Raw genomic sequence first — 57,335 nt, forward strand, 5'->3', positions numbered from 1 at the left:
AGGAGGGTTTGCTTTTGAGGGGAATCGGAATGGGTCATCGGAGATCTCCGGGGATATCAACTGGGGCATGTATGACGGAACATCCCCAGTATAGACAACTCATGGAAGACTCTTTGCCCATATAGTTTTAATATGCAGTCAATTTGATTATATTCTTGGCTTTATATAGCCGTATATCTGTACCGGGAAATGAATTATGGTCGAATTGGACAGGATCGATCACTCCATCATCCGCGAACTGCAAAAACACGCACGGGTGACCGTCACCGAACTGGCGTCACGGGTTGGCTTGTCAAAAACCCCTTGCCAGGTCCGCATGAGACGCCTCGAAGAACAGGGCTATATCACAGGCTACACCGCCCTGATTAATCAAACCAAACTCGGGCAGAGTCATATTGCCTTCGCTCAGGTCACCCTGAACGACACCAGCAGCAATGCCCTTGCCGCCTTTAACCATTCGGTGAAACAGATTTCAGCGGTAGAGCAATGCCACATGATTGCCGGTAACTTCGATTACCTGCTGAAAGTGCGCACGCGGAACATGGCGGAATACCGGCAAGTGCTGGGAGAACAGATATCGGCACTGCCCCATGTATTGCAGACCAGCACGTTTGTGGTCATGGAGAATGTGAAAGACGCGGGGCTATGAGCCACAACGGCACCGAAAGCCCCGCTATCGGATAAGCCGAGGATCAAACCCGCCCCAGAAACCGCCGCTCATCGACATTGACCTTAATGCGGTCGCCGGTGGAAATATGCTCGGGCACCTGCACCACCAGGCCGGTGGTGAGCCTGGCCGGTTTGGTGCGGGCAGTGGCAGAGCCACCCTTTACCGACGGGTCGGTTTCTTCGATCAGCAGGTCCACCGTTGGAGGCAAATCCAGCGCCACCGGTGCATCGCTCACCAGAACCACCATCAAGCCCTGGGTTTCTTCGTTGATGAACAGCAGCTCATCGGCAATGGACTCGCCATTCAGACTGTACTGCGTATAGTCCTCGCTATCCATGAAGACGTACTCCTCTCCATCGGAATAGGAGAACATTGCTGGCCGACGGATCAGATCCGCGAGGTTCAACATATCGGAGTCTTTGAAGGTCTGGTCGATCTTGTGGCCGGTTACAACGTCGTAAAGACGCATTCGATAAAGGCTGCCGCCAGCCCGCCCCTGCGGGACCGAACGTTCGATATCCTTTACAAAGTAAACACCACCTTCGTACTCGACTGCCGAATTCTTCTTGATTTCACCTGCTTTTGGCATTGCTACGGATTCCGGAATTTGAAGTGGGACAAACACGGTGCTGATATATCATGAAGCGACGACGCTGGCGAGAGGATCGCGCCAAAATCAGGACACCAGCTTCCGCACGTCGGCCAGAAACCGATCCACCTGTTCCGGAGTGGTCGACCAGGAGCACATCAGACGAGCACTGCCGCCGATAAAGTTGTAGAACTTCCACCCCTTGTCGCGCAGCGCCGCCTGCACTGGGTCAGGCATCTCAACAAAAACCCCGTTGACCTGACGCGGATACCGAAGTTGGATTCCCGGCAACCCTTCCAGTCCTTGTGCCAGTTGCTCGGCACAGGCATTGGCATGCCGCGCATTCTCCAGCCACACGTTTTCCTTGAGCAGCCCGCACCAGGGTGCGGAGATATAGCGCATCTTCGATGCCAACTGCCCTGCCTGCTTGCACCGCCACTCAAAATCTTCCGCCAGCGCGCGATTGAAAAACACCACAGCCTCCCCCAACGCCAGACCGTTTTTGGTGCCGGAGAAACACAACACATCCACGCCAGCCTTCCACGTAATCTCGGAAGGATGCACATCCAGCGCCGCTACGGCATTGGCGAAGCGAGCTCCGTCCATATGAATGTTCAGCTTGAAACGATCAGCCGTTTTCCGGATGGCACGTAGCTCATCCGGGGAATAGACGGTACCCACCTCGGTCGCCTGGGTCAGGCTCAGGGCCTTGGGTTTGGGATAGTGGATATCGGTGCGCTTGGTAACCAGATGCTCAATGCTCTCAGGCGTCAACTTGCCGTTCGGTCCCTGCCCAAGAAGCAGTTTTGCACCGTTGGAAGCGTACTCCGGCCCACCACACTCGTCGGTCTCGATGTGCGCCAGTTCGTGGCAGATCACACTGTGAAACGACTGGCCCATGGAGGCCAGCGCCAGTGAGTTTGCAGCAGTGCCATTGAACACGAAAAAGACATCGCAGTCGGTATCGAACAGAGCACGGAGCCCATCTGCAGCTCGTTGTGTCCAGCGGTCTTCGCCGTAGGCTGGCTCATCGGAGCCATTTGCCTCAGCCATTGCTTTCCAGGCTTGTGGACAAATGCCGCTGTAATTATCACTGGCGAACTGTTCTGACTCGGACACGGGAATACTCCTGGAAAGCTGTATCGAAAATGCGGATAAGACCTTAACTCTATTTGCAAATATCCGAATTTGCCACTCCAAAAAGCGCTTTCCTCAGCTCGACACGTCATGACACCAGACACAGAGCTACGATCAGTCCGTCACGCCAACGGCAATCACTAACTGTAATGAGATTGATTTGCATTATTTAATGCGGCTGATATGATTGCCGCCATCTACATGAACACTCGTTCATCCCTTCCCGTTGCGCTTTCCGGAGGTTTTCGATGGTTTATTCTTGCCCGCCGCACCAGCTCAAGCTGGCGATAAAACGTTCACTTACGATAGTGGCTCTATGCTCTCCGGCTGCCGTCATGGCACAAAGCAGCACTACTGAACCGACAAGTCTCGGGGAATTGGTCGTTTCCGCCACGGCATTGAAGGTGGAGGCTCCCTTGGTGGAGACACCCCGCCCAGGCTCGGTGGTGGAACAGGAAGAGCTGGAAGAGCGCAACGTTCATGCCCTGGATGAAACCTTTCGCTATCGCGCCGGCGTGTTATCCGGGCAATATGGAGCCGACAATGACACAGACTGGCTAAAGGTGCGTGGTTTTGACCAGTCTACCTACCAGGACGGTCTGCGAATCTATCGCGAAGGGTTTTACCAGTGGCTGCCGGAGCCCTTCGGCCTGGAACGCGTTGAACTGCTCAAAGGGCCAGCCTCTATTCTCTACGGTGAGGCACCTCCGGGCGGTGTGATCAACGCCATTAGTAAACGCCCCACAGATACAGCCCAGGGCCAGGTGAACCTGCAGGTAGGCACCGATGAGCACCGCCAGCTTGGGGTCGATACCTCCGGGCCCGTCGCTGGGCGAAATGACGTCCGTTATCGACTGGTTGGCCTGGGCCGTTACAGTGAAGGCGATCAGGACTTTACCGAAAACGAACGTTACTATTTTGCCCCCAGCCTGACCTGGGATGTTTCCGACAATACAGAACTGACGATCCTGGCCAGCGTGCAGAAAGACGATGCCTTCCCCTACAACGGCTTCAAACTGGCCTACGGCACAGTTGAAGATACTCCCTTCGGCAGGGTCGATCCCTCGGTCGACTATGGCGAGCCCAGCTACGACACCAACGAACGCACCCAGTCGTCGATTGGTTACTCCCTGAGCCACCGCCTCAACGAAACCTGGCGTTTTGAGCAGGACTTCCGGTACAGCCATGTGGATCTATTGCTGCGCAGCACCTATATGTCCTTCCAGACCGGGCCTCGCGAGGGGCAGCGTCAGATTATCTACCGCGATGGGGACATCAGCAGTTGGACCGTTGATAACCGCGTGGTTGGCAACTGGTTTATCGAACGCACGGAACACACATTCCTGGCGGGACTGGACTATCAGGACCTGAACAATCGAGGCAAACAAAACGGCGCGTTTGGCTTCTCGAATTTCGGCGATCCTGTCGACCTGTTTGATCCTCAGTATGGAAACTTCACGCCCATCACCCCAGCCGACCTGATTGTTCTTGAAAACGACAAACAACAGATCGGCGCCTACCTGCAACATCAGGTACGCCTGGATAACCGCTGGGTGTTTCTGGCCGGTGCCCGTTTTGACCACGCCGATGTGGATAGCATCAATAGGACTTCAGGTACCCGGCAGGAAGCCGATGCCGAGGAACTCTCCCTGTCCGGCGGAGTTATGTACCTGGCCGAGAATGGGTTTTCCCCCTATCTGTCTTATTCCGAGTCCTTCCAGCCTATCGCTGGCACCGACGGCACCGGCGATCTCTATGACCCCAGAAAGGGCAAGCAACTGGAAGCTGGCGTGAAGATCGCACCGGACAATCTGGACGGCTATGTCACCGCAGCGGTGTTCCGGATCGAAGAGGAAAATTCACTCGGCACCAGCCAAAGCGGTTTCCAGATCCAGGACCGGGAGCGCACGACCGCTGGCTTCGAACTGGAGAGCGTGAGCTACCTGACCGACCAGCTCGAACTGACCGCTGCGTACACGTACAGCGACGCCACGATCAAGGAAACCGAAACCGACAACAGCGAACGCGCGGCCCCGCTGATACCCAGACACATGGCGTCAGCCTGGCTGGACTACAGCTTCGTTGACCATGTGCCAGGCCTTAAGATCGGCGGTGGCGCCCGCTACGTGGGCTCAACCCGAGACGGTGAGACCGACGTTCCCTCCTACACGGTTCTGGACCTGATGGCCCAATACGAGGTAACCCGGAACTGGCAGGCCCAGGTTAACGTCACCAACGTTGCGGACAGGGAATACGTCGCGAGCTGCGATTACTGGTGCTATTACGGCGAAGCCCGTAGCGTGGTTGCCAGCGTTCGCTACCGTTGGTGAGGAGCCCGGCACGCAAACGTGCTTGACGTCATAAACCCGAACACGGCAATCTGCGTACAAAGAGATATCTTTTCATCCATCCTTTGGCGACTCCTGCATGTCTGAACCGTTCAGTTCACCCACCACTGGCCGCGCCCCATCAGGCGCGGAGTCGCCATCCATACCAGTGCCCCCCGATCAACTCAGCCAGCTGATTAAAGGCGTTGCCGCAAAAGACCGCTCAGCGTTTGCGGCTTTGTACGAAGCAACGGCACCGAAACTTCTTGGCACCATCATCCGTATCTTGAATAACCGGGGCTGGGCCGAGGAAGTCGTTCACGATACGTATATCAAGATCTGGCGCAAAGCGGATCAATTCGACGCATCCAAGGCCTCTGCGATGACCTGGATGATCACCATCGCCCGCAACGGTGCTATCGACGAGCTGAGAAAGCAGCCGGCAAATCGAAAAGCACCGGAAGATGAGCTGGAGCAGCTTGCCAGCAAAGAACCCAATGCCCAATCACAAGTGGAAGACCAGCAGACTGTGAACCAACTGAACCTTTGCCTGGAGGAACTGGAAAAAGACCGCCGCGACATGGTGCGGCTGGCCTATCTGAACGGCTGGTCCAGAGCCGACCTGGCCACGCATTTTGATCAGCCGGTGAATACCGTCAAAACCTGGCTGCACCGGGCACTGAAACAACTGAAAGGGTGTCTCACATCATGACCGACCGCGACGATCTGGACATGCTCGCAGCTGAGTTCGTCCTGGGCACACTGGATGCCCGGGAGCGGGCCACTGTGGCTGCGCGTCGGAAAAGCGAGTCAGATCTCGATGAGATGATCACTGCCTGGGAGCAGCGCCTGACCACACTGACTGATGAAGTGATGCCGGTCACCCCAGCCCCAGAGCTGTATCAACGAATTGAACAACACATTGACGCCCTCGATACACCCCGTGCAGGAGCCAATACTGACAGCGACGACAAGTCCAACGTGATCGCCCTGCATAAGCGCCTGCGTCGGTGGCAGTGGAGCACCGCCCTGGCGTCTGCAGCCGCCATGGTGTTGGTTGCAGTCCTGGCATTCCAGCCTGCACCCGAACAGGGCCCGCAGTCGTTTGTGGCTGTATTCCAGCAGAACGACCAACAGCCGGCCTTCATGCTCTCGGTCGATCTCACCAACCGTCAAATGCAGATTCGCCCGGTCACGGCCGAACCCATGCAGGGAAAATCCTACCAGATGTGGATAAAGGCCGATTCACTCGGGCCGAATCCTCGCTCCCTTGGCGTACTCAACGACAACCTGAAGCTGGAGCGTGCAGCCCTTCGTGACTACGATCCTGAACTATTGAAGGAAGCAACCTTTGGCATCAGCGTAGAGCCCGAAGGTGGTTCACCCACGGGCCAACCCACAGGGCCAGCCATACACGGCTACCTTTACCCCATTGCGGATGAGGGCTCCCAACCCTCTCACTGATTCTTTTTCGTCCTTGCTGAAACTTTTGGGAACCACCCCCCGTAACTGTGATTACACCCATCGAACACGATATCAAGATGGGATTAACCCGAAAGCAAGGAGAACACAATGAAGAAGCATTTGATGACAAGCGCATTTCTGGCCGCAACTCTGGCTTCTGGTTCCGCATTGGCAATGGACAATATGAAAGTCGGGGTTTGGGGAGACAATCAGTCAGTTGCGGACGGTACCGTCACTGCCAAGAAAGTGGTTGCCGAGGAAAACGGCTGGCTCGTGGTGCATCGCACGGACGAGAGTGGCAAGCCCGGCCCGGTTGTGGCACACGCCCCCCTTCGCAAGGGTAAAAACTCAGATGTGGCCGCCATCCTGACCGAAGACGTCAAATCCGGTGACATGCTGATGCTGATGCTTCATAGCGAAGACGGCGGCATGAAAACCGGCATCTTTGAATACACCCTGGGCGCCAAGGAAGACGGTCCTATCAAGAAAGACGGCAAGCTTGTGATGAAAACCATCACAGCGAAGTAATTGACCGGCCATCAACAGGGTGGGGCCGCTCACGGCCCCACCTAATCAGACGGTGGGGCCACAATGCCCTGCGCTTTCCGATACATCCACGCCAATCCCAATAACGCCAGCCCAAGCCCCATAAAGGCCGCCACTCGCCAAAGCCCCTGCAACCCAGCCATATCGACGAGAAAGATCTTGGCAATCACCAGGCCCAACAGAGCCATGCCTGCCTTGTAGAGCACCGCATTGTCACGCTTGGCAGAATAGGCAATAGCGCCGATGGCGTACAAAAGGCTGACAACCGAATAGCTGTAAAGCTCACCCTCTGACATACCAAACGACAACCCCATATCACTTCCCTGCCAGAGTTGCCGGATCTCCAACGCGGTAAACAGCAGAAAACCGGCAGACGCTACGCACAACGACCAGAACCGGGGCGCAAGCGATGGAAACCGACTGACTGCAAGCGCCAGCAGAATGGGACCACCGTAGGCGGGCAGCAGCATGTTGATGATCGGTGTGTCACCTATATTCCCGCCGCCCCACCAGGGATTGTGGAGCGTCACCAGAGCAAGGTAACTCAACATCGACAGCGCGAGCAGTATCCGCGAGAACAACCGGTACAGCCAGGCCAGTGACTCGCTCGCCCCGGCACGCACCGTATAGGTCACGCCCAGTGCACCCCAGAGTAGTGTGTTGATTGCTGCCTCAGTAAAGCTGTACTGCTGGGAAAAAATATCGCCATCGTAAAGCCAGTAGCGCATCTCCGCACCCAGGAACAGCACCAGTAGATGCAGGGTCGCCCCCTCCAGCCAGGCGCGAATGGCACGATCCTTCCCCGCCAGCCAGGTGGCAATGCCGGCAAACAGCGTAGCCCCACCATAGCTCCAGAGTGACCAATGGAGATCGGTAGCGTAATCCTGCAACCACGGATTGAACGTCAGCCGCGTCACCACCAGGGCCAGGGCCACCTTCAACAACACGTGAAGCTCGGGCATCTGATAACGTCGTGCCAGCCAGGTTAGACTGACAAACTGAGCAGACAGGGCCAGGGTGAGTGACGCCTCGCGGGCAATCATCACCGCCGCCAGGGAATAGCTGACGTGTGCCGCCAGCACCGCCCAGACAACACCCATCCGATAGCGCTGCACGCTTTCCAGCTTCCACGCGAGCACGCCGTAAGCGCCGCCAACCAGCAACATCGCAACTGACCAGACGGGTGATGTTTGATGGCCGTGTATCAACAGCCAACCCAAGACCGCCCAAACCAGTGGCGACAACAGGGTGAAGGAGGCCCACCGGCGACGATCATTCTGGCGAACCCAGTGCCACAATCCGAGCCCGATGGACAGCATGGCGCCCCCTATCAGGTAGGACAGCAAACCACCCTGATGCTCCAGCGCTATCTGAGTAACATAGGTGACCTCAGTGCCATTGCGCCCGACGTATCCGAGCCACCCCAACGCACTGGCCACCACCGCGCCCCAGGGCAGGAACCAGAGCGCTCCACGACTCTGCGGCACCAGCGCTGCGGCCGGCAGTATGAGAAGCCAGCTCCAGAAAAACGGGCTGTCGCCCTGCCCGACCATCGATAGCGCCCAGAGAACCAGCAGCGATACCAAGACTTCCCGCAAATACGGCAACGCCTGATTTGAGCGAACCGGAACCAAGGCAAACACCACAAACAGAGCGGCGATGTACCAGGCTGTTGATGCGCCAATGGCGGCTCCGCTGGATGTGGCCAACCACCACAGCAACGCGCCGGATAACGTGGCATACCAGAGCCAGTCCCGATAGACATAACGCATCAACATCAACGAACTGACGGTGATCACGAAACTGTATGACAACACAAAAGCCACGCTGCCATCATCGCCACCGATCAATAACGGCACCAGATAGGCGCCACTCAACCCCATGACGGCGAGCAACGGACCATGAACCAGAGCCAGTACCATGGTGCCCAGAGACACAATGGCCAGCCCGAACAGGCCCACGGTTGGGCCGACCAGACCGTAATGGTGAACGCCCGCCAGCAGCGCCGCATAGAGAGTGATACTGCCTCCACCCGCCAGCGCCGCGAATACTTCGTTCGCACCCCGGTTGCGGCGACGCAGATATTCCGCTCCCCCATGCAATGCAAGGCCGCTGAGTAGCGCCAACATCAATTGCTGCGACGGACCTATCATTCCCGCGTTGATGGAGTGACTGACCATAAAGATACCGGCCAACCCAACGCTCAGGCCGCCAAGCCAGACCATCCAGTTTTCCTTCAGGGCCTGGACAAAGCGGGATTTATCGCGTGACGTTGCATCTGCACTCGGGGAGCTTGAGTCGGGCAAGGGGGTTAAATCAGAAGGGGCTGACGTGTCCTCTACAACGGTTTCGTCGAGTTCAAGCTCCAGCTCCGGGGCTGGTTGGTCTTGGCCGTTTCCGCCCAAATGTTGCTTTAGATAGGTCACTTCTTCGCGCAAACGGGACACTTCCCGGTTCAGGGACTCAAGGCGTTCCGACTGCTCACGACGTCGGGAAAACGCAAGAATACCCAGCACGGAACCCACCGGCAGGAGTATGGCAATACCAATTGCCAGAATAATCAATAATGCTTCCATGCAGCCCCTCGTGTGTCAGGTGCCCGACTTAAGGGCCCGCCTATCCAAAATAATTCTGCATCCAGTCCACCAGCGTTTGGGCACTGACCTCCGACAACGCCATGCCCTGAAACTCATCACCCACCTCATCGTCGATGGTCACGAACTGGTACAACAGCACGCCTGGTTGGTTGTCGTGCAGGATCAAAGTAATGCGGCGACGGGTGCGCAGACAGTCAATGGTCATGACATCCGCAGGAATACCCGAATCACGCATGCCCCGGCGTACTTCCAACACCGGATTGATGTGTTCATGGGCAGCCTGGATGCGAGTATGGGCATCACTGGCGATATCGGACAAGGCTTTCAGGGGATCAACTTCGGACATGCGTTGCTGCCTGCATTATCTGGCAAGTAAGTGAAACGATTGTGAACACAGTTTACCTTGAATGCCCCCCGATCATAACCTGCCAAGGAACGATTGGGGCATCAACGCTCAGACCCACTTAGGCTGGCAGCACACCGTGCCACACTGGCAGCGCCATATCCTCCGGCTCCTCTCCAGGGCCACCAGTCCGGCTCTTGAACGCGCCTTCCTCGATTGGAACCCTAAACAATGCCGTCGCCTTCCGCTCCTTCGTATTAGGAGCACGCACCTGCTCCCAACGGCCCGGTTCAATCTGGTCGATGATGGCCTGGAACGCGGCGTCGAATTCGCTCTCCTCCGTCACTGGCTCTGCCCTGCCGAACAGTACCAGGGATTCATAGTTGGCACTGTGATGGAAAGCCGATTTTGTCATCACCCATTGGTTGGTCACGGCGAATGAAATGCACAACAGTTGTCCCGATGCCAGAGTCTGCGCCAACCTGCCACCGCTGAGTGTATGCAGGTAAAGGTCGTCAGCAAGACGCCAGGCTGTAATCGGGATAATGCGTGGCTCGCCATCTTCAACAAAGCCCACATGCGCTGTTTTTAACCGATCGATCAGGGCGTAAGCCGGCGCCCGGTCGTAGCTGGCTCTCCTGGCCGCGCGCTTCACCCGGCTGCGAGGACAGCAAGACAGCGGTGATGACGGCGGTGATAACGGTAGTGATAAAGGGATATCCGTGATTTCCTTCCGAGACATCTGATGCTCCTTTTGCAAAGTACGCCTCTATTAGAAGAAACACCTGATACCATGAAAAGATCCAGATTATAAATTTCAATAGGACCAGTTAAGGTGATTGACGATATACGGTTCGAGCACACCACATCGCTGCAAACGCAGCTTTATCAGCACCTGTCCCAACGCATTATCCATCGACGTTATCTGCCGGGAAGCCAACTGCCCTCCAGCCGTCAGATGGCGGCAGACCTGGGTATCAGCCGCAACACCGTCAACGCCGTTTACGACCAGTTGAAAGCTGAAGGTTTTCTGCAAAGCCGGGCTGGTCGAGGCGTATTCGTGCACCAAGACCTCAACCTGGCGATCAACCACCCCACCGGCGGAGCCATCCAAACCACACAGGCCATGACCTTGCCGCCATTGCCGCCGACTCCCGCCAGTCGTTTGAGGCTCGGGGAAGACGCCAACCTGCCCTTCCAGCCCGGGCTACCTGACATCAACGCCTTCCCCATTCGCAGTTGGAACCGAATACTGCACCATCAGGAGAGCCGCAGAAGCCTTCGCGGCTATGACACAACCCAGGGTTACCAGCCATTGCGCAGAGCCATTGCTGATTATCTGCGAGCCTCCCGCGGGGTGCGTTGCCTTGAACAGCAAGTGATTGTAACCAATGGAGCGCAACAGGCGCTGTCGTTGATTGCAGACGTGTTGTTAAAACCCGGTGACCGGGTCTTCGTTGAGAATCCGGGCTACCGGGGCGCCCGATACGCCCTTGGCCGTCACGGCAACCCGCTGCTGCCCGTGCCACTCAAACAACAGGTTCTGGATGTTGGCATCCTGAACAGCCTTGGCGCCGCCAAACTGCTGTTCTGCACACCAACCCATCAATACCCCATGGGGGGCATTCTCGATGTTTCACAGCGCATGGCATTGCTACAGTGGGCACGCCAAAACCAGACGTGGATCGTGGAAGACGATTACGACAGCGAATTCCATTTCTATAACAAACCGTTTGCAGCCATTCAGGGCATGTTCGATACCGCCCCCGTTCTCTATGTGGGCAGCTTCAGTAAGACATTGCTGCCAGCCCTGCGCGTCGGCTACCTGATCGTACCGGAGCCACTTGTCGACCATTTCCTCTGGGCCAAGCGTGTCAGCGGCGGAGAGACACCGTTACTGACACAGGCAACCATCGCCGAATTCATCGACAGCGGCCAGTTCACACGGCATCTGCGCCGCATGCGCCAACTCTATCGTGATAAATGGCATCATTTTCAGGCGCGGGTTACCGAAAAACTTGGCGGCAGCCTTGCTCCCATAGCGGAGAGTGCCGGTATGCATTTGGTTCTGAAAGGAAACGTGGATGACATTGCCTTGAGCCAGCAGTTGAGAAACCTGGGCTTCGGCAGCACGCCTCTCAGCGAACACTACATCGGAAAAACCGCACAGACCGGGCTGGTGATGGGGTTCGCGAGTGCCAGCGAGTCACAGATCGAGGCGTGCGTGGATGCACTGGGCAGACTTACAGACTAGGATGAAAGTTAGAAAACACTGCAACGTATTAAAAAGGGATATTATTCTTATGACACTTCACCTTGAACTGGCGCCACTGATCAGCCTGGGCGCGGGCATTGGCATACTCGTGTTTCCAAAGCTGCTGAACTACATCGTGGCGGGCTACCTGATCATCCTCGGGGTTCTGGGCTTGTTGGGGCATACGTTATAAGCCGCCATGCGACGCAAGGGAAAGCAACCCAACCTTCAAAGACAACTGATTGCGCTGGTGGCGGGGCTGTGCCTCACGATCATCCTGACCGTGTGTTTCATGGTCGCCGTGGTGCAAGTGCAATCGGCGATCACCGCCTATACGTGGGGCGAAAGCGTCTGGTCCCGAGCGCAGATCGATACGGTCCATCACCTCAACCGTTTTTCCGAAACCGGTGATTTTTCAGATCTGGCACAGGCCAGGCAGGCGCTGGGGGTGCCCATCGGCGATCTTCATGCGCGCATCGCCATTACCTCCGATGTGCTCGATTGGCAACGTGCCAGGCATGGCTTCCTTCAAGGGGGCAACCACGAAGAAGACCTGACTCGCATGATTTTGCTGGTCCGTCTTTTTTCATGGCTTGATCAATTGGACCGGGCATTAACCGCCTGGGAGGAAGCCGATGACCTGCTGTTTGAGCTGGACCAGATCGGCAACGCAATGGAACGGGTGTGGCTGGTAACACCTCCGGATCGCGAGCAGTTGCAGGCCCTGCGCGACAGGCTCGCAATTGTCGACCAACAACTGCAGGCAAATGCCCGGGAATTTCGCCTGGCCATGGGAGACGCCTCGCGCTGGTCCGCCAGCTTCCTGTCTGTTGTCAGTGCATTGTTCCTGACTCTTGTGGCGCTGCTGTCCTGGTTCCTGGGATTCCGGCTGGTGAGACTGCTCAATCGAACTGAGCAGAACTTCCGCTCGATCTTCGAGCAATCCGCCATCGGCATCATCCAGATCGATACCGATGGCCGAATCGTTAACGCCAATCAGGCAACCTGCGACATCCTTGGCTACCGGCCCGATGACCTGGTGCACCGCCCCTATCGGGAGCTGGTCCATCCGGAAGACTGGGACGTTGCCCGGGAAGAACGACGGGGCATCAGTTTCGGTACCATCGACAGCTATACGACCGAGCATCGCATTGTTCGAAAAGACAATGACTTTCTGTGGGCCAGGCTCACCGTATCCCGTGTATGGGACGCACCTAGCAGTTCAGCGTACTTCACAACGGTTATGGAAGACATTTCCGAGTCTCACCGCCTGTCGACGGAATTGAGCTACATGGCGACCCATGACAGCCTGACCGGCCTGATAAACCGACGAGCCTTTGAGCAACAGCTCGCCAGCCATCTCGGGCATGTCCGCAACGGAGGCAAGCAACACGCCCTGTGCTACATCGACCTGGACCAGTTCAAGCTGGCGAACGACACGTCGGGCCACGACGCAGGCGATCAGCTCCTGCGCCAGGTATCCGACATTATCTCAAGAAATCTGCGCGAGGCAGATATCCTGGCGAGGCTGGGCGGCGACGAGTTCGGCATCATTCTTCAGAACTGCGACCTCGACACCGCCCACCATGTGGCTGAAAAGGTGCGGGCCTCACTTGACCATCTGGTGTTCTCGTGGCAGCAAACCAGCCACACCATCAGTTGCAGTATTGGCGTGGTGCCTATAACCGCAGAAAGCGCGGGCATCAGCGCCCTGATGAAAGCCGCCGACATTGCCTGTTACACCGCCAAAGACGGCGGCCGCAACCGCGTGTGCGTGATGTCGATGGACGACAAGCAGATGGCCTCCCAGCAGGGCGAGATGGAATGGCACAACCGCATTCAGACCGCGCTTCAGGACAACCGCTTTTTCCTTGAATGCCAGATAATTGCTCCGCCCACGGGCCGGGGCAAGGGGTTGCGATACGAAGTGCTGATTCGCATGCGCTCACAGGATGGTTCGGTGGTGCCTCCCAGTGCTTTCCTGCCCCCTGCGGAGCGCTATGGCATGGCATCGAGAATCGACCGCTGGGTTATCGAGAATATACTCGAAAAACTGTCCGCCGCCCCAGAACACCTTGGTGCCTTGGAAGCCTGCCACATCAACCTGTCTGGTCGCTCGTTCGATCAAACAGACTTCGCGGATTTTGTGGTTGGCAGGTTCCACCATTACGGGGTTCCAGCGAACAAGATCTGCTTCGAAATCACCGAAACTGCCGCCGTCCATAACCTGCTGGAAGTTCAGGCCTTCATGAAACGCCTGAGCGACATGGGGTGCAGCTTTGCCCTGGACGACTTCGGTTCAGGGTTGTCGTCGTTTGGTTACCTTCGCCGGTTGCCAGTTACCTGCCTGAAGATCGACGGGATGTTTGTTCGCGATATCGTCACCAGCAAAACAGACCTTGCAATGGTGAGGGCCATTCATGACATTGGCCGAACCATGGACATGATCACGGTGGCCGAGTACGTCGAGTCCGAGGATGCAGCGTCGTTACTGAAGGAGATCGGCGTGGATCTTCTCCAGGGCTTCTGGGTCCATCGGCCTTCCTCACTGGATGACATCCTCGGCACGGAACCCAGCCGTCTCTCGGAAAAGGTGACGCATCTGAAGCTCCATACAACGTAGCGGTTTCCGAGGCCCCACGGGATATCATTTGACTCGGCGAAACAGCACGTAATTTCCCAGGATGGCCAGTAGGGCACCCAATACGGCGGTTGTTGTCCATTCAAAGCCTTCCAGCCAGGTCGATACACTCAGGGCAACCACCGGAAACAGCACCGTTGCATAGCCAGCCCGGTCAGCACCGAGGGTCTGGATCACAGTGATGTAGCAATAAAACGCAATAATGGAGCCGGGTACCGCCAGGAAAACCGTTGCGCCCCAGAAGGTCGCTGAGGTTGGCACCACCCACTCCACTCCCTGCAACAGACACCAGACGCCGAGGATCACAGCGCCGTAAACCATGGCCCAGGCATTCGCCACCAACAAGGGGATTTGCGCCAGCCGAACCTTGATACTCACCAGGTTCCCCATGGAAAACCAGAACGTGCCGGCAGCCGCAAACAGGATGCTGGCACCGGTGGCGTTGCCAAGCTGCAGATCATGCCAGAACAGCAGGGCCACACCAGTAATCCCCAACGCCACCGCAGGATACAGACGGGCGGTGGGCTTCAACCGCAACCATAGCCAGCCATTCAAGGCATTGAACAGCGCCGCCAGTGAAAACACCACCGCCAGCAAACCACTGGTCATGGACTCGGCAGCACGGTATATGAGCAGGAAGTTCACGCTGTACAGCGTCAGCCCCTGCAAAAAAAGCCAGCCATGCTGCTTCAGCGTCAACTTCTGCAGGCGCCCAAGCAATGCAAGCACCACAAGGGCCACAACAGAGGCCATCAAAAAGCGATAGAACACCGAAATATCCACAGGTGCAGACTCAACCTGCAGGCGAATGGCCGTCCAGGTCAGGCCCCAGATCAGCACCGTCAGACCGTAATGCACGGAAATCGGCATAGCAGTAATTCCCTTTAAAAAGTGACGCGTTGATGGATCATGTGGCCAAGCTTATGGCAGTGCGAAGGAGAAAACTTGTCAGATCCTGCGCAACCATGGATGATTCTTGCGGAGGCCCGATATGCAAACAAACTCAGCCCGGATACCCGATTCAACGAAAAACCCCGACAGGGAGCGCCGCGACATTGTGGACGCGCTGCGAGCCGCCGGCGTGGCGCCTCAAAAGTTGATGGAGCTGGACCAGGGCCGCGCCCTTGCGCAGTGGCAGAACCGCAAGGGCGAGGTGCGCTACGAGCGTCCGCGCCATCATGCCCTGAGCATCTATATCAACGAGGGCGATAAAGCCAGGCGGGTGGTGAACGGACGGGCCGTGAGCCAGGGCTTTCCGGGGGCTGTTTGCCTGTTTCCCGCTGGCAGTCAGTCCACCTGGCAGATCGATGGCCAGTTCGAATTCTTCCACCTCTACTTCAATGACCGGGACATCGCCCGCTGCGCAGAACAGACCTGGGACTGCGAGCCCGACCGGGTCGAACTCAGCGAGCGATACCACACCCGGGACCCGGTTCTGGCGCAGGCAGGCCAGTTACTGGCACTGAGTGACTGGCAGTCACCCGGTCAGTCCATGGCGATGGATCACCTCGCCCAGTGGCTATTGCTACAGGTGGTTAGTCGCCATTCCAACGTTCAGCAGGCAACACCTTCCGTCACCGGACAACTCAGCACGCGTTACCGCCGATTGTTACAGGAACGTATCCACACGCAGTTGGACCAGACGTTGACCCTCGCAGAGATGGCAAGCTGGGTTAATCTGAGCCCTTACCATTTCACCCGTCTGTTCCGGGCGACCTTTGGCTGCGCACCCTATCAATATGTTCAGGAGCAACGCCTGACCCGTGCCCGGGACCTGCTCCGCCAACGAGGAAGCAAAATCACCGCCATTGCCCTCCTCTGCGGTTTCAACGACTCGAGCCAGTTCAGCCGGGCCTTCAAGGCCAGGTTCGGTGAGACACCCTCAGTCTACCGTGCCCGGGCAAACGCCAGGTAGAACGTCTGCATAACGTGTCACTTTCACTACATTGCCAAAATGTAAAGAAGAGGAATCCAGCATGCCCTGCTGGATTCCTCTTCAATATCATGCCGCGCTCCGTAACTACCGTAACCAACTTTGGAGTGGGTTCATGAAAGGAAAATTCGGGCTGACAATGGCCCTGCTGTTGACGGCAGGTTGTGCGACTGCCGCTGAAGAGCTGCGGATCTACACAGAACAATATCCTCCTTACAACATGACCACCAATGGTCAGCCATTTGCCCATTCCGAAGCAGACATCACAGGCCTCTGCACCGATGTGGTAAAAGCCCTTCTAGGCAAAGCCGAGCTGGATTACAGCATCAAGCTCAGGGACCTCAGCTATGGCCTCAACCGGGCCGAACGGCATCCTGACCACGCCATCTACTGCGTATCCAAAACAGAGGATCGAGCGCCTTTTTTCGACTGGGTGGGGCCACTGTCCTCCATCGAATGGACACTGTTCGCCAAACCCGGTTCGTCCATTGAACTGAACACCCTGAACGATGCCCACAGCTATCAGATCGGTGGGTACAAGGGCGACGTCATGACCAACTTTTTGATCGACAAGGGCTTTGACGTTTCCGCAATCAGCAATAACGGCCTGAATGCGCGCCGCCTGGTCCAGGATCAGATTGATCTCTGGGTAGCTGACGGTCTGGCTGGCCCGTACCTGGCTGCTGATGCGTCCGATGTAACCGGGCTCGAGCGCGTTCTGGTGTTCCGTGAAACGCCAATGTATCTCGCCGTCCACAAGGACACCACTCCCGAGATCCTGCAGGCTCTGAACAAAAGTTACCAGGCACTGGTTGAGTCCGGCGAAAAGAAGACCATTTCCCGCTCCTACGGATTCTGAGCGCACCGCAAGAGCGCCCTTCCTGCCTCCCAACGCCGACGTGATCAACGCTCACGTCGGCGCCTCCCAAAACCTAACGTTTTGTAATGTTTTCTGCCTGGATGGACAAAAAATCCACGACTAGTCTTGCGGTAGGCATCGATGGAAGTAGTGATGCCCGGGTGCCTGTTTAACATCCATTCAGGCCTCCCCGCGCTGACAGTCCGCCACAAGCGGACCTAACAACAAACTCCCAGGATTGGAGAATCACAATGAAAATCAGCACCGCAAGCCGCACCATGGCTTTAGGATCCCTTTTCTTTGCAATAACCGCACACGCCTCGCCAGGCCAGAAATCCACCGGCGATTTACTCAACGATTTCTGGAGCCCGGATCGAATCAGTCCGTTCGAGTGCCGGTTTGGCATTCTCAATAGCACGCCATTTGGCCTGCCCCGCTGCATGCAGGCAAGCAACATCCAATACCACCTGGACCGGTTATATGGCATTGCCGAAGCCAATGATGGCAATCGCGCTGCCGGCTTACCTGGATACCAGGCGACGGTCGATTACGTTAAAACCACACTGGAGAGTGCGGGCTATGACGTGACCATCCAGCAGTTTCCTTTCAATGCCTTCTACCCGACCGGAGACGGCATTCTGCAGGCCACGGCACCCACTCCGACCGACTATGTCTGGGAAGAGGACTTTACCTACCTGTCCCAGACCGAGCCGGGCGATGTGACGGGCATGGCCGTTGCCGTTGACGTTCAACTCGGCCCCGACAATACCTCCACCAGTGGCTGTGAACCCGAGGACTTTACCGACTTCCCCGCTGGATCGGTCGCCGTCATCCAACGGGGAGCCTGCGCCTTCGGGCAGAAAGCAACCAACGCGGCCAATGCCGGTGCCGCGGGTGTGGTGATCTTCAACCAGGGCAACACGGAAGACCGCAAAGGCCTGATCAACGCCACACTCGGCGATGACTATGCCGGGGGAATTCCCGTGGTGTTCACCACCTACGACATTGGCGCAGGTTGGGTTGAGCAGCCGGACCTCCAGTTAAGGGTCGTGACCAACGTAGTGAGAGAGCAGACCGAAACCTCCAATGTGATCGCCCAAACGAACCGGGGTAACCCTGACAACGTGGTGATGACGGGCGCTCACCTGGATTCAGTGTTTGAAGGGGCTGGCATCAACGACAATGGCTCCGGAAGCGCTGCGCTACTTGAACTGGCCCTGCAAATGAAACGGGCCCATCCCCGCAATCAGGTCCGCTTTGCCTGGTGGGGTGCGGAAGAGGCCGGCCTGGTCGGCTCAACATTCTACGTCAACAGCCTTTCCCAGGAAGAGAAGGACAAGATCAAGGTCTACCTGAACTACGACATGATTGGTTCGCCCAACTTCGGCAACTTTATCTACGATGGCGACGGTTCCGACTTCGATCTGGCAGGCCCTCCCGGATCAGCAGCCACGGAGGCGCTGTTCGAGAAGTACTTCAATCTGCGTGAAATTGCCTCCGAGGGCACGCAAATCAGCTTCCGCTCGGACTACGCTCAATTCTTCGAGGACGGCATTGCGTTTGGCGGGCTGTTTACCGGCGCCGAAGTGCTGAAAACCGAAGAGCAGGCGGCCAAGTTTGGTGGCGAGGCTGGCATTGCGTTTGACCCCTGTTATCACTCGGCCTGTGACGATATCACCAACGTTGACGAGCTCGCACTTGAAATCAACGGCGATGCCGCTGCCTTCGTGACCAGTTGGCTGTCCCTCTCAACGCGAGTGATTGACGAGGAAATCGCAGCTGCGGAAGAAGTGGAACCAGCTGCTGGTGCCCGCACGCTACAGGTGGAGCAGAAGCACGACATCACCCATTGGGGCGACAAGTGGATCAAGTGACATGACTGTCGCCTAGAACCGCGAACGACCCCGCAACAAAACCTGCACCTGGTCAACGCTGTCGTCTCCCGCCAGCGGGAAGGCAAAGTCCAGGTGCAGCATTCTCTGCACTTCGATCCGGCTTGAGGCCAGCCTCAGGCCGAACCCCACATCCGTCAGTGCACCGTCGTCGGGTCCGTTGTCGCGACCATCATCAAACCAGGCCCTGCCTACATCGGTGAACAGTACACCTCCCACGCGAAACAACTCGAAGGGATACCAGTCCGGAAAATAACGGCGCTCCAGTGTCCACAACGCTCTCCGGTTGCCCTGCTGGTAGCTGCTTGGATAGCCACGAAGGCCATTGTCACCGCCAATAAGAAGCTGCTGATCCACAGTCAAATTGTGCGCTGCCGTGAAAGACAGATTGGTGTACCAGCTGTTCCAGTCCACTGACCCGCCATGAAAGTACTCCAGACTCACGGTTCCGATAAGATTCTCGAAACGGTCCTGGTCAAATCGCCAGGTGCCGCTCTGACTGAACCCGTAGCTGGCGTAGTTGGTGTCCGTGGCCAGCAAAGCATCCCGGAAGTCCATATTCAGTACGGCTCGGTCTTCCGTTGCTCCGAGTCCCGGCGAGGAGTACCCCAACTCGGTACTCCACACAAATCCGTCCCGCACGTCCTCGACCCGTTGCAGACGGGTCAGGTTCGTCATTTCCCGGAAGCGATTCTCACGGTAGTCAAATCCGATCCATGGGTAGCTCAGAGTGCGATCATCGGGCAGAAGGTCGAGATTGGGTTCGTCCGGCAAGCGCTCGAATGCCCGGGCATCGTATCGAAAGCCGGCGAGCAGCCTTAACTGGCGTCCATTGCGCTCTGCCAACCGCCAGCCGACATCAACACTGGCAAAATCGCGTTCCAGCCGATAGTCCGCAATTGCCTCCGCCCCCACGTAGCGGGATTGTTCGCGAACGTCGTCCTCACCACTCAGGCCAAATCGCCACTCCGCCAGCTCACTGTAGAATGGTCGCTCAAGGTAGGCACTGCGACCGCGTCCATCGCTGCGTTTATCGTAGGAAAGCCCTGCCTGCCAATGGGAACCAAGCACGTTAGGATCATCGAAATCGACGCTGGTCTCGCTGCGATCGGCATCTTTTTTGTGGGATATCCCTACGCTCTTGCCGGAACCCAGGAAATTCGGATCAGAAAGACCAGCGTTGGTTTTGTTCTCGCCCCCCGTCCTGGACGCACCAACGCTCGGCAGTAGCGTCCAGGTGTCACGTGCAAGGACAGTGACTTCCAGCTCCTTCCCGCAAACGCGGGTAACACCGATCCATGCGGCCGTCAGGTACTCACTCTGCCGCAATATGCGTTCGGATTCGTCCAGCGTACCTGGTTGGTAAACGTCACCTTCGTCAAACACCAACTGGGCACGCAGGGCCGATTTCCAGGTCGGGGTATTGAGCGCGTTCAGCGTGCGATAAAGAAAATTGTTCTGTTCCGGATCGGTGGTATCAAAGATGGGGCGCCGAATAATGTCTATTCGACCGATTCGGGCACCTACCGGTATATCCAGGTCGTTCTGTCGAGCCAGTTGGTCCCGGGGTTGGTCAAGATCAATAGCTTCCGGCTGAATTTTGCTGGCGACACAGTTGTCAGTCTCAAGCTGCGCCCAAGCGCTATGGCAGAAAGAGAGAGTCCCAGCAATGAGAAGGGCTCGGCTTTGGCGCCGGAGGATGCTATCGCGGCATTGAGTACGGGTCATCGTCTGGCCACAGAACACGGAAACTCACTATGGTGATGATATTACTCCACTATAGTGCCGTTTCAGGCGTTCGTCCGGGATACTCGCACAAAACACCACCCGTACATCCTGTACGCCATTGATTAAAAAATTATTCAATCAATCCGGACTGCGGGACAAGGCAGTTCATTGCGGTGAGGGAGACATCCCGGAACACCTGTTCCGAGGCGATCACACTCGGGAAGCGATCGTAGACCGCACGTCGGCAGACCGATGTACGGGTCTCCCCTTCACTGACGCACGCCGAATGAGCCCCGGAGTCCGCGCCCTTTCCGGTCGCGTCCTCACACAACGCGGGGAGTTGGCGAACGACCCAGTCCATGGCTACGCTAAGTTCGACTGGATTAGCCGCCAGGTTGGTAAAACGACGGGCATCCACGGGTTGCGGGTGCTCCCGGGTCTGCTCCCAAAGTACGAACAGCAGGGCTGCGGAAACCAACACGACAGTGACTTTTGGAAACTTCATGGGGCCTTCTCAATCCATTGGAACATGGACGTGCGGCTCTGGCAGGTGGCCAGCCAGATGCCGCAGTTTGTCCGGGTTGCGCACAACATACACCGCCTGGATGCAGCCATCCACCACATCGAGTGTCGTGATCTGTGGCAGCCCATCGTGTTCAATGGTCAACCATCCCGGTAGCCCATTCACGATAACGGCTTTAACCCACCGAGGGCTGGGCGATGCAGACTTACGTGCTACACCCTCAAAGAACCGGCTGATCCTGTCGGCGCCAAGAATCAGGCGCCGCGCTGCAATCCTCTTACCGCCACCATCGGTATGCAGTATGGCGCTCTCACTCAGCAGCGCCTTCAACGTTGCCACGTCGCCACTGCGAGCGGCATCGAAAAATCGATCCGTCAACTGACTATGCTCGCTTGAACTCACCTCGTAACGCGGGCGCTCAGCCTGCACACGTTTCCGGGCGCGGCTTGCGAGTTGGCGGCAACTGGCTTCACTGCGTTCCAGGCTCACAGCGACCTGGCTGAAATCCAGCCCAAATACATCGTGCAACAGGAATGCAGCACGTTCCAGGGGAGACAACCGCTCCAGCGCCAGCATCAGGGCAAAGGACACATCACTGGCAAGCGCCTCGGCGCCTGCCGGAGTGTCCTGACTTTCGACTATAGGTTCCGGCAGCCAGGGACCATCATAGACCTCCCGCTGCCGATGAGCGGCGCGAAGGCGATCAAGACAAAGCCGGCTGGTGACCGTGGTCAGGTAGGCCCGCACATCATCGACTGACAGGTGATCGGCATGGTGCCAACGCAGGTATGCATCCTGCACCACATCCTCTGCCTCCGTCACCGAACCCAGCATGCGGTACGCGACGCCTGTCAGGTATCGGCGCCAGTGATCAAACTGATGCGCGGGCTGTTCATTCATGGCAATTGGTTCCCGGCGTACTTGGTTACAGTTTACGGTCATTCGGGTGAACCGCCCGAAAGCCTACGCTGATCCGGTTCCAGACGTTGATCGCACCGATCAGCAACGTCAGGTCGACGAACTCCTTCTCGGTGAAATGCGCTCGCCCCTGCTCGTAATCCTGACTGGGTGCACCGGTGTCAGCCACGTTCGTCAGTGCTTCGGTCCAGGCCAGGGCAGCCCGTTCACGAGGTGTGTAGAGCCCGGACTCACGCCAAGCGGACAGCAGGTAGAGCCGTGCTTCACTTTCACCGGCTTTGCGGGCATCGCTGGTGTGCATGTGCAGGCAATAGGCGCAACCGTTAATCTGGGATGCCCGGGTTTTCACCAAGTGGATGAGGCTGTGTTCCAGCCCACAACTGCCAACGTACTCCTCCAGCCGGGTCATTGCGGCGATGGCATCCGGGGAAGCCTTGTAGGCATTCAATCGCGTTTCCATTATCTTACTCCTCTGCATGGGGGGACACGAGGTGGCATCATGTCCACGTAGGTTCTACAGAGGTAGACGGGGCAGCCCTGATGTTTGTGACATACAGAGACTAATTTTTAGCAGACCCTTGATAAACGGTGGTAAAACGGGACCATGGCACAACCCTACTTTCTCGGCTGCCCCCAGTGGCAACATCCCGACTGGACCAGCCGACTCCCTCCCGGTCAGAGCCCACTGGCGCGTTACAGCAGTGCCCTCAATTGCGTGGAGGGCAACACCACTTTTTACGCCACGCCCAGCCAGGAACAGTGCCGACAGTGGCGGTCACAGGTGCCCGATGACTTTCGTTTTCTGTTGAAGTTTCCACGCCTGATCACCCATGACCGTCTACTGAGTGGCGCTGGCCGCGAAGTATCTGACTTTCTTGAGATAATTGCGCCACTCAACGATGTGCTTGGCCCCATTCTTCTGCAACTTCCCGCCAGTTTCGGGCCAGAGCGTCTGGAAAACCTCTGGCGATTTATGGATGCCCTGCCCCCGACCCTGACCTGCACCGTTGAGGTTCGCCACAGTGCGTTCTTTGACAAGGGGGAGGCCGAGAAAGCCCTGAATCGTGGCTTGAGAGAACGCCGCATTGCACGGGTGTGCATGGACAGCCGGGCACTCTTTGCCGCGACCCCGGATAACGAGGAAACACGCGATGCACAGCGCAAAAAGCCGCGAGTACCAGTGCATCTGCTCCCTGTGGATGCAGCGCCGGTGATCCGCTTTGTCGGCCATCCCGACCTGGAGGCCAACCGTCCGTTTCTCGCACCCTGGGTTGAGCGCGCAGCTGCGTGGATCGAGGAAGGGAAACGTCCCTATATTTTCATGCACATGCCGAACAAGGGCGATGCCCTTTCCCTGGCGGCGCTCTGGAATGAGTTACTGCGTGAACGGGCACCCATGGTTGATGCCCTGGACCTCGACGAGACCCAGCCCCAGATGGGGCTATTCTGACTCAGAGCAACTGCTGGTCATAGGCGTACTTGGTCAGCTCCGCCGTGGTATTCAGATCCAGCTTGGACTTGATGTTTTGCCGATGGGTTTCCACCGTTCTCACGCAGATGTTGAGCTCATTGGAGATGGCTTTACTGTTAAGCCCTTTGGCCACTCTGGAAAGAATGGCCTCCTCGCGGGGAGTAAGTTTGCTCTCCACCGGCTCCATTGTTTCCCCATGACGAAACAACGTCTCGGTCGCTGCCCGGCAGATGTAGGTGGCGCCATCAGCCACGGTACGAATGGCGCTCACCATTTCCTCAACCGATACGTCCTTCAGGATGTAACCCTTGGCGCCATGAAACATCAGCTGTGAAATGTATTCCCGGTTGTCGTGCATGCTGAGGATAAGCACTTTCAGATCGGGATAGCGCTCCTGGAAAATTTTCGTTGTTTCAATCCCGTTCATGTTCGGCATGCTGACATCCATCATGATCACGTCCGGCTTCAGGTCTTTGACCCGTTCCAGGGCCTCCAGCCCATCGGTTGCCTGGCCGACGACGTCGATACCCTTTTCCTGTTCCAGCCGCGCCCTGATACCTTCCAGGACAAGGATATGGTCATCGACCAGCATGACCTTCACTACAGATTCTGATGTGCTCATAGGACCGTTACCGTCAGGTTTACTAGACCGCCAGGCTTATCCTTATTCTTTCGACTATGCCTGGTATTGTTTGAACGAGGCCATTATCCGGGTTCCGTTTCCTGGCCGCGGGGACACCTCAAACTCCCCACCCAAAAACTCCACACGCTCGCGCATATTACGCAACCCGATGCCTCGTCTGGCGTATGCATCTTTCTCGGCAATGCCTACGCCGTTGTCGGAAATACACAGAAAGAGCCCCTCCGCATCCTCTTCCAGGCTCAGCGCCAACCGGGTGGCCTGGGCGTGTTTCTCAACGTTCGACAAGGCCTCCTGAACAATACGATACAGCGTTGTAGCCACCTCCTCGGAAATATCCTCCTGCGGTGGCTGGATATCTATGTCCATAACGATCCCGCTACGTTCACGGAAGTCATCCAGCAACTGGTTGAGCGCCGCCAACAACCCCAGGTCATCCAGTACGCTGGGGCGCAGATCATGGGAAATACGCCGTACTTCCTGTATCGCACGGTTTAAAACCTCTCCGCCTTTCACCAGTGACTCCTGGGCGACGGAGTCACCCTCTGGAATATGGGTCATGGCCGTCTCCAACCGATATTTCACAGACACCAGCAGTTGGTTGATGCCATCATGCAATTCCCTCGATACCCGGCGGCGTTCTTCTTCCTGATGTTGCACGGTCTTGTGGCTCAGCTCTTTCAGATTCTGGTCCGCCAAGCGATGTTCGTGCACATTAAACAGAACCCCCGCAGACACCACAACACCGATTGATACCATCAACGCCAACAGAATGGCCCACAGGGTCTGTTTAACGTTAGCGTCCACGCCCGCTTCGATGGCCCGCATCTCAGCGGCAATATCATCGATATACAATCCCGTACCAAACATCCATTGCCAGTCTTCAATCTGTTCAACGTAGCCAACTTTATCCACTTCCTTGCCGGTGGAAGGCTGCTGCCACAGATACTGGTAATACCCTCCGCCATTGTCAGCAATCCGTATCAGATTCTGGATCAGATAGTTCCCGCTACTGTCCTGGAAATCGTACATATCCCGTCCGACCAGGGCCGGCTGTGCTGCGTGGACCAGGTTCAATCCGTCATGGGTGTAGGCATAGAAATAGCCGTCGTCACTGAATGAGGCCTCCTGCATCAGAGCCATAACCTTGTCGCGGGCTTCATCATCACTGGCCGCGTTCTGACGGACAAATTCGATAGCGGTGCGCATTATGGAAACGTAGTCTTTCAACGCTGTTTCCTTGGACCGCCGCAGGTTCTGCTCAAAAATCTGCAGTTCGCGTTCCATGAGTATGTCGCCCTGGTGCAAGGTCACCGCGGAGAAAATACCGGTCACCACCAGCAGGGGAACCAGGGCAAGCAGTATCAATTTTGTTCTTAACGACATGACCGTCACATTGTCCTTTATAAGCACACGCCATCTAGGCATCGGTTGCGAGACTCCATCAGTCTAACCCAAACCGTAAAAAAGAGCGGGCCTGGAGAAGAGTCTCCCCAGGCCCGCCAAACCTCCAGTCAAGGTACTTCAGCCAAATCGAAACATGCCCTAAGCGTCATTAATAAAAGCCTCCAGAACTCGCTCAGGAGGATGACATACCAAAGAACGCGGGGAAGATCAGGATCGCGATCAGCACCATTATCTGCAGCAGTATGAATGGCGCCACACCGCGATAGATGTCGGTGGTTTTAACCTCGGGTGGTGATACTCCTTTCAGGTAGAAAAGACTGAACCCGAAGGGCGGCGTCAAGAAGCTGGTTTGCAGGTTCATCGCGATCAGGATGGCGAACCAGAGCATATTGATACCCATCAGTTCAGCGATGGGCGCCAGAATAGGTACGATGATGAAGGAGATTTCGACAAAGTCGATGAAGAAACCCAACACCAGAATAATAAGCATGGTCAGGATCAGGAAGCCCCATTTCTCACCCGGCAGTTGCAGCATCCACTCCTCCAGCAGGTAGTCGCCACCGGTGTAACTGAACACCATGGAGAAGGCGGTTGCCCCTACCAGAATGGCGAAGACCATGGCCGTCACCTTGACCGTATCCCGAGAGCTTTCCCACATCATCCGCCAGGAAAACTGGCGATAGGCCACGGCCAGAACCAGCGCGCCGACGGCACCCAGGGCTGAAGATTCGGTCGGCGTTGCGATACCGGTAAAGATCGAGCCCAGTACCACAACAATCAATGCCAGCGGCGGTATGATCGCCATCAGGGCTTTGCCGATTTCCTGTGCCCGGCTGTCATCGCTATCCCGCGGCATCGCTGGCGCCGTTCCCGGCGATCGCCAACTGACGAACAGGATATACCCGATGTAGAGCCCCACAAGCACCACACCGGGGATCACCGCGGCCTTGAAAAGGTCCCCTACAGGCAAGCCGAGCACGTCACCGAGGATGATAAGGATGATGGATGGCGGCACAATTTGCCCCAGGGTGCCTGAGGCACAAATGGTGCCGCAGGCAAGCTTTTTGTCATAGCCATTCGCCAGCATGACCGGGAGCGAAATCAACCCCATGGCCACGACACTGGCACCCACCACTCCAGTGGAGGCGGCCAGTAAAGCACCAACCACGATGGTGGATATCGCCAGCCCCCCGGGCAGTCCACCAAACAGTCGCCCCATGGACTCCAGCAATTGCTCCGCCAATCGGGTGCGCTGCAACACGATGCCCATATAAATGAACAGCGGTATCGCCATTAACACCGTGTTCTGCATGATGCTCATAATGCGGAATGGCATGAAGGCAAACAGTTGCGGCCCCTCTGCAATCAGGCCAAAAATCAACGCAACGCCGCCGAACGTAAACGCAACAGGAAAGCCCCACAGCAGCATGAAGAGGCAGGCCCCAAACATTATCATCCCGATCATGCCAGACCTCCTGCACCGGTTTGCTCGTCGTAGGCGGATTCTTTGACAAGAACCCTGAGAGCGAAGGTCGCCATGCCCACGCTGGCAACCGCCAGCCAGAATGAAGAAAACGGAATCAGCCCTTTAACAATAAAGCGGTAGGGCAAACCTCCCGGATCTCCGCTGCCTTCTCCCATGTGATAGGCATCAAGCATGTATCCCCAACCCAGCCAGGCGATCATGGCGGCAATCGGAAGCGCAAAAAAAAGGGCCCCAACAAGATTGACCCAAGCCTTGAAAGCTTCACTACGGCCGGCATAAAGAACGTCCACTCGCACGTGGCCATCCGTCCTCATGGCGTAAGGAATGCCCATCAGAAAGACGACGGCGTACAAGTGCCACTCCAATTCCTGCATCCCAATGGATACCTCATTGAAGGCATACCGAGCCACCACATCGTAGAAAACGTTCAGCATCATCAGGACAAATGCCACGCTTGCGACCCAGCCACACGCTCGAGATACAGCGCCTAACCCGTCATCCACAGCAATTAACCAACGCATTACAACTCCTCTTGCCGAAGCGGGGACTCCGGACCAATCGGGATTAAATAGGACTCATGAAAACACCCGAATGCCGACGCTTCTTGCGAAGCGCCAAGCATCCGGCCAATGGCGGGAAACTTACTCTTCCAGTTCGGCCATGGTGTTCAGGTAGGCGCGCTCGGAGATGTCGATGTAAGCACGTGTTTTGTCCAGATAGGCCTGCTGTGACTTGATAATGCGCTGACCTTGCTCGTTATCCCTGGAATACGCTTCCAGGACCTTTTCGTTAGCCGCGACCATGGCTTTGAAGATATCGTCCGGGAAGGTTTTGACCTTGACGTTCGGGTACTCGTCACGAATGGATGCCCAAGCTTGTGCATTGGCATGCACGGATTGGGTCAGCATGTCGTAGGATGCCGTACGCATAGAGACACGCAGAACTTCCTGCAGATCCGCCGGCAGGTCCTCCCAGACATCCTTGTTGATCAGGAACTGCAACTCGGTGGCGGGTTCATGCCAGCCGGTGTAGTAATAGTCAGCAATCTGCTGAAAACCCAGACGCAGGTCCAGGGCCGGGCCTACCCACTCAACCGCATCGATGGTGTTGCGCTCCAGGGCAGTGTAAAGCTCTCCCGGCGGGATGTTGGTAGGATTAACGCCAACTTCGGCAAAGACTTCGCCAGCAAACCCGGGGATTCGCATTTTCAGCCCGTCGAGGTCTTCCAGGGTTTTGATTTCTTTGCGGAACCAGCCGCCCATCTGGTTGCCCGTATTACCGCCCGGGAACGACAGCATGTTATGGGGCTCGTACACTTCCTGCATCAGCTCCATACCGCCACCGTGGTAGAACCACGCCCATTGCTCCTGAGCGTTCATACCAAACGGCATACTGGTGAAGTAAAGGGTGTTGGGCACTTTGCCCTTCCAATAATAAGACGCTGAATGGCCCATGTCGTATTGGCCCGCTTTAACCATATCAAAGACGCCAAAAGGCGCTTTGTGGCGGTTGGCGGAATCGATCCGGATCTTGAGCCGGCCGTTGGACATTTTTTCGGCCATTTCCGCCATGTTCTTGGTGGCATCACCGAAAATCGGGAAGTTCGGCCCCCAGGTTTCTGCGAGTCGGAGGGTGTAGCTCTTATCAGCAGCGTGGGCAAAGGACGTGAACAGCACGGAGAACACCACTGCGGCGGTCGCAGCAGCTTTCAAGAAGTTTTTCATGATCTTGTTCCTGTTGTGTTTGTTGTATTAGAACGATGCTCGGGTCGTCATTCGCGACTTATGGTCACGATTTGAGCGAGAACTAACAATCCGTAGGAATGACCAAACCAATACGCAGTGATTACTTAGAGCGCCGCAGAAAAACTACGTATTAATACTTAGAGGTATATCCAACTCCTGCCCACCGTTTAAATTTGTAATCGCTAATAGTCGCGCCGCGCCCAAGCAAATGTCCCGGCTGCCGGGTCGATTGCATAAACTGCATAAATAACAGCGAACTAAGGAACCAAAATCGCCCCGAGAGCATGTAACGCTCAGTCTCACCGTGTATCGCTCTGTAAGCGCCAACTTCCTGACGATTCTCACCCGAAAAACCCTGAACCAGACCGCATATAACCGAAAAATGCCGCTGTAAGATTCGTCCGAACTCGTCAATAAATTGGTGCGAAACAATGTCAACTTGCGGCAATAATCTAACGAAGCATGGACTGCTGACTCTATCTTTAGCGGTTCTGCTTTCGGGCTGCGGTCTCGACATGACGTCCTCAGACAACGCCACGACACCACAGTCAGAAGCCTCAACCACTCCGGCGGCTGAAACGGTTGAGCTTGCCGGCGCCGCCATGAAAGGCGTTATTCAACAAGGCCTGGTGACCGCCACTCGCCTGATATCCGACAAAGACGGCTACTATGCTCCACAGCGACAGGCCGCAAAACCGGTTTTGACAGCAAACGACGGTAGTTATGTGTGGCAATTGCGAGGAAAGGCGGACAGCTGGGCGTTGGTAGAACTTACCGCTGACAGTAATACCCGCATGACTTGCGACGTCGTTCCCCAATGCGAACGCAGCGGCGCCGAGCCGGTTGCCTTTGGCGACACCATGATGCTGGACGATAGTTTCAGTCTGCGCGGAGCCGGTGATCTTCGCATGGAAACCGTCAACCTCACGCCGCTGACCCATTTGGCCGTGGCGCTGGCTGAGCGTAGCGAGAATGGGCTCTCCCCCGATGCACTCTCTGGGGCCTATGAAAGGGTTGAAAGCTGGTTTGGCCTGGCAGCGGGCTCCTTGCGCCTCGACCCGCCAGACCTGACTCGCCTGGACGAGTTTAACGGCGTGTCTGCCGATGCCCTGCAGGTCGCCGTTGCCAATGCGGCTTTCCTTGCCCTGGTCAACAACAACGCCCAATGGAACAACATTTCCGATGTCCTGAACAACGTGGCAACCCAGATTCTCGAAACCGGCCAGATCAGCCTGATGGGCGACGGCGAAAACATCGCTCTGGCCGATCTCGTGTCTGCCGCGGCAGTGCAGGCCTCTGAGCTGCAGGCCGAGGTGGACTCGAGCGTCATCAGCCAGAGACTCGTGGTGGCCGAATACCGCTACGTACAACGCTTCAAGACCATTGCAGAGGTATACGGCGAAGACGACACCAGCGTTGTCGACACACCAGAGCCCGATACCAGTGACGACAACAGCACTGGAGATACTGTCGCCGACAACGGAACGGACAACGACACCAGCGAACCGTCGGCCCCCGAGCCAAGCCCCGAGGACACCGTTCCGACCAACGCAGCCCTGCTAAGCTGGACCGCGCCGCTCACCAGAGAAAATGGTGACAGTCTCGCGATGGGCGAAATTGCCGGCTTTGAGGTGGTTTACGGCAACAGCGAGGACAACCTGGACCAAAGCCTGGCCATTGGCGACGCCTCTATCGACGAGTTGCTGGTGGACGAGCTCACCGAAGGTACCTGGTACTTCGCTATCCGCACCCTGGATACGGATGGCAACCGCAGCCGGTTGTCAGAGGTGGTCTACAAGCAGATATAATGCAGCGTAGACTTATATTTTGCTTTGGAACCTCGGCGCCTCAATCGCCTGCTGCTGCATCCAGCGATAGATAGTCGGGCGTGACACTCCATAACGACGTGCGACCTCAGAGACGTTCCAGCGATATTTCTTTAGTGCCGCCAATAACGGATCGCTCTCGTCGGGGTCGACATCCCGCTCAACGCTCGTTGCCGCGATCGCAGGATCTCTCAAGCACTCGTCTGGTAGGTCATTGGCCGTGATCTGTCCATCGTCGCAGGTAGCTTCTGCAAACGCCAGTGCATTAACAAGCTGACGAATGTTACCCGGCCAGTCATAGGCAAGCAGCGCACTCATCGCATCTGCCCGGATTCGAACATCGGGCAGCTGTCCCTGGTCGATCAGGTGTGTGAGTACCCGGTTAATGACATGCTGTCGGTCAGCCCTTTCTCCCAGAGAGGGCAAGCGCAGCGTGGCCCCATTCAGCCGGTAATAGAGGTCAGCGCGGAACGCACCATGTTCAATCAGTTGGCCCAGGTCCTGGTGCGTGGCGGCTATCACGCGACAGTTCACTTTCACGGGACTGTCGGCGCCCACTGGCAGAATTTCGCCTTCCGCCAGCACCCGCAGCAGCCGGGTCTGGAGCTGCAGGGGCATATCCCCGATTTCGTCCAGGAACAATGTCCCACCATCCGCCTGCTGGATCATTCCCCGCATTCCTCTGGCCCGCGCACCGGTAAACGCGCCCGCCACGTACCCGAAAAGCTCGCTCTCGATCAGTGACTCGGGAATGGCTGCGCAGTTTACGGCAACAAACGCCCGTCGGGAGCGGTGGCTGGACTGGTGTATTGCCCGGGCAAGCACTTCCTTGCCCGTGCCGGTCTCACCCAGCACCAGCAGCCCGACATCTCTGTTCCTCAGTCGTTTGGCAAGGCCAAGAGTTCGCCTCATGACGGGGTCATCCGCTGCCAGCGCATCTAGCTCAGGCACAGATTCATCAGTGGGCAGGGCGTCAGAAGATGCGAAAGCCGTCGACTTGATCCTAGGCTGGATCAACGCTGCAAAAAAGGTATTGCCACTGATGCAGTGCCTGAACGCCCTGACCTGATCATCCTGATCGTAAGGGATGCTCCAGATGTCCCTTAACTCGCATTCAAACAGGCTGGTCAGCTTGGTATCGCTGCCGTTTCCATGGCTCCACATGAGTGAACGACCGGCTGTATTGGCGGCCTCCACGCACCCATCCCCGTCAATGGCGAACAGGTACTGGCCATTTACCTGCACAAACTCCCGCGAGGCATCACACCGGAAGACCGTCTGATTGCGATAACGGCGGAGGAAATAGGCGTCCTCAATCATGCGGGCGTAGAGCTGGGTAAGGTGCAGTGCAAACGTCTGGCTGCTGTGTGGATCAGGCGAATCCAGAGCCGAAATATCGAGTACCGCAAGCAGGTTGCCCAGCGGATCAAGAATGGGCGCCGAGGTGCAGGTCAAGCTTATATGGGTTGCATCGAAATGGTCGACCCGGTGACATGTCAGGGCCTGCCCCTCTTCAATACACGTACCCACAGCACAGGTGCCCGCGTACTTCTCACTCCAATCGGCCCCCAGGTACAAACCGGCTTTACGCAAACGTTGGTCAGAACGCCGATCCCCCAGAAACTGCACGGTAATGCCCCGGTGATCCGTCAACAACAGCACATAACCCAGCTTTGCGATATTCATATACAGTTGCTCAACGCCGGCCCGAGCCACGTTGAGAAATTCATCGACCGAGTCCTGATGCTCCCTCAGGGTTTGATGAGTCACGATCCGGGCACGACGCGGCTGGCTCGGGTCCAGTCCGTACTCGTCAATACATCGCTTCCATGAGCGACCAATCAGTTCGGACTCCGGAGATAAAGCCGCACACACGCCTTCATCCGTATAACTTAGAATCGTATCTATGTGGCGCCGCTGTGCCTGTTGCATCGTCATGCCAAGCTCCTGCATTGCTCTGATATTGTTGTTGTCATTTACGATGAGATACTGCTTCGTCGTTCTGACAGCCTATACCGGATTACCCGGCATCAACATCCTCCTTTAGTGCCTGAGTGATCGTTACACCTGTAACGCATTTACAGGCAATCGCATTACAGCCGTAATGCCAGGGCCTTCTACCACATGGCTCCGCCACCCCCTCCTCCTTTCACAAAAATCCCTGAAACCCCTTTATTTCAGATACCTGGAAAATAAAAAGCCCTTGGAGACCGATGTGGCACGTCATCTGCTCCGTTCCTATTAGCGTGTTCAACAACGCACCGGGGATCAAAGACTCCCCGCCAACAAAAACAATGGAAATCTGGAGAACCGTGATGACCGAAACCCAAATCACCCCCACCCAACGAGTTCAGCAGTGGCTTGACGGGTTCAGCGAGATACTGCAGTCGAGCGATCCTGGAAGGGCGGCGGAACTGTTTGAAGCAAACGGCTTCTGGAGAGATCTTGTTGCAATAACCTGGAACATAAAAACCCTGGAGGGCCGGGACCATATCCGCGACATGCTGGAACAGACCTCGAAACATGTCCTCCCCAGCAATTGGAAGGTTGCCGAAGACGCGACAGAACAGGACGGCGTGACCGAAGCCTGGATTACCTTCGAAACCAGGGATGCTCTGGGTAAAGGGCACATCCGGCTTCGCGATGGCGGTGCCTGGACCCTGCTGACCACCATGCAGGAATTAAAGGAGTTTCCCGAGAAGAAAAACTTTCTTCGACCCAAAGGCGCTCAGCATGGAGCGACCAAGTCACGGAAAACCTGGCTTGAGGCAAAGCAGGACGAAGAACAGGAACTGGGATACAGCCGCCAGCCCTACTGCGTGATCATCGGCGGTGGACAAGGGGGCATTGGCCTGGCCGCCCGTCTGCGGCAACTGGACGTGCCAACGATTGTGATCGAGCGAAACCCGAATCCAGGCGATTCCTGGCGCAACCGCTACAAGTCTCTTTGCCTGCATGACCCGGTCTGGTACGACCACATGCCTTACCTGCCGTTCCCGGACCACTGGCCCGTTTTCGCGCCGAAAGACAAAATCGGCGACTGGCTCGAAATGTACACCAAGATCATGGAGCTCAACTACTGGAGCTCAACAGAGTGCACGGGGGCGCGCTACGATGAGGCCAGTCAGGAATGGGTCGTGGAGGTGGTTCGGGACGGCGAGAAAGTCACCCTTCGCCCCAAGCAGCTCGTGCTGGCTACCGGCATGTCGGGCATCCCCAACATACCCGATATTCCCGGAATGGACAGTTTTGAAGGCGAGCAACACCACTCCAGCAAACACCCCGGTGGCGCTGCCTATAAAGGCAAGAAGTGCGTAGTCCTGGGCGGAAATAACTCCGCACACGATATCTGCGCTGCGTTATGGGAGAACGACGCCGACGTCACCATGGTTCAGCGTTCATCAACCCACATCATCAAGTCCGACACTCTGATGGAGCTGGTGCTAGGCCCACTCTACTCCGAAGAGGCGGTACAGAACGGCATGACCACAGAAAAGGCCGATCTCACATTTGCGTCGGTGCCCTTCAAAATCATGCCCGATATGCACATCCCGGTTTACGAGCAGGTCGCCGAACAGGATGCGGACTTCTACAGTCGGCTGAAGCGAGCAGGGTTCCTGCTGGACTTTGGCGATGATGGCTCAGGGCTGTTCATGAAATACCTGCGCCGTGGCTCAGGCTATTACATCGATGTCGGTGCATCCGAACTTGTCGCCCAGGGCGAAATCAAGCTTAAAAGCGGGGTCGGCATTGAACGCATCAACCCCCGATCTGTCACCCTGACGGATGGCACCGAACTGCCGGCCGATCTGATTGTTTACGCCACCGGCTTCGGCTCCATGAATGGCTGGGCGGCACGAATAATATCCCAGGAGGTCGCCGATAAAGTTGGAAAGTGCTGGGGTATGGGATCATATACCACCAAAGACCCTGGCCCATGGGAAGGCGAGCTGCGCAATATGTGGAAGCCAACGCAACAGGAAGCGCTCTGGTTCCACGGGGGCAACCTGCACCAGTCACGCCACTACTCGCTGTATCTCGCACTTCAACTGAAAGCCCGAAAGGAGGGCATCGACACGCCGGTGTACGGTATGGAAAACGTTCATCACCTTTCCTGACTCCAGGATGGCTGGCCTCGGCCAGCCATCAACAGTGATCAGCAACCAATTCAGGTCAGTTCACAACTGCTCCGGCCGCGGTGGACTGCCCACCCTCACTTCGCTGAGTTTCTCCTGGGCCAGGCCGCGGAACAGGGCAAACATCATGGCGAATACGAGGATGAACATCGGCAGGCCAACCACGGTGATCACTTCCTGCAACGCGGTCAGCCCGGCGTCACCGGCAAGTACGATCAGCATCGCTGCCAGCATGCCTTCAGACACACCCCAGAAAACGCGTTGATGCCAGGGGCCTGGGTCTGGAGAGCCCGTGCATAACATATCGACCACCAGGGAAGCGGAGTCCGATGAGGTCGCGAAGAAGATGGCGACAATCACAACCGCCAAGCCCTGAATCAACGTAGCCCCCGGGAAGTTTTCGAAGAACGCGAACATGGCCAGGGGAACACTCTCCCCTACGGCTTGTGACAACACCCCCGCCTGTTCGCCCAGCGCCTCCCTGGCCTCCGGCCCAATGCCATCGATCTGCATTGCTGACCAGCCGAAAATGGCGAACCAGATCAGGGTGAAGATTGATGGCGCGAACAGGACCCCGAGCACGAATTCACGGATGGTCCGCCCCCGTGAAATCCGCGCCACGAAGATGCCGATAAAGGGCGACCAGGTCACCGTCCAGGCCCAGTAGAATACCGTCCAGCTGCCCTGCCATCCCCAGCCGCCATCGTCGCCGGTATAGCTTGCAAGTGTGTCGTTCCAGAAGGCCATGGGCAGCAGGTTCGATATGTAGAGGCCAAACGTCTCAACCACGGCTCGCAGAAGGAAAACCGTCGAACCGGTGAAGAGCACGAATACCATCAGGCCAACGGCCATACCGATATTGATGTTGGACAACCGCTTCACACCAGAGTCCAGCCCGGCGACGATCGACCCCACAGCGACGGCCGTCAGGATGGCAATGATCAGCACCTTGGTGATTACCGCATCCGGAATGCCAAACAACTCAGTCAGCCCGGCGTTGATCTGCTGCGTGCCCAGCCCGATTGACACCGCCACACCGAACAGCGTGCCGAGGATCGCAAACACATCGAGAGTCTTGCCGAGAGGCCCGTATATGCGGTCGCCGATCAACGGATAGAACACCGAACTGAAGCGCATCGGCAGGTCGTAACGATAGATAAAATACGCAAAGGCAAGCCCCGGCATGGTGAAGATCGCCCAGGTGTGCAGCCCCAGGTGGTAGATAGCGAAGCTCATGGCATCGTCGGCGGCTTCGACCGAATAGGGCTCGACATTCGGCCTCGGCGGGGAAGAAAAGTGCGAGATGGGCTCGGCCACGCCCCAGAACATCAGCACGGTACCGATGCCGCCGGCAAACAGCATGGTGAACCAGGAAATATTACTGTAGGCCGGTTTCGCGTCGTTGCCGCCCAGCCGGATGGCGCCGAATCGGCTGAGCGCAACCCACAAGAGGAACGCTACCCAACTCGTCACCCCGAAAATGAAAAACCAACCCAGGTTGGTAACGATCCATTCACGCCCCGCTCCGAAGGCCTCTCCGATTGGGCCGGGCGCAATCAGGAGCACGACCAGAAACAGGATCATGATCCCAGCGGACGTGAAAAAGATGGTCGGGTTGGTCCTGAGACCCAACTTTTTTGCGAGAGCTTCCATGACGATTCCTCCCCGAGTCTTTCCGACAACATAGGAGCTAATCGAACGGCACGCCAAATTGTGGGCGAGATTTCATGTTTCTGAAGGCAAATGGCTATCGCCAGAGAACGCTGAAATCCCGGTTGATTACTACTGGGACTTGCTCGAATAGACGCTCAAGGCCGTCACTGTGACCAGGATGAGCCCCATGCCGAGGAACTGGACGCCGCCCAAGCTCTCATTGAGCAATAAAATTCCGAAGAGCGTAGCGGTAACAGGTTCGACCATCGCTACAACGGCAGCGACGGTTGGTACGGTGTGCTTGAGACCCACGATATAGCTTATAAAAGACACGCCACCACCGAGCACCCCCAGCGCCATGAACATCGGCCATTCCGGTGCACCCAGCACAGCAATGACCTGCACAAGGCTGGCTGGCCAGATCAGAACAATACCGAGCACGGCAAACGCGATCACCAGAGCAGCCTGAGGGCTGCCGTTCCTGGCAGCAAACTTGAAGCCGAAAATAAACAATGCATAGGACAACCCCGAAAGCAGGCCGGCAACCACGCCAACCCACGTAATACTGCTACCGCCAACGTCATAGATACCCGTGAGTAGAGCGATGCCGACAATAACGATGACAATGGCCACGCATTTGAACGGCGTCGGCTGCTCCAGCCCGATGGCAAAGGAAACCAGAAACACGAACACCGGGGCGCAATACATGAGGGTCGCCGCGACGGCAACGCTGCCCTCGGAGATACTGAGGAAATAGAAGGAGAAGTTGCCCGCCACGCCAACGCCGGCCACCGCCGCCCAGAACCAGAGCCGCGGCTTGGCCAATCCGCTGTTCCCAGGACGTAGAATCAGCCAGACAAGTACAAACAGCAGGCCGACAATCCCCCGGTAGAACGAGACTACGAACGAGCCCCACCCTTCTGCGAGCAGGATGGCGCCGATACCACCCGAAAGCCCCCAGAAAAGGGCTGCAAGCGCTACAAGCATTGCACTTCTTAGCGCGCGGTCACCGGATTGTTCTGGCGTGTGATCAGTCAGAATACTCTCCCGCCCGGCCAAACGATTGCTGGTAGACACGGTTCATTCAGGGTGACTGCGGAAACTGGGCACCGTCAATACGTTGGAGCCGCAAGCCGACCTGATGTTCGCCGCAGTAATCCCGGGCGCTGCCCCCTACGCAAACAGGGCAAAAATTACGGCAATCCCCAAAGAAACCAGCAACGACATTGGAATAGTCAAAGCGATCTCCTGCGACGGCCCTTGATAGCGCACCGACAGTACGTAGCTCATTACCGCCACCGGCATCGCACACTGAATCAGGAAAACCTGCGCTTCCATGGCGCTCAACGGCCAAATCAGCAACAGCACCCACGCAAGGGCTAGACCACCCAATGGCCGATACAGACTGAACACGAGAGGCCTTAGCATATCCCGCGCGCCTGACAGCCGCAGGTTGGCAATAGAGCTGCCCAATTGCATTAGCATTATCGGTACGGTAATCGAGCCCAGCATATCCAGCGTTATCATCACCGGTCCAGGCGGGCGAATGTTTGTCGCCAACAGAAAAGCACCTGCGATCAATGCCAGGACGGGCCCGTTCTTCAGCATTGCCCTGATGGAAAACCGCCCGGACAGGCAGCCGATTCCCAACGTAAAATGACTGACCTGAATCACCGAGGAAATCACCACCGCCAGCCCAAGCGACTGCGGGCCAAACAGCGCAAAGCACACCGGAATCCCCATATTGCCCGTATTCGGGTGCACCAACGCCGGAAGATAGGACCTCACCGGCAGGCCAGCTAGCGTAAGCAACAGTGCAGTGACCATCGCCATGACGACCAGCCAGGCCACGGTAATGCCTACAAGGGCACCCATTCCGAAAATGTCCATATCCATGCTCAATACGGAGTGGAGCAGCAACGCGGGGATTCCAACGGTGGTAACCAGGCCAGCCAATGCCTTGCCGTCAAAAAAATCGGTTTTTCGGCCAAGAATGGCCCCGAGGAGTATCAAAGACAGCAGAGGGACAAGGGCTTCTGTGAGATGCTGAATCATAGTGAATAAAGAGAGGTCATGGTTTCAGGCTAAAGGGAACGGGGTTTGGCACTTTCAATACTCGGGTATAACTTCAACGCGAGATCATAAATAATGATGCCATATAGACTACCATTAAGCCCCAATATCCCGGGGTAAAGGTAGCTCCGCGAAAACCGATACCTGGCCGTATTGCTGATAAGCCAATCTGCCACCGCCTTTGCCGTGGCAGGTTATAGAAAAGTACCTGAGGGCAGGTTAACCTGTAACCTATTGAATCTATGTTTTACTACTTTGGCTTTGGCTCCAACATGAGCATGCTCTCGCTGAGAGCGAAGGGTGTCGAGCCTCGGGCATCTACGAAAGCGGTGCTGCGCGGATGGCGGTTACGCTTCAACGTGCAGCACTTCTTCCGCCATGAGGGTGGTGTTGGCAACATCGAAAACACCGGCCACCCGGACGACCGGGTTCTCGGCGTGCTCCATGAATGCCCCGACGAGGCGCTTTCTCTGTTGGATCAGGCCGAAGCTTACGGGCATGGCTATAACCGCATAGAGATCGAGGTAGAGCCGGATAACCCTAGCGCGGCAATGGCCCCGAAGGTCTCTGCTCTCACCTATGTGGGCATGCCCCAATTTATCGACAACGACTGCCGACCAAGCCGTCGTTACCTGAACATCGTTCTGGAGGGAGGCCGCCAGGCCGGACTGGATGGCAAATACCTGGAGTCACTGGCCAATCAGCCCATTCATCAACTTGATGAGTACCCAACGTTCGCGGCACCACCCGGAGACTACCCAACATTTGACCGGGCGTTGCTGGCAAAACAGCCGCTGTACACGGCCCTCTACGGGGCCGTGTTTGATATGTCCGAGGCGAGGCCTCTGCACCACTTCCTCAAAGGCTTTTTTGGAGGCAGGGACATGACGCTTTTTCACCTCAGGCGGCTGGACAGCAGCAACGTTGATGAAACCATGGACGATATCCGGAACGGACGCCTCAACAAGGCCCAGAAGCGATACCTCAACGCCTATCTGAACGAATACGCCAGAGAGTATCGCTACGTCGGCCGCTATAACTATGATAAAGACTGAGGAGTTCTCATGCCGTCTTTCCCGCCAGCCCTGGCACACAATGCCATCGAAGAGATCCTGCCGGATCTGTTTTTTGTCAGTGGTGCCATGGAAACCGTCCTTATGGACCTGGATTGGCAATTCAGCCGCAACATGACCATCGTCCGTGACGGTGAACGGCTGATCCTCATCAATACGGTCCGCCTTGATGATGACGGCCTGGCGGAACTGGACCGACTGGGAAAAGTAACCGACGTGATTCGGCTTGGCGCTCTGCATGGGCGTGACGATGCGTTCTATGTTGACCGTTACCAGGCGCAGTACTGGGTGATGCCAGGTCTGGAACCGGAGGACCAAAGCGGGTCTGAAAGAGAGACAAACGTCCTCGGCCAGACGCTGCCCCTGAGTGACGCATCGCTATTTCAGTTCCAAACTACCAAACTTCCTGAAGGCGTACTCCACCTCCAGCGGGATGGCGGCATCCTGATAGCCTGTGACGCCCTGCAGAACTGGCTGAAACCCGACGAGCACTTCTGCGACGCCTCGCGACAGCGAATGGAGCAGATGGGCTTCTTCACACCCGCCAACATTGGCCCAGTCTGGCTGCAGGCGGCGGAACCTGCTGCCGAGGATTTTAACCGCCTCAAAACACTGAACTTCAAACACGTTCTCTGTGGCCATGGCCAACCCCTACTGGACAACGCCAAAGAGGACTTCAGCGCCACCTTCGATCGAGTGTTCCATTGCCAGGCGTGATCCCCAGGAGCGGCACCTGATGCAGAGCGAATTACAGCTGCCCGGATACACAATCTCCTTCTGCCTCTGGAGAAAAGCAGGCCGGGCGGCCTATCGCGCACGGCGACTCTCGGACGGTGCAGACGTCTGCATTGAAACCCTTGATACCGAATATCCCGACCGCAGGCAGGTGGCCACGCTCAATCACGAAGCCAGCATTGCTTCACGGCTCGACGGCGTGAAAGGCGTACGCAGGGTTCATGACATATTGCCACACGGTAGTGGGAACCTGGCGCTCGTCACCGATCCCTGTGAGCGTTCGCTTGCCTCGGTAATGGCCGAGAGCCGTAACAGACGCTTGCCCCTGCCCCAGGCGCTGAAAATAGCCCAGGCCCTGGTACAGATTCTGAGCGACATCCACGCACAGGACATCGTGCACAAGTCGCTGACACCCCATAACGTCCTGTTTGACTCAAGAAGTGGCGCACTGGTGCTGTCGGGGTTCAATATAGCATCGGAGCTGGGGCAGGAGCGGCAGGCCAAACAGCTGCCCAATCAGCCCGAGGCGGCATTGGCCTACATGTCGCCGGAACAGACCGGGCGCATGAATCGGAGCCTCGACTACCGCTCGGACTACTATTCCCTCGGCTTGCTGCTGTTTGAACTTCTGACCGGCCAACCTCCGTTTACAGCCAACAATACCCTGGAGTGGGTACACAGCCACATAAGTCGTCTGCCTCCGGCGCCTCACACCGTGTTTGAGGACATACCCGAGGCCCTTTCAGACATTGTGCTGAAGCTTCTGGCCAAATCCCCGGAAGAACGTTATCAAAGCAGCCTGGGCCTGCTGCACGACCTATCCCGTTGCGCCACGTCGATAGAACAGGATCTGCCACTGCTGCCCTTCACACTGGGTGAAAAGGATCATCTGCAGAAGTTTCTGATTCCCCAGGCACTTTACGGCCGCGAGCGCGAGCTGCAGGAGCTGCTGGGCCTGTTCGAGCAGGCGGTGGAGGGACGATCCCGCTTCTGCCTGGTTCACGGCTACTCCGGCGTTGGCAAGTCGGCACTGGTCAACGAAATTGATCGCTACCAGATCCGCGAACGCGGCTTCCTGGTCCAGAGCAAGTTCGACCAGTTCCAGCAAAGCGAAGCCTACTCAGCACTGGCAGCCACCTTTCGTGCCCTCGTGCAGCAAATCATGCTAGAGCCCGACAACCAGCTTGACTGCTGGCGCACCGAACTGCTTGGTGCGCTGGGGCCCAACGGCGCCCTGGTGATCGACCTGGTGCCGGAGCTGGCGCTGATTATCGGCGAACAACCCCCTGTGACCGAGCTGCCACCCTCAGAGAGCCGTAACCGGTTGCAGCTGGTACTGACCGCATTCCTGCGAGTGTTTGCCGGCGAAGGCCATCCGGTCGTGCTGTTCCTGGACGATCTGCAGTGGAGCGACACCCCAACCCTCGACCTGATACGCCGTATAGTCACCTCCAGGGACCAGAGCCACCTGTTGTTGATTGGTGCCTATCGCAGCAATGAAGTCGGCCCTGGGCACCCCCTCAGATTGCTCCTGGATGACCTCAACAACCATCGGCGAATTCATCAGATCCCTGTGGGGCCGCTTGATGAATCGTCGGTGGACCAAATGGTGGCCGATGCCCTGCGTTGCGAGCCGGAAACAAGCCGCACACTGAGCGAGATGCTGTTTCACCGCGCCCAGGGCAACCCCTTCTTTACCAACGAGTTGCTGCGACAGTTCCATGCCCAGGGGGCAATCTGGTCAGATTCGGGCAGTGGCCAATGGCACTGGCAGCTCGACAGGGCCAGTTGGGATGAAACCAGCCATGACGTGGTTGAGTTCATGCTGGATAACCTGCGAAAGCTCCCGGACGAAACGCAGAACGTACTTCAACTGGCCGCCAGCATCGGGAATACCTTTACCCTGCAAACGCTCGCCACCATCTACGAGCATACCGTTGCGGAAACCGCCCGGGCCCTTCTGCCGGCGTTGAAACAGTACACCGTGCTGCCGCTACACAGTGATTATCGCCTGGCGAGACACCAGGACGGAGAGCGGGTGCTCAACCCCAGCTATCGTTTTCAGCATGACCGGGTGCAGCAGGCTGCCTACAACCTCATCGCAACCGGCGAGCTCCCCCGGGTACACCTAACGGTCGGGCGCCTGATGCTACAACACGGCGGCGGGCAGGTCGCCGATGACCAATTGATTGATATCGTTAATCATCTCAATCAGGGGCGTGCGCTGATCCAGTCCGGGCCAGAACGCCTTCAACTGGCCGAGTTCAACCTTCGTGCCGGCAGTCGCGCCCGACAAACCTCGGCCTATCAACAGGCACTCGACTACTTGCAGGTCGCCGAGGAATTGCTGCCAGACGACGCCTGGTCACAGATGCCCTCACTGATGGCCACATTGGCGTCAGAGATACAGCTTTGCCTCTACCTCACCGGACGTACCGAAGAGGCCGACCATTGGTTGGAACAGATGCTGGACCATGCGGACTCCCGGCTGCATCGCGCCGACATTCTCGCCATACGTACCCGGCAGAATGCCACGCTGGGTAGAATGGAGGCGTCTATTCACGCTGCCATTGAGGGGCTGGCACTACTGGGTGTCAATTTCACCGAACACCCCAGCCAGCACGATATCGATGTCGAACGCCAACGGGTACTGACGAACCTGGCTGGCCGCGAAATCACCGATCTGGTTGGCGCTCCTGTCATCGAAGACCCAGCCACATTGACCGCCATGCGTCTGCTGATGGAAATCTTTGCGGCCGCGTTTCTCTCCGGCAGCAAGCTGTTCAGCTACCTGGTGCTAAAAGCGGTTAACCTGGCTTTGCATCGGGGCAACTGCCCGGAATCGGCGTTTGCCTATGCCGCCTACGGCATGCTTTTGTGTGGTGAGCTGGACGAGCCCGCCCTGGGCTATCAGTACGCCAAGGTTGGCCTGGCCATCAATGAACGGCTTGATGACCTCAGCCTGAGGGCGCGCGTTATCTATGTATACGCCATGTTCGTTCATCACTGGAGCAACCACTGGGCAACGCTCACGCCCTGGTTCCGCAAGGGCATCGAAGCCGGCTATCAATCCGGCGACCTGCTCTATCTGGCCTACAGTGCCCAGGACTGCGTGATCTGGGACCCGGGCATGGATCTGGAAACCGCAAGCCAGTTGCATCAGGAAAACCTCGACATCGTTCGCGAGTGCGCCTACCAGGATTCGCTGGACTCCGGTTCCCTCTTCCTGCAGATGCAGCGCAATTTTCTTGGCACCACCCACTCACCGGCCAGTCTGAGCACCGATGATTTTGATGACCAGGCGTGTCTCGAGGCAATGAGTACGCGCCAGTTCATAACCGGCATTGCCAATCATCATATCTACAGTGCCGAGATCAACCTGCTCTACGGGAACTACGAACAGGCACTGCACTTTGTCAGAAAGCAGGACAAGCTAATCAAGTCCGCGATGTCCCTGCCCCAGCTCGTGCGTTTCTACATTGTTGCCAACCTCACCCTCACGACTCTATTCCCCACCATGAACAGGGCTGACCAACAGGCCACACGAGAACGCCTGGAACGGGACCTGGCGCGCATGACCCGTTGGGCGGACAATTGCGAAGCGAATTTCCGCCACCTTCAATTTCTGATGACCGCAGAACTCGCCCGCCTGGATGGCAGGCACGACGCCGCACTGGAGCTCTATGACACGGCCATCGACACGGCACGGGCAAACGGCTTCCTGCGCGATGAGGCCACTGCCTTTGAGCGCGCCGCACGGCACCTGCTGGCACTGGGTAAAGGGCGCTCAGCCGAGGGTTATCTCCGTGGTGCCCACGGGGTATACAACCGCTGGGGCGCACAACGCAAGGTAGAACAGCTGGAGGACGAGTTCCCGGTGCTTCGTCAGTGGGTTCAGGCCCACCTCAGCCCACCAGGAAGCCATTTGGCCAGTCTCGACCTGGCATCGGTTATGAAAGCCTCTCGTGAGATCTCCGGCGAGATGGTGCTGGACCAGCTGTTGCAGAAAACCCTGGCGATTCTGCTGGAAAATGCCGGTGGGCAATGGGGCTGCCTGATTGTCCGGGCCGGTGGTGCGTTCAGTGTCGAGGCCATAATCCGGCCAGAGCAGCCGTCACCACAGGTTGAAATCCCCACCCACTCAACACTCAGTGATCGTCAGGGCAAGGCCCTCGCCCTGCCAATGAGCGTGATCAGCCAGGTGTTTCAAAGGGGCGAAGCCGTGGTCCTGCACGATGCCATGGCCGACGGCCCGTTTGTGAACGACCCCTACACCGTTCACCTGCATCCACGATCAGTACTGTGTGTCCCTATCATCGTGCGGGAACGTTTTGAGGCGGCGGTCTACATGGAGAACAACCTGACCGACGCCGTCTTCACCGACGACCGGGTGGAATTGATTCAACTGCTCTCCGCCCAGGCGGCTGTCGCCATCGAAAACGCCCGGCTCTACACCCAGGTACAAGACCATTCCCGGCTCCTGGAAGAGAAGGTGGTTGAACGCACGGCAGAGCTGGAAGAACTCAATGAAGAACTGCAACGCCTGGCCGACCGCGATGGCCTGACCGGCGTCGCCAACAGGCGTTCCGGTGACGCCTACCTCAAAGACACCTGGCTGCGCCTGAGAAGGCAGCCCCAGCCCTTATCTGTGGTTATGCTCGATGTGGATCACTTCAAGCACTTCAACGACAATTACGGCCACCAGATGGGTGACGAATGCCTGATCCGGGTTGCCGAGACACTGCAGGCGCAACTGCAGCGCTCAACCGACATGGTGGCGCGCTACGGGGGAGAAGAGTTCATTCTGATACTCCCCAATACTGACGAAAATGGTGCGATACAGGTCGCTGAAAATGCCCGCGTTGCCATCGAAGCATTGGACATCAGGCACGACCATTCAACGGCGCGAGATTGCATCACCGTCAGCGTGGGCTGCGCCACCATCGTTCCCGATGACAAGAGCAGTCTCGAAGAATTGGTCTTTGCCGCCGATGCGGCACTCTACAAAGCCAAAGAGAGCGGCCGAAACCGAATTCAAGCGGCTGAGAGCGCTTGAGATAACGAGACTTTTTTACCAAACTCAGTGATCTTGAGATTATGATCAACGCATTTGCCGTATCCAACTACCGCAGCCTTAAGAGTATCGTCGCGCCCCTGACCGGCCTCAATGTGGTAACCGGGCCCAACGGCTGCGGCAAGTCCAACCTTTACAAGTCTCTGCGGTTACTGGCTGAAACCGCAAAGGGCAACTTAATCTCGTCGATCGCGCAGGAAGGCGGGCTGGATTACACGTTCTGGGCAGGGCCGGAGACCTTTACCAAAGGCATGAAAGACGGTGTCGATCCCGTACAGGGCTCTGCCAAAAAACAGAACAGCCGGCTTAGGCTGGGCTTTGTGGGTGAAGACTTCGGCTACGCCATCTCACTGGGCATGCCCGCCCCTCAGGGATTTGCGGGCTACCAGGACCCGTCCATGTTTCAGTTTGACCCGGAAATCAAGCGCGAGTGCATTTGGGCGGGAGACGTCTGCCGTCCCAGCAGTTGCCTGATTGACCGGGTCGGGCCTGTGGTGAAAGTGCGCAACGGTCGTAAATGGGAAGTCTACAACGCCCACCTCAACACCTACGAAAGCATCCTCAACGAAATCAGCGATCCGGTGGCTGTGCCCGAGGTTCATGCTGTCCGGCAAACCATCCGCAACTGGCGCTTCTACGACCAGTTCCGAACCGATCCCCAGTCCATCATCCGCACTCCCCAAATCGGTACGCGAACGCCGGTGCTTGATCACGACGGCCATAGCCTGGTCGCGGCTCTGCGGACCATCCACGAGATTGGCGACCGGGCGGCGTTGTACGATGCCATTGAGGATGCCTTTCCCGGGGCAACCATCAACTTTGAGGCAGACTCCGGCAACCGTTTCATACTGCAGTTTTTGCAGGAGGGGTTGCTGCGCCCCTTAAACCAGGCGGAGCTGTCGGACGGCACGCTTCGCTACCTGTTGCTGGTAGCCGCACTACTCACGCCAAGACCACCGTCACTATTGGTGCTTAATGAACCGGAAACCAGCCTGCACCCGGATTTGCTGCCTGCCTTGGGGCGCCTGATCAATCGCGCATCACGTGAAACCCAGGTGTGGGTCGTTTCCCACGCACCACGTTTGGTGGCAACTCTGGAACAGGATGGCGACTGTAACTCCATCGCCCTGAACAAAGACCTTGGCGAAACCATCGTCCTGGGGCAGGGTTTGTTGGATGCGCCACCCTGGCAATGGGCGGATTAATAATGGAATTCACTTTCCTGGGCACATCCGCCGGCACCCCGACACGGTCACGAAATGTGAGCGGGCTGGCCCTGTGTCACTCCGGTCCCAAACCCTGGTATTTGATCGACTGCGGTGAAGGCACGCAACATCAGTTGCTTCGCACCCGCTACTCGGTTGTGCAATTACGCGCCATCTTCATCACCCATATCCACGGCGACCACACGTTTGGCCTTCCAGGGCTGCTCACCAGCGCCTCCATGCTTGGCCGCACGGAACCGTTGGACATCATTGCCCCCACCCAGGTACAACGCTTCATCAGCGCAGTGCTCGCAAACAGCGACTCCAGTCTCAGCTACTCGCTAAACTTCATCGATTCCGAAGCATCGGATTTCCAGTGGCAGGATGAGCACGTCAGGGTTACCAATGTGGCACTTTCCCATCGTGTCGCCTGCCGCGCCTATGTGTTCACCGAGCAAAGCCTGGAGCGACAACTACTTCAGGACAAATTAAGCGCGGAAGGCATAGAGCCCGGTCCCGGCTGGGGCGAATTGCAGAAAGGAAACGATATAACGCTGGAGGATGGCCGCCTGCTCAGAAGTGACGATTACACGCACATTCCCCGCGCGGCCCGCCGCCTGATCGTCGCAGGCGACAACGACACCCCGGACCTGCTGGCCGGTGCCTGCGAGGGCACCCATGTGCTGATCCACGAAGCCACCTATACCCAGGATGTGGCCGACCGGGTCGGCCCCTGGCCCCAACACAGCTCCGCTGAACAGGTGGCCCGGTTCGCCCAACAGGCTCACTTGCCCAACCTGGTGCTGACCCATTTCAGCTCACGTTACCAGTCCGGGCCGGGAGGCGCGCCCCACATCAACCAACTGGCGGCCGAAGCCATGCAGCACTACAAGGGCCAACTGTTTCTGGCGCAGGATTTTGATACCTATCGGCTGGAAAAGGATTTGTCGTTGAGTTGCCTGACCCAAACACATTCAATCTGACGAAGGATATTCACAATGACGTATCAGTTCGAAGACCTAAGGAAGGCTTGCCGGACAGAATGGCGCGACTACATTGAACACAGTTTCGTAAAGCAGTTAGGCGATGCGTCGCTCGCTCCCGAAGCGTTTCAGCACTACCTCAAGCAGGATTACCTGTTCCTGATCCAGTTTGCCCGCGCCTTCGCCCTGGCGGCCTACAAAAGCCCAACCTTGCTGGATCTCCGCCAGGCAAAGGAAGGCTTGCAGGCCATCGTGGATGTAGAGCTGGACCTACACATCAGCTACTGCAAGGAATGGGGCATTTCAGAAGCAGAACTTGCCAACCTGCCGGAAGCGCGCGCCACCCTTGCCTACACACGCTATGTGCTCGACACGGGCAACCGCGGCGATTTGCTCGACCTGCATGTTGCGCTCTCACCCTGCATGGTGGGCTACGGGGAAATCGCCAATTGGCTGAACAAACGGGCAGAAACCATTCGGGGAGACAAAAACCCGTATGACGCCTGGATCGCCATGTATGAAAGCGACGAGTTCCAGCAGGCCATGCACGCGGAAATCCAGTGGCTGGATGAACGACTGGCGGATGTATCCCCCGCCAGGTTCGAGCAGCTTACCCGGATATTCAGCGACGCCACCCGGCTGGAAATCGATTTCTGGGAAATGGGTCTGAAACAGAGCGATTGAGAAACGCGTGGTCAACCACAGCACTTCTTGAACTTGGCACCACTCCCGCAATGGCAAGGATCATTGCGGGAAGGCAGTTTCGCCGTGGTCACCGTCGCCCCTTTGTTCAGGAGTGCCGTCAGTTCGGTGATGAATTCAACCGCACCCTCGCGGGCATCCACTGTAATGTTGGCATGCAGATTGGCTTCCGCCACCTGAGCTTCGACCTCCTGCCTGCGCGCCTCACTGGTAACCACCAGTGTTAGCGGAAACTTCTTGCTGCCACTCTTCTGACTGGCCTTGGTCTGGAAGCCACCATGGGCGGTGTGGTGCTGGCGCGCGTCCTGCCGGCCTTTGTAGAAGAACTTGTCTGACATGCTGAAATCTCGATGAATGGAAGAGTACCCGGCGCCCGAAAAAAGCGAGCGAGCACCGGGCGAGACGTTTTAGCATGCTTATTGAATTGGATATATAGGCATAAGTGGAAATTCGATGCGCCACCCGCCCCGCTCTCATCAAATCACTCTGGCAAAGTGTCGCCTGACCCGCCCATCTCGGCCGGAACATCCTTCATCTTTGGTAGCCCGTCGCGAATCGGCAGTACCGATTCCTGGTAATGCACATGGACCGCGGGCTCAAACGCCAGGTCCGGAAGGTTGGCAACATAGACGTCCATAAGACTTAACGCCGGATGATCGGTAAACACATGACCACCGCACTTTTTACACCACTTGCGATAGCTTTGTTCCGTGAGATGGAATTCGCCAATGTGATCGGCACCCGCTAACACCTCGAAGCTGTCGTATGGCCACAGAGAAAACGCATTCACCGGCCCGGCCGACCAGCGACGACAGGAATCACAGTGACAATATCCCATCGCTTCGGGTGCGCCAGATACCTGAAACTTAACAGCGCCACAAAAACAACTGCCCTGGTACTGAGTCATAACGATCTCCCCCGTTCGTTGGTTAAACACCACCTTCCCAGAGCCACCCGTTTGCTGTACATGATACGAAATCACGAAACTGCCAGGACTTTGGTAGCAGGAAAGTTACGATTCGGAGCGACGGTTGACGGCTACCCGACAAACCGCACAAACTAACAGCTCAACCCTCCCAAGATAGAACGCACATTCAATGCCCGCAAACGTCAAAACCCGGATTTTGTTCCGCTCCAAACGCCTGAACCTGTACCTCGTCCGCTACCCGGAAGGTCACAAGGTGGGACCGCACCTGGACATGACTTCCGAAGGCCGGCTGTACAAACTCAATTGTGTTCTGGTAAAGCCCAAAGCAGGCGGTGAGTTCATCTGCGAAAAGAACATTTTCAACTTGTTTGGCCGGGTATACCTGTTTCGACCAGATCTCTACCAACACCGGGTTTCGAAGATTGAACGTGGGAATCGTTGGTTGCTCAGCTTTGCACTTAACACATCGGGCAACGTTCCCCTGGCACAATGATCGCCTAGATCCGACAGAAGCCGTCAGCCCAACAAACACGCCTTGGCCTCGTTGATGCGGGCGGCCAAATAGTTACTCCCACCGCGGTCCGGGTGTACTTTCTGCATCATCCTGCGGTGGGCCTGAATGATCTCGTCCTGTGTTGCACCGGGCTTCAGCCCCAAGATGTCCAGTGCTTCGCTCTCGGTAAGTGGACCGCCAGCATTGGCTTGTTCTTCGGATTCTTCGCCTCCAGCGCTGGCCTCATCGTCAGCACGCCATGAGTCACCAAACCGGCGGTCAAGATAACTTTCCAGCAGCCGGGCGGAGTCCTCGTCGTGCGCCCGGCAGTATCGCAACAGCTCAAGAAATTCACTTTCGCCCAGGTCCGCCAGCTCTCGCCCGGCCATGGGGCCTTTCAGGACCTTGCCACTCATGGTGCCGGAGTCATGATCCAGGCTCATTTCCAGAATGTCGCCGGACACATGGGATTGATTGCCTGAACTTGCGTTTGCATCTCCCGTTCCGGCCCCCGCCATGCGTCCTGTCAATAATGACGGCAGCACCCGGCGTAGCAGTGGGTAGAGAAACGCCAACAACGCGAATAAGGCGTGCAAGCGGCCGGTAACCGCCATCAGAACCACTATCCCGATACCGGCCATCAAGGCCAGCTTTATCATCGCCGGCTTACGTTGGCTGGCCGGCTGGTTGCGCAGCCAGACCCACGCAACAACCGACAGTGCTATGACCAGAAGCGTTAGTGGCACTCGGATACCCCGGAACTCATCGGTCCATCGATGGCTTGAACGTGGATTGAAACAAGCGCTACTTGATCTGCTGAGTCAAGCGCTTGACCTCTGGAGAGCTGCGGCTGGAAAAATCCTGCAGGGCCTTGGCTCCCCCGGAAGCATAGACCGCCACCGCAGCCATAAGATCCTTGAGAACCTGCGGACTGTTGCGATCGAAGGGGGCATAAGCCCCACCAGACAACTTGCTCACCTGCTGGAACACCTCTCTGGCATGAGCATCGGCGCCCTCGTGGAACATGAACACCGGCGTTCGCAGCATCCCCAGCTCCCCCGCGGTATGGCACAGTTCGTCCACCGGTTCCTCGCAACAGTCGCCAATAAACACCACCGCCCTTACGGCCTTTTCCCGGGTTTCTTTCACGGCATGAGCCAACACCCGGCTGATCTGGGTGCGCCCACCCAGGCAGGAAACGCCGTTCATCAGGTTCAACAACTGACCGGTCTCCGTCACAAACCCTGTGGCCTTGAACTCGCCAAAGCCGCGGTAGTAACAAAGCTGGATAGCCAAACCACCCAAATCCCGGGTCGCCATGAACAGTTCACTCTGCAAGTGGCAGGCCTCATCCCAGGTTGCCTCCCGGCTGGCGGTGGCATCCAGCGCGAATATCAGCCTGCCCTGCCCGCCACCCTGTTTAGGCAATGTGCGAACCTCGTTGATAAACTGGTCGATGGCCTGTCTATCGGATTTGGGGCGCAGTTCTTTGTCGGCCATAGTGGTCCTTTCTCGTTTACCAGTGCGCACGCACCTGGGTTACCATCAGCCCGCCAGTGCTGCCCGCACCTTCTTGCTCAGGTGGCCCATATCAACCCGGCCAAGTACCTGGGGCTTTAGCTCGTTCATCACTTTGCCCATATCCTGCATTCCCTGTGCATCGGCAGCGCTGATGGTCATTCGAATCAGGCCGTCCAGATCATCCTCATTCAGGGCCGCAGGCATGAATTCCTCAATGATTACCATTTCCGCTCTTTCCTTGTCACCCAACTCCTCGCGCCCCGCCTCATCGTACTGACTGGCGGCGTCGCGGCGCTGTTTGAGCATCTTGTCCAACACCTTGAGGACATCCTCATCGCTCAAATCACGGCGCTCATCAATCTCAATCTGTTTGACTGCCGCCTGCGCCATACGCAGGGTGACAAGCCGGGTCTTATCCTTGTTCCGCATCGCGTCTTTCACCGCGGTGTTCAGTTGTTCCTTCAGTGTTGCTTCTGCCATTGCCGGCCTCCTTCAGATGAGTTAAATCAACTTTCCCAAATAGTGATTCATAGCACGATGGGAGTGAACCAAAAAGCTATTTGCAGACTACACTGCTAACCTGCTCATTCTTTTGACACCAGTGGAGTCACTGCATGATTACCGTTCACCACCTCAACAATTCCCGTTCACAACGCGTTCTCTGGATGCTGGAAGAATTGGGAGTGCCCTACGAAATCCAGCGTTACGAGCGTGACCCTAAAACCATGCTGGCACCGGCCAGCCTAAAAAAAGTGCACCCGCTGGGTAAATCACCGGTGATTACCGATGGCGATCTGGTGGTAGCGGAGTCAGGCGCTATTATCGAGTATCTGGCCCACACCTACGGCAAAGACACCATGTTGCCGGAAACCGGCGGCCAGGCGTGGCTGGATTATACCTACTGGCTGCATTACGCCGAAGGCTCCCTGATGCCACCGTTGGTAATGCGCCTGGTGTTCCAGAAGGTAAAAAACAGCCCGATGCCGTTTTTTATCAAGCCGGTGGCCAAAGGCATTGCCGATAAAACCACTGCTACCTTCATCGGCCCGATGATCAAAACACACCTGGATTTCGTCGAAGCTCACCTGGCAAAAAACACCTGGTTTCTGGGGGACAACCTCAGCGCGGCGGACATTCAGATGAGCTTTCCACTGGAAGCCTCAGTAGCACGGAGTATCGTTGGCAAAGACCGGCCCCATATCAATGCGTGGGTTGAGAGAGCTCACGCCAGGCCGGCTTACCAAAAGGCGCTCGAGAAGGGCGGTGAATACGACTTTGCCTGAACGCACGGAGGAGGGCTCACTGCCCTCCCTTTTTTAGAAGCGAGAAGGCAACACCAAACCGACATGCAGATATGTCTCGGTTTCCCACACTTTTATTAAACACCGTTCGCCACCATCTAAAGGAGACAGACTTCGACCACACATCCCTCAGGATCACTCCATGAACGCGACCATCAAGCAATTCCTCCTGGTTTCAAGCATCTACCTACTCGCCCCAACCGTTAACGCCTTCGACCTTAACGACGCGCTTTCCAGCGGCACCGAAGCAATGACCTCGGCATCAGAGGTCAGCGGTGAAGCCCAGCAACTGGTCGGCCAACTCCAAAGCCAGCTCGGCGTCACGCAGGCCCAGGCAACAGGTGGTACTGGCGCCCTGTTACAGCTCGCAAAAAACCAGCTGGGCAACGACTCCATGAGCACCCTCACTAGCAAAGCCTCGGGCCTGTCCAGCCTGTTGGGCGGTGGTAGCAGCCTGAGCGAAAGCCTGCTCTCCAATATATCGTCGATGGACGGCGTGCGGTCGGCCTTTACAGCTCTGGGTATGGACAGCGGCATGATCCAGCAGTTTGTCCCGGTTATCATGAGCTTCCTGGGGAACCAGGGGGTTGGCTCTTCGTTGCTGGGGCAACTGCAGGGCCTCTGGACACCGGACGACTGAAGCGGTCGCCCTTCCCCGAGAGCGACGTTTACACCGTAATTCGCTCCAGGGCCTCCCGAATCCCTGGGGGAATCGGTGTCGAGGACTGGGTGGCACGATCCACGAACACATGGACAAGCTCGCCATGTGCGGCTGCCTGGGTGTCGTTCTCCATGAAAATCCCCACCTCGTAGGTCACAGAACGGGTGCCAATTCTGGCAACCCGAACGCCGGCTTCAAGGGCATCAGGGTAGGCAACCGGCTTCTTGAACTGGCAGCTGGAACTCACCATGAAACCCACTACCGGTGCGTTGTGTATATCAAGACCGCCTTCTTCAATGAGATAGCGGTTGATGACCGAATCGAAGTAAGAATAGTAGGTCACGTTGTTGACGTGACCGTAGATGTCGTTATCCATCCATCGGGTGATGATGGGGTAAAACACGGGAAAGTCAGATCGTTCCATGGAGGCAGCCTGGCGTCAGTGGTCGTCAAAAAGAATGACCTGGCGAATGGCCTTGCCGTTTGCCAATCGCTCAAAGCCTTCGTTGATCTCATCAAGGGTCAGGGTGTCGCTCAGTAGCTTGTCGACCGGCAACCGTCCCTGGCGAAACAGGCTGACATAGCGGGCCACATCCCGCACCGGCACACAGCTTCCCACATAGCTACCCTTGAGGGTTCGCTCCTCTGCCACCAGGCTCACCTGTTGAATCGACACCTTCCTGTCAGGGTGTGCCAACCCACCTGTTACGGTTGTACCGCCACGACGAGTCAGTTGATAAGCCAACTCCAGCGCCTTTTCAGAACCCGCCATTTCGATCGCACAATCAACGCCTCCGTTGGTCAAGGCTTTCACCTGGCTCACGCAATCTTCGTCCGCCGCATTGATACCAGCGCTGGCGCCCAGGCTCTTGGCCATCGCAAGCTTGTCCTCATCCAGATCAATGGCAATGACCTGTCCTGCCCCGGCCACCAGCGCACCCAACACACTGTTCAGGCCCACGCCGCCAAGCCCGATAACGGCGACCGTCTGGCCGGCTTTGATATCGGCCGAATTGATAGCAGCGCCCACGCCCGTCAGCACGGCACAGCCAAAGAGGGCGGCATGATGAAACGGCAGGTCTGGATCAATCCGTACCAGTGAATGTCGGGACACCACTGCGTGATCGGCGAACGCAGAGACGCCCAGGTGGTGATTCACCGGCGTACCATCCGCCCGATGCAGCCGGTGTTCGCCACCAACAAGCGTACCGGCATTGTTCGCGACGGCCGCCGGTTCGCACAGGGCGGGGCGACCTTCGGCACAGGGGCTGCAGTGCCCGCAGCTGGGAACAAAGACAGTGACCACGTGATCACCCGGGCTGAGATCTGTCACCCCTGCCCCAACGGCTTTGACCACGCCTGCCGCCTCATGGCCCAGGGCCATAGGCACGGGCCTTGGCCGGTTGCCGTCAATCACGGACAGGTCTGAATGGCACAAACCCGCTGCCCGTATCTGAACCAACACCTCATGATCGCCCGGTGGATCCAGTTCCAGCTCTTCAATCGTCAGCGGTCGGTTTTCGTCGAAAGGCTGTGGCGCACCTATCGTTTCCAATACAGCGGCACGGATTTTCATAACGATGATCCTGTTGGTGTTTTTGTTCGGAATGTCCGCAAGGTACTAAGTTTCTCTGATTTAGGGAAGTTCTGAAGTTTCTCTACCGGATGATCAGAGCGTTAACAGGAAACCGTAACGATTCCTGATAAAGTGAGCGCCTGTAAACGACTCCGTCCCACTTACCGGTAACTGCACCTGTCACTTATGCCCATTGCCATACCACCCGAGCAGACCATCTCCGAAGCAGAGATAGAGCTGGCCATAGGCTCGGGCATTGAACGGTATTTCGCCGACTGCCGGTCGCGGGTGCCGGCGTTTATCGACCGACATTTCCACTATCCCGGCGCTGTGGCAACCAACCGGATGGCACTGGGCTGGGACATGTTGCGGGCGCCGATCAATCTGCTTTGGGCGCCGGTTTACGCCCTTGCCTGCCTGGTAAAAATTCCAACGCGCAAACGAGCCGGTCTGAAATGGCTGCACGGAATGGCTGATCGTGTGCCTGCTGGTTTTACCACCCGCGTACAACAGCACATATCGAGCCTTATTCAGGCCGACCTGCTGAACAATGGCCAGCCAATGGGCCACTTGCTGGAGGACTATCTGGTGGAAGCGCTGGAGGAGGTTTACGAGCGCCACAGCTCTGAGCCAGTCGACCACCAGCACTTTATCAAACTGGTAGAGCCCGTGATTGCAGACGCTCTTCGTCAGTACCGCGTAACGCGGACGGCCTCTGCCGATATCACCAACAGCATTTCATGCACCGTGCTGGGCGCGTTTGCATTTCAGAAGTTTACGCCTGGGGGCATAGGGCTCGGAGTGGTGCTGGCGTCCATGCTTGCAAAGACCCTGGCCGCACGGGACTTTATCCTCGGCGAAACCATTGGCACGTGGTACTACAGCGCCTTTCCACCGGAGCCGTCGCTGGCAACGACCGCCGGCGTCATGCTCGCGGTCATGGCCGCCCTGGCAGCGTTCGCAGCGCTGTCCGGCGTTATTTCCGACCCCGTGCAGGCGGCACTCGGCCTTCATCGTCGTCGCCTGCACAAGCTGCTGGATCACCTGGAGCGGGACGTATCGCTCAGCACCCAAAGCAGCTTTCGGCCGAAAGACCAGTATGTGGCCCGCATTCTGGACACGTTCGACATGATCCGAGCCGGGTTAATTTAGGCAAGAGCCTCCCAGGCAGGGAGGACTGACTGTTCCTGAACTACAATCAGTACCTGCAGGGCCAAACTGACCAGAACTCACATGAGGCACCCATGGCGCAACCAACCCCGCTTCAAACCTTATTCGACACCCTTCCTCAGAGCGGCCGGGTTGAATGGATTGGCATCCGCCCTGCCCGTGGTGAGCCCATGACAATACTCGACAACGTGATGATCACGCCGGGCAAAGGCCTGGAAGGCGATCGATTCGAGGGCCGCGAGACCAGCAAACGGCAGGTCACCCTGATCCAGAAAGAGCACCTGCATGCCATTGCCTCCTGCCTCGGGCGGGATGCTCTTGACCCAGACATTTTCCGGCGCAACATTGTGGTCTCTGGCCTGAACCTCCTGGCCCTGAAAGGCAAAGCGTTCCGAATCGGGGGTGTGGTGCTGGAATACACCGGCCTGTGTCACCCCTGCAGCAAGATGGAGACCGCCCTTGGGCCGGGCGGTTATAACGCCATGCGTGGGCATGGCGGTATAACGACGCGAGTGATTGAAGGGGGCGAGGTGGCAATTGGCGACAGCGTTCTGGCCTGCCTCTGAGCCATTTATGGTTACTACTCCACCGTGATGGTGATCTTCTCGGACATCACAGGCGGCTGATGAGGTACGTGCAGGTGGTCCCCCACCAGTAACTGCAAGGTGTGTTCGCCCGGTGACAGCTCCAGGGACGTCTGGGTTTGTCCGCCACCAAAATGAATATGACGATCATCGGACGGAACCGGTTGGTCCATCGCCGGCATATCGTCTACATCCACAAGCAGGTGATGGTGGCCGGTGCCCTTACGTTCCACGCCCGCTGGCGCCACACCCAGCCCATCCAGACCGAATCTCACGGTGACTGGAGAACTCACGGTCTGGCCATCAGTTGGTGTAATAAAATACACCGACGCGCCTTCAGGGGCGGGTGTCGCTCCATGGACCCCGGCAACCATTGAGAAGGCAAGAACCGAACCAAGCAATAAACGTTGTGTGCTGCTGATCATGCTCATGACTCATTCCTTGAACGCGGGATTGACTGTTCAATGGTAG

Annotated in this window: 53 protein-coding genes (1 of these 53 running past the window's edge); 25 read left to right on the forward strand and 28 right to left on the reverse strand. The window is 57.0% G+C overall.

Going from position 1 to position 57,335, the window contains the following annotated elements; genetic code table 11:
- Positions 1-38: the beginning of an NAD-glutamate dehydrogenase gene (locus MDG893_RS05085; protein WP_007152657.1), read on the reverse strand. 3,463 nt of this gene lie to the left of the window's left edge; the window shows 38 of its 3,501 coding nt (coding positions 1-38); the start codon lies at positions 36-38; its stop codon lies beyond the left edge, outside the window.
- A gap of 158 nt (positions 39-196) precedes the next feature.
- On the opposite strand from MDG893_RS05085, the gene MDG893_RS05090 reads away from it, so the two are divergent.
- Entirely contained in the window at positions 197-649 is a 453-nt protein-coding gene (locus tag MDG893_RS05090) for an Lrp/AsnC ligand binding domain-containing protein (protein WP_007152658.1), read from the forward strand.
- A 43-nt stretch (positions 650-692) separates the two neighbouring features.
- Here the strand turns inward: MDG893_RS05090 and efpL are convergent, their stop codons facing one another.
- Positions 693-1,259, reverse strand: a complete 567-nt coding sequence (gene efpL / locus MDG893_RS05095) for an elongation factor P-like protein EfpL (protein ID WP_007152659.1) — start codon at positions 1,257-1,259, stop codon at positions 693-695.
- 87 nt (positions 1,260-1,346) lie between these two features.
- Positions 1,347-2,378, reverse strand: coding sequence for a threonine aldolase family protein (locus tag MDG893_RS05100; RefSeq protein WP_007152660.1), 1,032 nt, complete (start codon positions 2,376-2,378; stop codon positions 1,347-1,349).
- 353 nt (positions 2,379-2,731) lie between these two features.
- Here MDG893_RS05100 and MDG893_RS05105 point away from each other — a divergent pair, with 353 nt between their 5' ends.
- The 4 genes from MDG893_RS05105 to MDG893_RS05120 all read left to right on the forward strand — a co-directional run bounded on the left by MDG893_RS05105 (position 2,732) and on the right by MDG893_RS05120 (position 6,715).
- Complete coding sequence (locus MDG893_RS05105) at positions 2,732-4,726, forward strand: TonB-dependent siderophore receptor (RefSeq protein ID WP_208855171.1); 1,995 nt, start codon at positions 2,732-2,734, stop codon at positions 4,724-4,726.
- Positions 4,727-4,823: 97 nt separating this feature from the next.
- Positions 4,824-5,435 carry a sigma-70 family RNA polymerase sigma factor gene (locus MDG893_RS05110; RefSeq protein ID WP_007152662.1) on the forward strand — a complete coding sequence of 204 codons (612 nt, stop codon included), beginning with the start codon at positions 4,824-4,826 and terminating at the stop codon, positions 5,433-5,435.
- Entirely contained in the window at positions 5,432-6,187 is a 756-nt protein-coding gene (locus tag MDG893_RS05115) for an anti-sigma factor (RefSeq protein WP_007152663.1), read from the forward strand. Before MDG893_RS05110 ends, MDG893_RS05115 begins: the two co-directional genes overlap by 4 nt.
- A gap of 108 nt (positions 6,188-6,295) precedes the next feature.
- A complete protein-coding gene (locus MDG893_RS05120) occupies positions 6,296-6,715 on the forward strand; it encodes a DUF7282 domain-containing protein (protein WP_007152664.1) in 420 nt (139 codons plus the stop codon).
- Between the two features lie 41 nt (positions 6,716-6,756).
- Here the strand turns inward: MDG893_RS05120 and MDG893_RS05125 are convergent, their stop codons facing one another.
- The 3 genes from MDG893_RS05125 to MDG893_RS05135 all read right to left on the reverse strand — a co-directional run bounded on the left by MDG893_RS05125 (position 6,757) and on the right by MDG893_RS05135 (position 10,415).
- A complete protein-coding gene (locus tag MDG893_RS05125; protein ID WP_007152665.1) occupies positions 6,757-9,309 on the reverse strand; it encodes a DUF2339 domain-containing protein in 2,553 nt (850 codons plus the stop codon).
- Positions 9,310-9,349: 40 nt separating this feature from the next.
- Entirely contained in the window at positions 9,350-9,676 is a 327-nt protein-coding gene (locus tag MDG893_RS05130; protein WP_007152666.1) for a hypothetical protein, read from the reverse strand.
- Between the two features lie 118 nt (positions 9,677-9,794).
- Positions 9,795-10,415, reverse strand: a complete 621-nt coding sequence (locus MDG893_RS05135; RefSeq protein WP_007152667.1) for a pyridoxamine 5'-phosphate oxidase family protein — start codon at positions 10,413-10,415, stop codon at positions 9,795-9,797.
- 93 nt (positions 10,416-10,508) lie between these two features.
- Here MDG893_RS05135 and pdxR point away from each other — a divergent pair, with 93 nt between their 5' ends.
- From pdxR to MDG893_RS05145, 3 genes are read left to right on the forward strand one after another with little or no spacing between them, the layout of a single operon-like run.
- A complete protein-coding gene (gene pdxR, locus MDG893_RS05140) occupies positions 10,509-11,927 on the forward strand; it encodes a MocR-like pyridoxine biosynthesis transcription factor PdxR (protein ID WP_007152668.1) in 1,419 nt (472 codons plus the stop codon).
- 49 nt (positions 11,928-11,976) lie between these two features.
- Positions 11,977-12,120, forward strand: coding sequence for a DUF3096 domain-containing protein (locus tag MDG893_RS20635; protein WP_007152669.1), 144 nt, complete (start codon positions 11,977-11,979; stop codon positions 12,118-12,120).
- A 6-nt stretch (positions 12,121-12,126) separates the two neighbouring features.
- Positions 12,127-14,550: a putative bifunctional diguanylate cyclase/phosphodiesterase gene (locus MDG893_RS05145; RefSeq protein ID WP_007152670.1), complete on the forward strand. Its 2,424-nt coding sequence runs from the start codon at positions 12,127-12,129 to the stop codon at positions 14,548-14,550.
- Between the two features lie 24 nt (positions 14,551-14,574).
- Here the strand turns inward: MDG893_RS05145 and MDG893_RS05150 are convergent, their stop codons facing one another.
- Positions 14,575-15,438 carry a DMT family transporter gene (locus tag MDG893_RS05150; protein WP_007152671.1) on the reverse strand — a complete coding sequence of 288 codons (864 nt, stop codon included), beginning with the start codon at positions 15,436-15,438 and terminating at the stop codon, positions 14,575-14,577.
- A gap of 121 nt (positions 15,439-15,559) precedes the next feature.
- Here MDG893_RS05150 and MDG893_RS05155 point away from each other — a divergent pair, with 121 nt between their 5' ends.
- From MDG893_RS05155 to MDG893_RS05165, 3 genes are all read left to right on the forward strand, one after another.
- Complete coding sequence (locus MDG893_RS05155) at positions 15,560-16,483, forward strand: helix-turn-helix domain-containing protein (protein ID WP_007152672.1); 924 nt, start codon at positions 15,560-15,562, stop codon at positions 16,481-16,483.
- A 133-nt stretch (positions 16,484-16,616) separates the two neighbouring features.
- A complete protein-coding gene (locus MDG893_RS05160; protein ID WP_040474316.1) occupies positions 16,617-17,360 on the forward strand; it encodes a substrate-binding periplasmic protein in 744 nt (247 codons plus the stop codon).
- 251 nt (positions 17,361-17,611) lie between these two features.
- A complete protein-coding gene (locus tag MDG893_RS05165) occupies positions 17,612-19,234 on the forward strand; it encodes a M28 family metallopeptidase (RefSeq protein WP_007152674.1) in 1,623 nt (540 codons plus the stop codon).
- 12 nt (positions 19,235-19,246) lie between these two features.
- On the opposite strand, the gene MDG893_RS05170 is transcribed toward MDG893_RS05165, so the two are convergent.
- From MDG893_RS05170 to MDG893_RS05185, 4 genes are all read right to left on the reverse strand, one after another.
- Positions 19,247-20,980: a BamA/TamA family outer membrane protein gene (locus tag MDG893_RS05170; RefSeq protein WP_007152675.1), complete on the reverse strand. Its 1,734-nt coding sequence runs from the start codon at positions 20,978-20,980 to the stop codon at positions 19,247-19,249.
- A 130-nt stretch (positions 20,981-21,110) separates the two neighbouring features.
- Complete coding sequence (locus tag MDG893_RS05175) at positions 21,111-21,485, reverse strand: hypothetical protein (protein ID WP_007152676.1); 375 nt, start codon at positions 21,483-21,485, stop codon at positions 21,111-21,113.
- Positions 21,486-21,494: 9 nt separating this feature from the next.
- On the reverse strand, positions 21,495-22,403 hold the full coding sequence (locus tag MDG893_RS05180) for a sigma-70 family RNA polymerase sigma factor (protein WP_007152677.1): 909 nt from the start codon (positions 22,401-22,403) through the stop codon (positions 21,495-21,497).
- A gap of 25 nt (positions 22,404-22,428) precedes the next feature.
- On the reverse strand, positions 22,429-22,881 hold the full coding sequence (locus MDG893_RS05185) for a carboxymuconolactone decarboxylase family protein (protein WP_007152678.1): 453 nt from the start codon (positions 22,879-22,881) through the stop codon (positions 22,429-22,431).
- A 144-nt stretch (positions 22,882-23,025) separates the two neighbouring features.
- Here MDG893_RS05185 and MDG893_RS05190 point away from each other — a divergent pair, with 144 nt between their 5' ends.
- Positions 23,026-23,871 carry a DUF72 domain-containing protein gene (locus tag MDG893_RS05190; protein ID WP_040474317.1) on the forward strand — a complete coding sequence of 282 codons (846 nt, stop codon included), beginning with the start codon at positions 23,026-23,028 and terminating at the stop codon, positions 23,869-23,871.
- Between the two features lies 1 nt (position 23,872).
- On the opposite strand, the gene MDG893_RS05195 is transcribed toward MDG893_RS05190, so the two are convergent.
- The 5 genes from MDG893_RS05195 to MDG893_RS05215 form a co-directional block, all read right to left on the reverse strand.
- Positions 23,873-24,514 carry a response regulator transcription factor gene (locus tag MDG893_RS05195; protein WP_007152680.1) on the reverse strand — a complete coding sequence of 214 codons (642 nt, stop codon included), beginning with the start codon at positions 24,512-24,514 and terminating at the stop codon, positions 23,873-23,875.
- Positions 24,515-24,568: 54 nt separating this feature from the next.
- Complete coding sequence (locus tag MDG893_RS05200; RefSeq protein WP_007152681.1) at positions 24,569-25,918, reverse strand: cache domain-containing protein; 1,350 nt, start codon at positions 25,916-25,918, stop codon at positions 24,569-24,571.
- Between the two features lie 193 nt (positions 25,919-26,111).
- On the reverse strand, positions 26,112-27,404 hold the full coding sequence (locus MDG893_RS05205) for a TRAP transporter large permease (protein ID WP_007152682.1): 1,293 nt from the start codon (positions 27,402-27,404) through the stop codon (positions 26,112-26,114).
- The gene (locus MDG893_RS05210; RefSeq protein WP_007152683.1) at positions 27,401-27,946 is read right to left on the reverse strand and encodes a TRAP transporter small permease subunit; all 546 of its coding nucleotides are present in this window, start codon (positions 27,944-27,946) and stop codon (positions 27,401-27,403) included. Before MDG893_RS05210 ends, MDG893_RS05205 begins: the two co-directional genes overlap by 4 nt.
- A 120-nt stretch (positions 27,947-28,066) precedes the next feature.
- Positions 28,067-29,149: a TRAP transporter substrate-binding protein gene (locus MDG893_RS05215; protein WP_007152684.1), complete on the reverse strand. Its 1,083-nt coding sequence runs from the start codon at positions 29,147-29,149 to the stop codon at positions 28,067-28,069.
- Positions 29,150-29,685: 536 nt separating this feature from the next.
- Here MDG893_RS05215 and MDG893_RS05220 point away from each other — a divergent pair.
- Complete coding sequence (locus tag MDG893_RS05220; protein WP_007152685.1) at positions 29,686-30,978, forward strand: hypothetical protein; 1,293 nt, start codon at positions 29,686-29,688, stop codon at positions 30,976-30,978.
- A gap of 12 nt (positions 30,979-30,990) precedes the next feature.
- On the opposite strand, the gene MDG893_RS05225 is transcribed toward MDG893_RS05220, so the two are convergent.
- The gene (locus MDG893_RS05225) at positions 30,991-32,934 is read right to left on the reverse strand and encodes a sigma-54-dependent Fis family transcriptional regulator (protein ID WP_007152686.1); all 1,944 of its coding nucleotides are present in this window, start codon (positions 32,932-32,934) and stop codon (positions 30,991-30,993) included.
- Between the two features lie 377 nt (positions 32,935-33,311).
- Here MDG893_RS05225 and MDG893_RS05230 point away from each other — a divergent pair, with 377 nt between their 5' ends.
- Positions 33,312-35,114, forward strand: a complete 1,803-nt coding sequence (locus MDG893_RS05230) for a flavin-containing monooxygenase (RefSeq protein WP_007152687.1) — start codon at positions 33,312-33,314, stop codon at positions 35,112-35,114.
- Between the two features lie 60 nt (positions 35,115-35,174).
- Here MDG893_RS05230 and MDG893_RS05235 read toward each other — a convergent pair whose 3' ends face one another.
- The 3 genes from MDG893_RS05235 to MDG893_RS05245 form a co-directional block, all read right to left on the reverse strand.
- On the reverse strand, positions 35,175-36,785 hold the full coding sequence (locus tag MDG893_RS05235; protein WP_007152688.1) for a BCCT family transporter: 1,611 nt from the start codon (positions 36,783-36,785) through the stop codon (positions 35,175-35,177).
- 129 nt (positions 36,786-36,914) lie between these two features.
- Entirely contained in the window at positions 36,915-37,772 is an 858-nt protein-coding gene (locus tag MDG893_RS05240; RefSeq protein ID WP_007152689.1) for an EamA family transporter, read from the reverse strand.
- 186 nt (positions 37,773-37,958) lie between these two features.
- Positions 37,959-38,840 carry an AEC family transporter gene (locus tag MDG893_RS05245; RefSeq protein ID WP_007152690.1) on the reverse strand — a complete coding sequence of 294 codons (882 nt, stop codon included), beginning with the start codon at positions 38,838-38,840 and terminating at the stop codon, positions 37,959-37,961.
- 260 nt (positions 38,841-39,100) lie between these two features.
- On the opposite strand from MDG893_RS05245, the gene MDG893_RS05250 reads away from it, so the two are divergent.
- Genes MDG893_RS05250 through tenA form a run of 6 tightly spaced genes read left to right on the forward strand, consistent with a single transcriptional unit; the run spans position 39,101 to position 48,612 of the window.
- Positions 39,101-39,913, forward strand: a complete 813-nt coding sequence (locus MDG893_RS05250) for a gamma-glutamylcyclotransferase family protein (protein WP_007152691.1) — start codon at positions 39,101-39,103, stop codon at positions 39,911-39,913.
- Positions 39,914-39,922: 9 nt separating this feature from the next.
- On the forward strand, positions 39,923-40,648 hold the full coding sequence (locus tag MDG893_RS05255; RefSeq protein ID WP_007152692.1) for a hypothetical protein: 726 nt from the start codon (positions 39,923-39,925) through the stop codon (positions 40,646-40,648).
- A gap of 19 nt (positions 40,649-40,667) precedes the next feature.
- Complete coding sequence (locus MDG893_RS05260; RefSeq protein WP_007152693.1) at positions 40,668-45,722, forward strand: diguanylate cyclase; 5,055 nt, start codon at positions 40,668-40,670, stop codon at positions 45,720-45,722.
- A 41-nt stretch (positions 45,723-45,763) separates the two neighbouring features.
- The gene (locus tag MDG893_RS05265; protein WP_007152694.1) at positions 45,764-46,945 is read left to right on the forward strand and encodes an AAA family ATPase; all 1,182 of its coding nucleotides are present in this window, start codon (positions 45,764-45,766) and stop codon (positions 46,943-46,945) included.
- 2 nt (positions 46,946-46,947) lie between these two features.
- Positions 46,948-47,928 (forward strand): ribonuclease Z, encoded by a 981-nt coding sequence (locus MDG893_RS05270; RefSeq protein ID WP_007152695.1) that lies wholly within the window; start codon positions 46,948-46,950, stop codon positions 47,926-47,928.
- A 15-nt stretch (positions 47,929-47,943) separates the two neighbouring features.
- On the forward strand, positions 47,944-48,612 hold the full coding sequence (tenA, locus tag MDG893_RS05275) for a thiaminase II (protein ID WP_007152696.1): 669 nt from the start codon (positions 47,944-47,946) through the stop codon (positions 48,610-48,612).
- 11 nt (positions 48,613-48,623) lie between these two features.
- Here tenA and MDG893_RS05280 read toward each other — a convergent pair whose 3' ends face one another.
- Both MDG893_RS05280 and MDG893_RS05285 read right to left on the reverse strand, forming a co-directional pair.
- Positions 48,624-48,968, reverse strand: coding sequence for a PBPRA1643 family SWIM/SEC-C metal-binding motif protein (locus tag MDG893_RS05280; RefSeq protein WP_007152697.1), 345 nt, complete (start codon positions 48,966-48,968; stop codon positions 48,624-48,626).
- Between the two features lie 143 nt (positions 48,969-49,111).
- Positions 49,112-49,537 (reverse strand): GFA family protein, encoded by a 426-nt coding sequence (locus MDG893_RS05285; protein WP_036209304.1) that lies wholly within the window; start codon positions 49,535-49,537, stop codon positions 49,112-49,114.
- Between the two features lie 190 nt (positions 49,538-49,727).
- Between MDG893_RS05285 and MDG893_RS05290 the strand changes: the two genes are divergently transcribed.
- Complete coding sequence (locus MDG893_RS05290; RefSeq protein ID WP_007152700.1) at positions 49,728-50,051, forward strand: 2OG-Fe(II) oxygenase; 324 nt, start codon at positions 49,728-49,730, stop codon at positions 50,049-50,051.
- A 23-nt stretch (positions 50,052-50,074) separates the two neighbouring features.
- Here the strand turns inward: MDG893_RS05290 and MDG893_RS05295 are convergent, their stop codons facing one another.
- From MDG893_RS05295 to MDG893_RS05305, 3 genes are read right to left on the reverse strand one after another with little or no spacing between them, the layout of a single operon-like run.
- Entirely contained in the window at positions 50,075-50,797 is a 723-nt protein-coding gene (locus MDG893_RS05295; protein WP_007152701.1) for a DnaJ domain-containing protein, read from the reverse strand.
- A gap of 58 nt (positions 50,798-50,855) precedes the next feature.
- Positions 50,856-51,551 carry a hypothetical protein gene (locus MDG893_RS05300; RefSeq protein WP_007152702.1) on the reverse strand — a complete coding sequence of 232 codons (696 nt, stop codon included), beginning with the start codon at positions 51,549-51,551 and terminating at the stop codon, positions 50,856-50,858.
- Between the two features lie 45 nt (positions 51,552-51,596).
- The gene (locus MDG893_RS05305; RefSeq protein ID WP_007152703.1) at positions 51,597-52,052 is read right to left on the reverse strand and encodes a GatB/YqeY domain-containing protein; all 456 of its coding nucleotides are present in this window, start codon (positions 52,050-52,052) and stop codon (positions 51,597-51,599) included.
- A gap of 134 nt (positions 52,053-52,186) precedes the next feature.
- Here MDG893_RS05305 and MDG893_RS05310 point away from each other — a divergent pair, with 134 nt between their 5' ends.
- Positions 52,187-52,855: a glutathione S-transferase family protein gene (locus MDG893_RS05310; RefSeq protein ID WP_007152704.1), complete on the forward strand. Its 669-nt coding sequence runs from the start codon at positions 52,187-52,189 to the stop codon at positions 52,853-52,855.
- 160 nt (positions 52,856-53,015) lie between these two features.
- Entirely contained in the window at positions 53,016-53,513 is a 498-nt protein-coding gene (locus MDG893_RS05315; RefSeq protein WP_007152705.1) for a DUF2780 domain-containing protein, read from the forward strand.
- Positions 53,514-53,541: 28 nt separating this feature from the next.
- Here MDG893_RS05315 and MDG893_RS05320 read toward each other — a convergent pair whose 3' ends face one another.
- Together MDG893_RS05320 and MDG893_RS05325 are read right to left on the reverse strand one after the other, a co-directional pair.
- The gene (locus MDG893_RS05320; RefSeq protein ID WP_007152706.1) at positions 53,542-53,958 is read right to left on the reverse strand and encodes an acyl-CoA thioesterase; all 417 of its coding nucleotides are present in this window, start codon (positions 53,956-53,958) and stop codon (positions 53,542-53,544) included.
- Between the two features lie 15 nt (positions 53,959-53,973).
- The gene (locus MDG893_RS05325; RefSeq protein WP_007152707.1) at positions 53,974-55,110 is read right to left on the reverse strand and encodes a zinc-dependent alcohol dehydrogenase family protein; all 1,137 of its coding nucleotides are present in this window, start codon (positions 55,108-55,110) and stop codon (positions 53,974-53,976) included.
- Positions 55,111-55,296: 186 nt separating this feature from the next.
- On the opposite strand from MDG893_RS05325, the gene MDG893_RS05330 reads away from it, so the two are divergent.
- Both MDG893_RS05330 and MDG893_RS05335 read left to right on the forward strand, forming a co-directional pair.
- A complete protein-coding gene (locus tag MDG893_RS05330; RefSeq protein WP_007152708.1) occupies positions 55,297-56,262 on the forward strand; it encodes a DUF6635 family protein in 966 nt (321 codons plus the stop codon).
- A 92-nt stretch (positions 56,263-56,354) separates the two neighbouring features.
- Entirely contained in the window at positions 56,355-56,846 is a 492-nt protein-coding gene (locus tag MDG893_RS05335; protein ID WP_007152709.1) for an MOSC domain-containing protein, read from the forward strand.
- 14 nt (positions 56,847-56,860) lie between these two features.
- Here the strand turns inward: MDG893_RS05335 and MDG893_RS05340 are convergent, their stop codons facing one another.
- Entirely contained in the window at positions 56,861-57,295 is a 435-nt protein-coding gene (locus MDG893_RS05340; RefSeq protein WP_007152710.1) for a DUF4399 domain-containing protein, read from the reverse strand.
- Positions 57,296-57,335: the final 40 nt, after the last annotated feature.

Source organism: Marinobacter algicola DG893, assembly GCF_000170835.1.
Lineage (GTDB): Bacteria > Pseudomonadota > Gammaproteobacteria > Pseudomonadales > Oleiphilaceae > Marinobacter > Marinobacter algicola.

Bases quoted from the DNA above. Each gene is read 5' to 3' on its own strand.
- MDG893_RS05260 (WP_007152693.1), top strand. From the start codon at position 40,668: ATGCAGAGCGAATTACAGCTGCCCGGATACACAATCTCCTTCTGCCTC.
- MDG893_RS05155 (WP_007152672.1), top strand. From the start codon at position 15,560: ATGCAAACAAACTCAGCCCGGATACCCGATTCAACGAAAAACCCCGAC.
- MDG893_RS05285 (WP_036209304.1), bottom strand. From the start codon at position 49,537: ATGACTCAGTACCAGGGCAGTTGTTTTTGTGGCGCTGTTAAGTTTCAG.
- MDG893_RS05225 (WP_007152686.1), bottom strand. From the start codon at position 32,934: ATGACGATGCAACAGGCACAGCGGCGCCACATAGATACGATTCTAAGT.
- MDG893_RS05145 (WP_007152670.1), top strand. From the start codon at position 12,127: ATGCGACGCAAGGGAAAGCAACCCAACCTTCAAAGACAACTGATTGCG.
- MDG893_RS05250 (WP_007152691.1), top strand. From the start codon at position 39,101: ATGTTTTACTACTTTGGCTTTGGCTCCAACATGAGCATGCTCTCGCTG.
- MDG893_RS05280 (WP_007152697.1), bottom strand. From the start codon at position 48,968: ATGTCAGACAAGTTCTTCTACAAAGGCCGGCAGGACGCGCGCCAGCAC.
- MDG893_RS05150 (WP_007152671.1), bottom strand. From the start codon at position 15,438: ATGCCGATTTCCGTGCATTACGGTCTGACGGTGCTGATCTGGGGCCTG.
- MDG893_RS05110 (WP_007152662.1), top strand. From the start codon at position 4,824: ATGTCTGAACCGTTCAGTTCACCCACCACTGGCCGCGCCCCATCAGGC.
- MDG893_RS05200 (WP_007152681.1), bottom strand. From the start codon at position 25,918: ATGTCGTTAAGAACAAAATTGATACTGCTTGCCCTGGTTCCCCTGCTG.
- MDG893_RS05170 (WP_007152675.1), bottom strand. From the start codon at position 20,980: ATGACCCGTACTCAATGCCGCGATAGCATCCTCCGGCGCCAAAGCCGA.
- MDG893_RS05090 (WP_007152658.1), top strand. From the start codon at position 197: ATGGTCGAATTGGACAGGATCGATCACTCCATCATCCGCGAACTGCAA.
- MDG893_RS05300 (WP_007152702.1), bottom strand. From the start codon at position 51,551: ATGGCCGACAAAGAACTGCGCCCCAAATCCGATAGACAGGCCATCGAC.
- MDG893_RS05205 (WP_007152682.1), bottom strand. From the start codon at position 27,404: ATGATCGGGATGATAATGTTTGGGGCCTGCCTCTTCATGCTGCTGTGG.
- MDG893_RS05320 (WP_007152706.1), bottom strand. From the start codon at position 53,958: ATGGAACGATCTGACTTTCCCGTGTTTTACCCCATCATCACCCGATGG.
- MDG893_RS05180 (WP_007152677.1), bottom strand. From the start codon at position 22,403: ATGAATGAACAGCCCGCGCATCAGTTTGATCACTGGCGCCGATACCTG.
- MDG893_RS05335 (WP_007152709.1), top strand. From the start codon at position 56,355: ATGGCGCAACCAACCCCGCTTCAAACCTTATTCGACACCCTTCCTCAG.
- MDG893_RS05210 (WP_007152683.1), bottom strand. From the start codon at position 27,946: ATGCGTTGGTTAATTGCTGTGGATGACGGGTTAGGCGCTGTATCTCGA.
- MDG893_RS05315 (WP_007152705.1), top strand. From the start codon at position 53,016: ATGAACGCGACCATCAAGCAATTCCTCCTGGTTTCAAGCATCTACCTA.
- MDG893_RS05255 (WP_007152692.1), top strand. From the start codon at position 39,923: ATGCCGTCTTTCCCGCCAGCCCTGGCACACAATGCCATCGAAGAGATC.
- MDG893_RS05305 (WP_007152703.1), bottom strand. From the start codon at position 52,052: ATGGCAGAAGCAACACTGAAGGAACAACTGAACACCGCGGTGAAAGAC.
- MDG893_RS05105 (WP_208855171.1), top strand. From the start codon at position 2,732: ATGGCACAAAGCAGCACTACTGAACCGACAAGTCTCGGGGAATTGGTC.
- MDG893_RS05310 (WP_007152704.1), top strand. From the start codon at position 52,187: ATGATTACCGTTCACCACCTCAACAATTCCCGTTCACAACGCGTTCTC.
- MDG893_RS05185 (WP_007152678.1), bottom strand. From the start codon at position 22,881: ATGGAAACGCGATTGAATGCCTACAAGGCTTCCCCGGATGCCATCGCC.
- MDG893_RS05325 (WP_007152707.1), bottom strand. From the start codon at position 55,110: ATGAAAATCCGTGCCGCTGTATTGGAAACGATAGGTGCGCCACAGCCT.
- MDG893_RS05265 (WP_007152694.1), top strand. From the start codon at position 45,764: ATGATCAACGCATTTGCCGTATCCAACTACCGCAGCCTTAAGAGTATC.
- tenA (WP_007152696.1), top strand. From the start codon at position 47,944: ATGACGTATCAGTTCGAAGACCTAAGGAAGGCTTGCCGGACAGAATGG.
- MDG893_RS05165 (WP_007152674.1), top strand. From the start codon at position 17,612: ATGAAAATCAGCACCGCAAGCCGCACCATGGCTTTAGGATCCCTTTTC.
- MDG893_RS05245 (WP_007152690.1), bottom strand. From the start codon at position 38,840: ATGATTCAGCATCTCACAGAAGCCCTTGTCCCTCTGCTGTCTTTGATA.
- MDG893_RS05120 (WP_007152664.1), top strand. From the start codon at position 6,296: ATGAAGAAGCATTTGATGACAAGCGCATTTCTGGCCGCAACTCTGGCT.
- MDG893_RS05290 (WP_007152700.1), top strand. From the start codon at position 49,728: ATGCCCGCAAACGTCAAAACCCGGATTTTGTTCCGCTCCAAACGCCTG.
- MDG893_RS05190 (WP_040474317.1), top strand. From the start codon at position 23,026: ATGGCACAACCCTACTTTCTCGGCTGCCCCCAGTGGCAACATCCCGAC.
- MDG893_RS05270 (WP_007152695.1), top strand. From the start codon at position 46,948: ATGGAATTCACTTTCCTGGGCACATCCGCCGGCACCCCGACACGGTCA.
- MDG893_RS05330 (WP_007152708.1), top strand. From the start codon at position 55,297: ATGCCCATTGCCATACCACCCGAGCAGACCATCTCCGAAGCAGAGATA.
- MDG893_RS05135 (WP_007152667.1), bottom strand. From the start codon at position 10,415: ATGTCTCGGAAGGAAATCACGGATATCCCTTTATCACTACCGTTATCA.
- MDG893_RS05235 (WP_007152688.1), bottom strand. From the start codon at position 36,785: ATGGAAGCTCTCGCAAAAAAGTTGGGTCTCAGGACCAACCCGACCATC.
- efpL (WP_007152659.1), bottom strand. From the start codon at position 1,259: ATGCCAAAAGCAGGTGAAATCAAGAAGAATTCGGCAGTCGAGTACGAA.
- MDG893_RS05175 (WP_007152676.1), bottom strand. From the start codon at position 21,485: ATGAAGTTTCCAAAAGTCACTGTCGTGTTGGTTTCCGCAGCCCTGCTG.
- MDG893_RS20635 (WP_007152669.1), top strand. From the start codon at position 11,977: ATGACACTTCACCTTGAACTGGCGCCACTGATCAGCCTGGGCGCGGGC.
- MDG893_RS05215 (WP_007152684.1), bottom strand. From the start codon at position 29,149: ATGAAAAACTTCTTGAAAGCTGCTGCGACCGCCGCAGTGGTGTTCTCC.
- MDG893_RS05130 (WP_007152666.1), bottom strand. From the start codon at position 9,676: ATGTCCGAAGTTGATCCCCTGAAAGCCTTGTCCGATATCGCCAGTGAT.
- MDG893_RS05160 (WP_040474316.1), top strand. From the start codon at position 16,617: ATGAAAGGAAAATTCGGGCTGACAATGGCCCTGCTGTTGACGGCAGGT.
- MDG893_RS05115 (WP_007152663.1), top strand. From the start codon at position 5,432: ATGACCGACCGCGACGATCTGGACATGCTCGCAGCTGAGTTCGTCCTG.
- MDG893_RS05240 (WP_007152689.1), bottom strand. From the start codon at position 37,772: ATGCTTGTAGCGCTTGCAGCCCTTTTCTGGGGGCTTTCGGGTGGTATC.
- MDG893_RS05125 (WP_007152665.1), bottom strand. From the start codon at position 9,309: ATGGAAGCATTATTGATTATTCTGGCAATTGGTATTGCCATACTCCTG.
- MDG893_RS05340 (WP_007152710.1), bottom strand. From the start codon at position 57,295: ATGAGCATGATCAGCAGCACACAACGTTTATTGCTTGGTTCGGTTCTT.
- MDG893_RS05230 (WP_007152687.1), top strand. From the start codon at position 33,312: ATGACCGAAACCCAAATCACCCCCACCCAACGAGTTCAGCAGTGGCTT.
- MDG893_RS05195 (WP_007152680.1), bottom strand. From the start codon at position 24,514: ATGAGCACATCAGAATCTGTAGTGAAGGTCATGCTGGTCGATGACCAT.
- MDG893_RS05220 (WP_007152685.1), top strand. From the start codon at position 29,686: ATGACGTCCTCAGACAACGCCACGACACCACAGTCAGAAGCCTCAACC.